The organism is Actinosynnema sp. NPDC023587 (genome assembly GCF_040640215.1).
Classification (GTDB): domain Bacteria; phylum Actinomycetota; class Actinomycetes; order Mycobacteriales; family Pseudonocardiaceae; genus Actinosynnema.
Window position 1 is genome coordinate 1 of record NZ_JBFABG010000014.1, and the last position, 57,671, is coordinate 57,671.

Consider the following 57,671-nt stretch of genomic DNA (forward strand, 5'->3'; position numbering starts at 1 on the left):
CAGTCCTCCCACACGTCGTGCTCGATGCCGCCGAGCGTGATCATCGGCTCGATTGGGCAGTGCTCTCGCACTGCCCAAGCCGCCAGGTCGGCATCAAGAACTATTTCCTAGTACCAGTACCAACGGCGTTCCGGCTTGACGTTGAACACGCGTCGAAGCATTGCAACCATAGCTTGTTCACCTCCTTCCGGTCTCGTGGTGGGTGGTCGGCCAGGTGGCGCGGTGCAGGGTGAAGGGGCTCGGCACGATGCCCTCGGACGAGATGGCTCGCGTGCCGCCTCCGGTGACGGTGAGGCGGGCGTTGTCGGTGAGCGCTGTCAGCGCCTCGGTGACCAGGGTGCGAGCCACCGAAGCGCCGGGACACGCGAAGGGGCCCGCTCCGAACGGGATGTAGGGGCCGTGCCCGTCCGGGTGCGCCCAGCGCTCGGGGCGGAACACCTCGGGGTCGGTCCAGCGGCGTGCGTCGTGGTGCAGCAGGTGGGGGCTGACCGAGACGAGCTCGCCGGGGTCGATCGCGGTGTCGGCGAAGGTGGCGGGAAGGGCGGCGGTGCGGCGCAGCATCCACGGGATCGGCCGGTAGCGCAGCGCTTCCCGCACGACTTGGTCGGCGGGCCACGGCCAGGGGGTGCCGGCGGGGTGGTGCAGGCAGGGCAGGAGCACCGACCAGGCCAGCGAGGCAGCCACCGGTGCCGCGACGGCCCGGAACATGGTCAGGTGCACCTTGGCCACGGCCTGGTCGGGCAGGTCGGCCGGGCACGCACCGAGGATGGCGTCCAGCACGTCGCGCGGCTGGTCGACGTGGTGCTGCCGCCGCCGGGCCACCTCCCGGGTCAGAGCCGCGATCAGCTTGGCGCGCGGCACTTCGGCGCGTGCCCGCTGCCAGACGTGCGGTGCGCGGAACACCACGCCCGCGTGTGCGGCACGGTCGGCCCACCGCCGGGTGTCGGCCTGGGTTCCCGGGTGCAGCAACAGGTTCGCCAGGCAGCGGTACACCAACCGGTTGCCCGTCGCGGGCCAGCGACCGACCCCCGGCAACCCGGTCACCGCCGGGATCAGCGCCGCGCGGTAGTCCGACAGACCGGCGCGCAGGACGTCGCGCACCGCGCGCCCCACTTCGACCTGCGCCTCCCTGGTCGGCAGCAGGTCGCCGAAGAACCCCGACCTGCCCGCGTTGAACTCCCGACCGCGAAGCAGCGTCTCGGCCAGCTTCGCGTCGCCCAGGCACCAGCCGCCCCCAGGGAGCGGGATCACCTCCGTCGCGCTGTTCCGGCGAAGGTCTTCGACGTATGCCAGCGGATCACGCCGGACTCGACGCCTCTCCCGGATCATCATCGCGCACTGCCTCCACGAACCGCGTGCCTGCTCGACCTCGGATCGACTGCACCACTCCTGGTCATTCCCCGCAGGAAGGAACACGAACGCGCGGCCGTCCACCCAACCCGAACGTGACGCCCCTGCCACTCGACCAGGCGACGGCAGACCAGACACCGATTCGTTCAGTGAGCTCCACGGTGGGCCACAACTACCAGGTCGACGCGATCAGCAACCGGGCGTCCGCCTGGTCACTCTCCACCCTTCGCATTCACCCCGGACTGGCGGGATCTCCAGCCACGACATCGCCACCGGGTTCTCGCCGAAGTCCCACTCCGCGATCCGCTCGCCCGACCACGACCACGACCACGGGCTTGTCAGGGTTTGCCGAACGTGAGTTTCATGTCAGCCAACGCAAAACTTGCCAGCGGCGTGTTACCGGCGAGGTAGCCGAGCGGTCCGTGTGCCGGGAACATCCACGTGGCGCGGACGAACCGTGGTTTGCCTGAAATTTGGCTCCTGGTAAGCACCTCGCAGCCGTCCAGCCGCTGCGCCGTCCGCAGTGGCACCGACCAACGACCTGGGATCTTCGGCCCGTTCGTGGCCGTGACCTTGGCGAGTGCCGCGCCCTGACCGAAGGCGGCTCGTTGCTTGGGGATGGCCCAGAGTTCCCGGCCTCCCCGTAGCGAGGTCTCGCTGTCGACCCAGATCTGGGGCACTGAGACGAACACGCGGTGGCCGTGTCGCACGAGCACACCGACCAACAGTTCTTGGTAGGCAAGCATTCCGTCTGGGCCGTAGTCGACGAACGCGACGCATGCGAAAGCGCGGCCGGCCACTGTGATCGGTGACATGGCCAGAGGAATGTGGTCGTGTGGGATGAGGTGCGCGGGCACGGTGAACAACGACATGACGAGGCTGCCCGTCAGGTGCCAAGGTTCAGCGGGATAGCTCATCGCGACTCCGTCCAAGAGTTGGTTGGTCCAGTGGTGCACCCTGCGAACAGACCGGCCGCCGATTGTCGCAGAAGCCTGGTCCGACCTCTGCTGATCGACTCTGTCCGTGAACCAGGCGGTAATCTCGCGTCCTGATGAGGAACACCGCGAGTGCGGCGAGCACAACGAACCAGGTGAACTCCAGCGCCAGGTGTCACCACGCAGTGCGGGGTTCCCGGCTGAGCTCCCATGCGACGAATTCCGCCGGTCTTGTCAGACTCCCGGATCGCCATCGCGTCGCCGGAGCCGGGCATGCCTCCGGTGGTCGCCAGGCTTCTACGCTCGCACCGGAGACCGAAGTTCACTCGGACGGGTTCACCACGCGGCTCCCGTCACCTCCTGATCGACTTCGTCGATGCCGGTCACCAACTCCCCGTTGCCCCCTCCACCGAACGGGCACACCCAGGCACCCGCAATGTCGTACAGGCCCCCATTCGCACAAGTACGTGGACGCCACGCGCGACCGCCGCACTCCCTCCCGGATTGCCGCCGGCGAAATCGCCGTGACCCGAATCAAACCCCTGTGCGCAATCAATTGACCGGAGTCTGCGAACATGCGTCGACGTCCGTGCCTCCGAACGGCAGAACGAGGGGCGAGCCCACCGGTCGGGGCAAGCGGTTGGGCCGATCCGGTCATCTTGGGAGCGAATCGGCACGGAGCATCGTCCCAGGCGCAGTAGCTTGGCCCGATCGCTACGTCACCGGAGAGGGGAACCGATGACCGATCCGTTGGCAAACGTGCAGCGCTTGGTGGACGACTGGGAGCGCGATGCCGAGGAGAAGGCGGCGCGGTACGAGTCGATGCGGCAGGAGGTCGAGCGGATCTCCATCACCGCGTCGGCTGCCGGTGGCGCGGTCAGCGTGACCGTCGGACCGAACGGCATCCCCAACGCGGTGACCATGACCGACGGGGTGAGCCGGTTGCGGCCCGAGCAGATCGCCGCAGCGGTGATGGAGGCGATGGGCAAGGCGCAGGCCGGCTATCCGGCCGAACTGGCGCGGATTGTCGGGGAAACGGTGGGCCCGACCCCCTCCGGGCAGCACATCGTGGCCGTGGCCGAGCACAACTTCCCTCGGCCTGAGGCGGACGTGCCGCCTCCCGCACAGCCCCGTCGGCAGGGTGATGACGGTGACTTCACCGACGAGAGCTTCCTGAGGTGACGCGATGACCGGCTACGAGGCCGTTACCGGCGAGATCGAGGCGTTGGCCGGTCGGGTGGAGGGTCTGGCCGACCGGCTGCGGACGGCGGCGGACGCGGCGCGGACGGTGGCGATGAACGACTCCGCCTACGGCGTGGTGTGCCAACCGTTCGCGATGTTGTTGCAGCCGTTCGAGGACATGGGCGTGCAGGCATTGGCCAAGGCCGCCGAGACGGTGGCGGACAACGCCGCCAGGCTGCGCGAGACCTCCCGCGACTATGACGCCCAGGAGAGCGGCGAGTCCGCGCGCTTCGACGGGATGACCACGTGAACAACCCCCTGCTCGCCACGGCGCAGAGCGACACCACGGCGGTCACCGGCATCGGCATCGCCGAATCGGCAGCGGACTTGGCGAGCGGCATCTCCGACGGAAGCTGGGTCGCCGCCGGACTCGGCGGCATCGGCGTCGGCCTGGAAGTGCTGTCGATGGTGCTCGACCCCATCGGCACCGTCGCCTCCTACGGCGTCGGCTGGCTGATCGAACACGTACAGCCGCTCAAAGAAGCCCTGGACTGGTTCGCCGGCGACCCGCCGGTCATCCGCTCCTTCAGCGAAACCTGGTCCAACGTCGCCGCCGAAGTAGGCAGGATCGCCGCCGACCTCGGCACCCAGGACGCCCCAGGCTGGCAGGGCGCGGCCTCCGCCGCCTATCGCAGCCACGCCGCGCAGACCGCCGACGCCATCGCCGGCGCGGGCACCCTGGCCGAGGGCGTCGGCACCGGCGTGATGGTCATGGGCGAAGTCGTCGCCGCCGTCCGCGAGATCATCCGCGACCTCGTCGCCGAAGTCGTCGGCAAACTCATCACCTGGGCACTCGAAGCCGTCGCCACCCTCGGTCTCGCCACCCCGCTCATCATCGCCCAGGCCACCTCCACCATCGCCCGCGTCTGCAACCGCATCGCCGACCTCGTCCGCAAACTCGTCAAGACCATCGCCAACGTCACCCCCCGCATCCGCAAGGTGTTGGACAAACTCGGCGAAATCATGGAAAAGCTGGGCAAACTCGGCCGCCGCGCCGACACCCCCGGCAACACCACCCCGTCCAGCACGCCCAGCACGCCCGACGCCCCCACCGTAAAAGGACCGGACGGCACCACCAACCCGTCGAGCACGGCCGACGGCACCACCTCGCCCTCCGGCACCACGGCACCCTCCGGGACGACGTCGCCGTCGAGCACGACGTCACCGGACACCGCGTCTTCGAACGCGGTACCCGGCGGCACCAACGGCAACGGGTCGTCACCAGCCGGCTCCGGCAACCCGCCCTCAAGCAGTTCCGACCGGCCGAGCCTGCGTGAGGACACCCCCAACCCGCGCGACCGGGCGCAGACCCCCGAGGGGCGCTGCGAGGGTCGTGAGCCGATCGACCTCGCCTCCGGCGAGATGTACCTGGCGCAGATCGACGTCGAACTGTCCGGCGTGCTGTCGCTGTTGGTCGGACGCGTGCACGTGTCGTCCTATCGCGCCGGACGGCTGTTCGGGCCGTCGTGGGCCTCCACGATGGACCAAAGGCTGGAGGTGGACGACCACGGCGTGTACTTCGCCGACCCGGACGGCGTCGTGCTTGTCTACCCGCTCCCGCCGAGCAGCGGCACCCCCGTGCTTCCGGTGGAGGGCGCGCGCTGGTCGTTGGCGCGTAACGACTCCGGCTACGTGATCACCCAACCCAAGACCGGACTGTCGCTGCACTTCCCGGACGCGGCTCACGCGCCGATCAGCGCGATCACCGACCGCAACGGCAACCGGATCGACTTCGAGCACACCGGGGCGGTGCCATCCCGGATCCGGCACAGCGGTGGCTACGACATCGTTGTGGACAGCGAGAACGGCCACGTCACCGGGCTGAGGCTGGACAACCCGGCGGGCGACGACATTACGCTGGTCTCCTACCGCTACGACGACAACCGGCTCACCGAGGTGCTGAACTCCTCCGGCGCGGCCCTGCGGTTCGAGTACGACCACGCGGGCCGGATCACCAGGTGGGTTGACCGCAACGGGGAGTGGTACGGCTACGAGTACGACCATGACGGCCGTTGCGTGCGCACCACCGGCTCGGGGGGCGCGCTGACCGGTGAAGTGGAGTACGACCTGGCAGCCGGCATCACCCGAGAGGTCGATTCACTCGGACACGTCACCCACCACCACTTCAACGACGTCCGCCAACTGGTGCGGCGGGTGGATCCACTCGGCAGCCAGACACTGTTCCAGTGGGACCGCTACGACCGACTCGTGTCCACCACCGACGCACTCGGCCTCACGACGTCCTACCTGCGTGATGACGACGGCGAGATCCTGGCGCTGACCCGGCCGGACGGCACGCAGTTGCTCGCCGAGTACAACGAGTTCGGTAAACCCACACGTCAGGTGGACCCCGACGGCACCGTGTGGCTGAAGGACTACGACTCACGGGGCAATTTGGTCGCGGTGACGGACCCGAGCGGCGCGGTGACCCGCTACGAGTACAGCGGGAACGGTGGCCTGACCGCCGTGGTGGACGCGGCGGGCGGCACGCACCGGACCGAGGTGGATGCCACAGGGCTCCCGATCGCCGTCACCGACGCCCGCGGTGCCACCACCCGCTACGTCCGCGACGCCGTGGGACGCGTACGGCAGATCCTCGACTCGACCGGCGGGGTCACCGTGCTGTCGTGGACGGTCGAGGGCAAGCTCCTTGGCCGCACCCACCCGGACAGGTCGAGCGAGTCGTGGCGCTACGACGCCGAGGGCAACGAGATCGAGCACGTCGACCGGGTGGGGCAGCGGACACGCACGCGCCCCACTCACTTCGACCTGCCTGCCGACCGGATCCTGCCAGACGGCAGCACCCTCCACTTCGACTACGACACCGAGCTCAGACTCGTGTCGGTGACCGACCAGACGGGTTCGGTGTGGCGGTACGAGTACGACGCCGCAGGCAGTTTGGTGCGCGAGACCGGCTACGGCGGCCAGGCCGTCGAGTACGCACGTGACGCCGCCGGACGGGTCGTGCGGCGGTCGCACGGACCGGACGACCACGTCGAGCTCGAACTCGACCCGCTCGGCCGGGTCCTCACCCGGTCGACACCGACCGGCACGTCCAGATTCCGGTACGACGAGGCCGGTCGCGTGGTGTGGGCGGCAAACGGGCACGCTGAAACCGTGTTCCGCCGCGACGTCCTGGGCCGGGTGGTCGAGGAGAGCACGAACGGACGCACTCTGGTGTCCCGGTACGACGCAGTCGGTCGGCGCGTGAGCCGGGTGACCCCCACCGGTGCCCGATCCGACTGGACGTACGATCCATCGCACCTGCCGACGGCCCTGCACGGCGGCGTCCACACCCTGGAGTTCACTCACGACGCGGCAGGGCGTGAAGTGGGCCGCCGGTTCGGAAACGCCGTACTGGCCCAGCGCTGGGACGCCGCCGGCAGGCTGGCCGACCAAGACGTGTCCACTGTGGATGAAGCCGGCGTGAAGCGGCGGATTGGGCACCGCCGGTACCACTACCGCGCCGATGGCTACCTCACGGCGGTCGAGGAGCCTGCGGGCCCGCGGACCTACGACCTCGACGCACTCGGCCGGGTCGTCTCCGTGCACGGCCCGCGCTGGTCGGAGCAGTACGCCTACGACCCGGCAGGCAACCTGGCCCAGGCCGCGACCCCTGGTGCAGAGCCTGCCTCGTTCACCTACGAGGGCACGCTGTTGCGCCAGGCGGGACGGACCCGCTTCGACTACGACCGGCGCGGCCGGGTCGTGCGGCGGGTGCGGAGCAGGCTCTCGCACAAGCCGGACGTCTGGCACTACACCTGGGACACCGAGGACCGGCTGACCGCGGTCGTCACACCGGACCAAGCGCACTGGCGTTACACCTACGACGCGATGGGCAGGCGCATCGCCAAGCAGCGGACCGGTCCGGCGGGGGAGGTCTTGGAGCGGACGGAGTTCGTCTGGGACGGCACGGTGCTGGCCGAGCAGATCGAAGCCCTCCAAGCGATGACCTGGGACCACGACACGACCGGGATGCGACCGGTGGTGCAGCGACTGCGGGTCCCCACCCACGACGCCGCATGGGTCGACCGCGAGTTCCACTCGATCGTCACCGACCTGGTGGGCGCTCCGGCCGAACTCGTCACGCCGAACGGTCACGTGATGCGCCAGGAGCGGGCCACGCTGTGGGGTCGAACGGTGCACCCGTCCACGCCACTGCGGTTCCCGGGTCAATACCACGACCGCGAGTCCGGCCTGCACTACAACTACTCGCGCTATTACGACCCGGAGACCGCGCGGTACGTCACCGACGATCCGCTGGGCATCCGCCCGTCCCCGAACCCTCGCGCCTACGTGCCGAACCCGACGCGGTTCGTCGACCCACTGGGCCTCTCGCCCGCGCCGGGTGGCTCGCACGCGCTCGGCACCGGCTCGCACACCAACCCGCCGCCGCCCAGGGTCGCCGGCCCGATCTCGATGGACGAAGCGGTCGAACTGGGGGCCCGGCACGCCGGCGACAACGCCCGGGTCGTTCCCTCCGGCAGCGGTGGCTACCAGTTCATCGGCACCTCCACCGACAGTGCGGGTAACCGGATCGCCAGCGTGGCGCGCTTCGACATCAACCCGGCCAGCCCGCACGTGCAACAACTCGGGCCGCACCTCAACCTCGAAACCCAGGTCAACGGCAACCCGGTACGCTCAGGCCCGTACAACGACCCCCACATCCCGATCGACCCGTCCACGATCCGGCCGGGTGACATACCGTGAGAAGGCCATGATCGTCGCACTGTCCACGACCACGAACGAGGCGGCGCTGTCCGGGACGCCGCAGGAGTACGCCGAACTCGCGGCGGCACTGAAACGCGGTCAAGGCCGGTTCGCACTGGTCACCACGGAGAGCGTCGCCCCCTACGGTGTGGCGCTGGAGACGTTGTCCGTGGAGGCGGTGGACACGCCAACCGTCCGGATCACGGTCGACCGAACGACGCTCGACCTGTCAATCCGCGGCCCGCTGCGGCACCTGGCCACGCTCGGCTCGATCGTCCGGGCCGGCGCGGAGTCGGGCGACCCGAAGGGGCACGTGCACCTGGAAGGCTTCGAGGGGCACGACTTCCTCGCCGAAGACTCCTTCTCCCTCACCGTCCACGACGCGGTCGAACCGACACCGTGACCGCAGCTCGAATCGCTCACGCCGGTTCGTGACCTGGGGACCGATGGGGTGCCAGAACTCTTCAGGGTTCGCTCACCTGCGGTAGTCGTGCGCCATGGCTGGTCGGATCCCGCTCGGCCGGTCCTCCGTAGCCGAGGACGTCGAACCGCTGGTGCTGCGACCCGAGGTCGGCCGCACTGCGCCGGACCAGTCCTCGCCCCCGGCTGCATTGGGCTGATCGCACGATGCTCGCCGCACTGACGCGCCGACTCCCCGGGCCGGCGATCCTCTGAGCGCGTGGCAGAAGACCGCTGATGTCATGAACCAGGCTGTTGTTGAAGCGGTCGAGCATCGAGATCCTCTGCGCCACAAAGGATACCGAAATTTTCGAACCTTATTCACCTGTGATTCGCGTGTCCGGCCGTGCTCAACCAGTTCAAGTCGGGAAGGCATCGGCGCTTGAACTCGACGCGCAACCATGTTCGCGCACAGGACGAATGACCACTACTACGCACCACGCGTCGTGCCGGTAGACCGAGTGAAAGACGAACGGCTCGCCTTCCTCGATGCCTACGTGCTGTTGACCGTTCCGTTGGTCATCGCGGACGCCATCGCGAACTGGACTGCGGCGGGGTTCGACATACCAGACCTCGCTACCGTGCTGGTCGAGTCAGACGACCAGTTCGACGCCTTGACGAAGTCCTTAGCAGCAGAGACTTCCACCTCCACGCGCCCCGCCTCCCCGAGAAAACCACCACACGCCTCGGCGACGACGCCCGCTGCGAACCATGGACCATCCGGATCTGGCCCACCACAACCGATATCCCCCTTGACGCCCAACATTCGGCATCACCGCTGACATGGGCTTTGCGCGCGGCGATCCGCGTCGCTCGACGAGATCCGGGCCGATGCCGAACCCGGCCGCGAGGCGGATGTAGGTGTTGCCGCAGCGCAGGTGGGCCAGCACCAACAGCGCTTGACGGCCGGGGGCGAACCTGCGCCACCTGCTGCCGATCCGCCGTCGGTGTGCGGTCAGCGTCTGGGCGGTGCAGCTTGACCAGGACTTTCCAGCCCTTGAGCAGCGAGACGGCGCGTTCACCGAGAGCGCGAGTACGGGCATGAGCCCGGTTGACCGCCTTCTGACCGTATGACAGCCGCAACCGCGTGGCATGACGCTTGAACGGCGTGCGCACCGTGCCGCCCGCGCCTTGGTACGCCTTGTCGGCGAACGTGGTCACCTCATGTTCAGTCAGCACGTCGACCAGACCATGGGTGCGGGCCGCGGTCAGGTCGTGGGCGGAGCCGGGCAGGGTCGGCAAGGCCCACACCCGCTGGCCGGGTCGGCGAGGACTTGGACGTTGACGCCGTGGCGATGGTGTCTGCCGGAGTAGTGGGGCTTCTGGTCGGCGACGCGGTCGATCGGGGCCAGTGTGCCGTCCAAGATCGCGCAGGCGAATCGGGCGGCGCGTTCACCGGCGGCGTACAGGTCGTCGACCAGTGCGGCGAGCAGGTCCACCGCTTCCCGGACGTAGCGCCAGGCGGTTCTGCGGGAAACTCCGAATCCGGCGGCCAGACGAGCGCAGGTGTCGCCGTTGCGCAGGTGGGCGAGCACCAGCAACGCCTGACGGCCGGGATCCAGGCACCGCCACCGCAATCGTCGCCGCACACGCTCGCGCGGATCAGGTCGCCTAGATGATTGATTCCAAGGGGTGGGCACCTGGAGACGTGGGGCGAGGGTGTCGATGTACGGGTTGTGACGACCGACATTGACACCCTCGCGACCGCACTCCACGTCAGGACCGACGACCTGCTGAAGGCCGCGCCGCACCTCGCGCCGTGGCGGCCCAGGGTAGGCATCGCGCCGAAGTTGACCGATGCGGAGCTGGTGACCCTGGCGGTGATGCAGGCCCTGCTCGGCTTCACCAGCGAGGCCCGCTGGTTACGCCACGCCCGCGCCCACCTGGGGCACCTGTTCCGCTACCTGCCCCGCCAACCCGGCTACAACAAGCGGTTGCGCCACGCCGCCGGCCTGGTCAAGGCCGTGATCCGGCTGCTGGCGGTCGACACGACGCTGTGGACCGACGACGTGTGGCTGGTCGACTCCACCCCGGTCGAGTGCGGGCGTTCGCGGGAGACCGCCCGCCGCTCCGGCCTGGCCGGATGGGCGCAGTACGGCTACTGCGCCTCGCACTCCCGCTTCTTCTGGGGCCTGCGCCTGCATCTGGTCTGCACCCCGGGCGGGCTGCCGGTCGGGTTCGCGTTGACCGGGGCCAAGGCCGACGAGCGCACCACCCTGCTCGACATCCTCGACGCCGACCCCGCCCTCGCGGGCGACCGGCCCGGCCAGACGCTGGTCGCCGACCGCCACTACTACGGCCGCGAGTTCGAACAGCGCCTGGGCGACGCCGGGATCGAACTGCTGCGCCCGGCCCGCAAGGGCGAAGCCGAACGGCCCGGCGCACGGCTGTTCAAGCCCCTGCGCCAGACCGTCGAGTCGATCAACCAGACCTTCAAGACCCAACTCGACCTCGAACGACACGGCGGACGCACCAAACCCGGCGTGATCGTCCGCGTCCTGCAACGCATCCTCGCCCTGACCGCCGCCATCTGGCACAACGACCACACCGGACAACCAGTCAAACGATCACTGACCGCCTACGACCACTAACCCTTGGAATCAATCATCTAGGCGGACGAGGGTGCGGTTGGACAGCGCAATCACGGCAGGGTAGGACAGCACGACGAGGCTCCCGGTTGGGGCATCGGATCTTGGTCGACTGCTGTCCTACCGGGAGCCTCGCCCACCACACTCTCCACTGCTCAGCCCGCGCCATGACCTGCGGCGTCGCGATGAAAATAGCTCACTGGTCCAAATCGCCGCCTGGTGACAACTCAGTCGCCAACAAGCACAAGCCACCGCTGCCACTCAAGCGGCAGCCCTGATGAACAACGACAGCGGCTGCCTGACCAAAAGAAACTCGCTACTCGACCATCCCCGAATCAGTCTCGCCGCAACCCGAGGAGACTTCCAAACGATCACTGTGACAAGTTCCCCCGGTACGATGGCCACGGCCCTCGCCGCCTGACACCACCACCAAGTGCGCACGCTGAGCGGCACGAAGCTTCGGCCCTAGCTGGCACTAGGAAGTACCCGCCCTGTTCGACGCCAACCTTGCCTATGCGGGCGTTCAGGTCGTCCCTCAACGGAGTTCGGATACCATGAATGAACGTGATCATGGAGCGCTGGACGACCTGCAGGACTGATCATGGAAGGCTCGGTGTCCATCATCGACAGCCGAGCCTTCCATGATCACAGTGGGACGGTACCCTTACTTGATCAAACCAGCGACCTAGGGCCGATCTTCTCGATTTCGCCGCCTTGCCGTTTCAAGCTGGTCGAACCCGCCGAGCAGCTTGAACCCTACGATCGCGACGATCACGAGAGCAGCCAAGATCGTGTAGTGCAGCCATATTAACTCGGCGGCGAAAATTCCCATGAGCACGCCGATCATCGAAGCGATGAAAAGAGCCGCAACGATCAACGCTGTCCATGTTTTACGGGACAAGGGTTTATTTTGCTTCATGGTGACGTTCTCCCGTCGCCGGTTGCATTCTCTCTACGAGGTCCTAGGAAAAGACGCGCCTGCCTAGTACGACACCCATACCCGCGCTGAGCCCGAGAGCGCCGCCGACCGCGGTTCCCACTCCAGCGCCGGGTGCGCAGCCGGCGGGGGCCGTGATGACACAGCCGATTCCGGCTCCCAAAGCGGCACCGGCACCTCCGAAGGAGCCGACCAGTCCGGCATCCTGATAGAAGTCGTCAATAGTATAGGCACCGGAGGGGTCGCTGTTGTTGACTGGGTCGCCTTGGGCGTAGTTGTAGAGATTGGGTTCCTGGCCAGTGGGGTCGGGTGAGAAGAAACGGGCGTAGCTCGGTTCGTAGATGCGGTAGCCGAGCAGGTAGTGGCCGCGCTGGAGTTGGTAGGCGCCCAGGTAGCGGAACGGGTTGGACGCCGCCGCCGTGCCGGTGGCGGTCACCGCGCCGTGAGGGGTGTAGGTGTACTCGGCGGTGAGGTTGCCGCTGGTGTCGATCAGCGCGAGGACGCTGCCCTGGTGGTCGGTGACCGCGCCGTAGCGGGCACCCGTCCTGTCCTTCAGGCCGACGAGCAGGCCCTCGGTGTCGCGGGTGTAGCTGGAGCGTGTCCCGTTGTCCACGGTCTCTGATACCCCGAGGGCGGTGCGGGTGAACACGTGCGCGACGGCGGCACCGCCGGTCGGCGTCTCCGTGATCGTGCGGGGTTGGGTCTGGTCGCTGGTGTCGTAGGCGAAGTCGAGCACCTTGGTGGTGCCCAGGTTGCCGGTGAGCAGCTGGTTGGTGGGGCTGTGCGCGATGCTGGAGTCGGGGTTGGTCGTGGATTTGTAGTTGCCCGCGCCGTCGAAGTCCACCGTCGTGTCGTTGGCCTTCGTGTACTGGTCGGCGGCGTTGACGGTGTACGTGCGGCCCTCGCCAGACAGCAGGTTGGTGGCGTTGTCCAGTGAGTAGGAACGGGTGCCCGCTTTGGTCAGGCGGCCCAACCCGTCGTAGGTGTAGTCGGTGACCACACCCTTGACCGTTTTGGACTGGAGCTTGTCGGTGTCGCTGCCGTCGGTGCGGGTGTAGCGGTAGGTGGCTTTGAACAGCTCCGCGCCGGGCTTGGCGACGGTGATGGAGGTGTTGCGGCCGGAGTTGTCGTAACCGGTGGTCTGCACTGCGCCGCCGGGGAAGTCGGTGGTGGTGCGCCGGTCGGCGGCGTCGTAGCCGAACGTCGTCGTGCCGCCGTAGGCGTCCACCAGCGACGTCAGCCGGTCGGCGGCGTTATAGGTGTAGGTCGCGGTGCCGGTCGGTGTGGTCAACGTTTTGAGGTTGCCGACCTTGTCGTAGGTATAGGCCACCACCTCGGTGCCGCGGGTGACCTTGGTCAGCTGGTTGCGCGCGTCGTAGGCCAGTGTCCGGGTGACGCCGGGGATCTGGGTCTGCGTGAGGTTGCCGTTGGCGTCAAAGGTATTGGCCTGCCGCACGGTGGTGCCGTGCTTGACCGACACGACGCGGTCAAGCTTGTCGTAGCCGTAGTCGATCTTCACGCCATTGCCGTCGGTCACGCTCGTCACCCGCGACAGCGAGTCGTAGGTGTAGGCCGTCGCGCCCATCGGTGCGGGCGGGGTGGCCTGGGCCAGGTTGCCCGCGGCGTCGTAGGTGTAGGTGGTGATCGCGCCCTTGCCGTCCTTGCGCGTGGTGACCAAGCCGCGGCTGTCGTAGGTGTAAGTCTCGATGTCGGCGTTCAGGCCGGTGGAGCGGACCTTGGTCAGGTTGCCGCGGGCGTCGTACTCGCGGGTGGTCTGGTTGCCCGAGGCGTCCGTGACCTGTGTGGGCAGGTGCGGGTGCGCCGAACTGGTGTAGCCGACCACTCCCTGCGCTCCCGTGGCCAGCTTGGTTCCAACCAGGTTATTCAACGAGTCGTACTGGTAGGTCGTGGAATGCGACAGGGCGTTCGTCGTCGCGTTGACGTCGCTGTTCGCCGTCCATGTCTGTGACTGGACATTGCCCAGCGCGTCGGTGGCCTTGAGTCGACGACCGAGGCCGTCGAAGTCGTGGGTGGATCGGTTGCCGTTGGCGTCGGTGACCTCCATCCAGTTCGAGTCCCAGTTGTAGCTGCTGGTCGTCCCCACTCCGGCGACCGCCAGCTTGGTGAGCTTCAGCAGGCGGTTCCCGGAGAACTGCAGCCGATACACTTCACCTCGCGGATCTGTGATCGTCGTCGGGACGTACGGGGATGCCGCAGTGTATTCGATTCTCGTCTTGCCGCCGGCGCGGTCGGTGAACTCGGTCATCAAGCCGCGGCTGTCGTAGACGTAGTCCCCGAACCTCGTGCCGGTCGGGTCGGTGATGGCACTCCGGCGGCCCTGCGCGTCGTAGCCTATCGTCGTGACGCGTCCCTGCGAGTCGGAGATCGACACCAACTTGCCGTCCGCGTCGTAGTTCATGGTGTTGGTGTTGCCGTTGCGGTCGGATTGCGACAGTAGCCAGCCATTCGCGTTGAACGACCACTGCTCCGCCGAGGCGTTGAACTTCACGACCCAACCGCCCTGAGGCGTCGTGGTGGCCTCGGCGTTCAAGGCATGCGAAGGGGCGTAAGTGCCGTCGGCTTTCAGGTAAAACTTCACGCAGTAACCGTTGGGGCCTCGCAGCATCAGGCTGGTGCTGCTGTACTGCTGCAACGAGATCGAATCCTGCGCCAGCCGCCAGCGACCGTCCTTGTCCTCACCGTCGAAGAACTGGTCGACCGAGAGATTGAGCCCGGTGCCTCTGATCGTCAGCTCACGGTAGGCGAGCACCACGTTGCCGGTGTGCAGGTTGACCATCAGCTCCAGCCGGTCGCTGATGGGATGCCGTTCCATCGTGTAGTACGGCAGAACCCCGGGTTCGAAGTTGTCGCATCCCTGAGGGATCTGCGCCTGTGACCCCACATCGGCTGCGGCCCCGCGCGGCCGATCCGGCGGCAGACCACCGACCGCAGTTCGGTTCGCCTGCTCCGGCGGTGTCCATGTCTCCGGTGCCTGCACCACTTCATCCACCGTGGGGTGGGCCTGCGCCACACCCGTTACCACACCCGTGTCAGCGCCACGGCCATCACAGTGCTGCCGAACGCGCGCAGCACAAACCCACGCAGAACACTGCGTCTCACAACGATTCCCCCTCACAGAACCGGACACCCCCGGCGTCCGGCACACACCCGGCGCGCACTCCGGCACCGGCACCTCCGAAACTAACGACCACAATCCGAGAGCGCACTCCCGTGGCACAGCATCACGCCAACGCAGCAACACCGAGCCATGCACCGTCACAATCATGGAAGGCGGATGGACTGAATGGGCACATCCCGCACCCCTGCAGCGAACTTGTCCGGGTCACGCCACTCGTGTATAGACCTGGTCAGCCTGCGGTGTTCGAGTGCCGAACGATTCTCGGGCCGGGTCGAGGCGACGATGTCGTAACCGGTAGCCAGCAGGAGCTGGCATCATAGCAGGATTTCGTTTTCGGGTCCGTTGCGCGTCGAACCTCGCAGCTCGGGAGCCATCCTAAAAGAAATGAACGCTGAACGTCGGATAGGACTGCGGGTTGGCATGAACCTCCCGCCAGCGGGACAGACCTGAGAGGACCTTCGTTGATGGGCACCCGGTACGCGACGTGCTCATAGGCCAGCTGAACCGGAAAGCCACCAGTCCTGAACCCAAGTGGCCAGTGTGAGGCAGACCCTCCAGAGCTAGTCCCTAGTGCCCGTTTCCGAGCTGGGGTGGATCGAGCGCCTTTGGTGCAGAGACGAGAGAACTCCTGGTAGATCGGACGTTGCCGAAGCGCCGCTCTGCCAGGAGTTCCGTTGTTATCGTGCCCGATGCCCGCGGGCGGATCCACCGCGGGTGCGCTCTGCTGCCGCCTGGCCGCCTCCCACCGGCCCACCCGGCGGGTGAGGCGGTATCCCACCGACCTCACCGGCACCCGGTGGGCCGAGCTGGACCCGTTGTTGCCCGATCCGGCGTGCCTGGCAGGTCGGGGCGGGCGGTGGGAGAAGCACTGCCGCCGGGTGATCGTGGACGTGATCCTCTACGTGGTCGACAACGGCATCGAGTGGCGTGCCCTGCCCGCGGACTTTCCACCGTGGCCCACGGTCTACAAACGCTTCGCCGCGTGGGAGAAGGTCGGTGCGTCGCAACGACTGCTCGACGCGTTGCGCGGCCGGGTCCGGCTGGCGGAGGGCCGGGTGGCCGGTGCCGTCGGCCGCGGTCATGGACTCACAGTCGGTACAGGCCGCGGAGACCGTCGGCCGCGCGACCCGTGGCCACGACGCGGGCAAGAAGGTCCCGGCCGCAAACGTCACATCGTCGTGGACACAATGGGCCTGCCGTTGGCCGTGTTGGCGACCCCGGCCTCGACGCAGGACCGGGTCGCCGCGCGCAGCCTGCTGCGCCGGATGCGCGACACCGCCGGCAAGCGAGCCTCGTTGGTGTGGGCCGACGGCGGCTACACCGGCCCCCTGATCGACTGGGCGCGCGAGACACTTCACCTGGCGGTGGAGATCGTCCAACGCCCCGACCTGCCGTACTTCACCGTGCTGCTACGAAGGTGGGCGGTGGAGCAGACGTTGGCCTGGATCACCGGACACCGCCGCTGCGTCCGCGACTACGAACGACTACGCCACCACCACGAAGCCATGGCCCGCTGGTCCATGATCCGCATCACCAGCCGCCGACTCACCCGACAGACGTAGCTCGGAAACAGCTACCAGCCCCGCCGTGACCTGCGACGTCACGATGAAAATGGCTCATTGAGTCGGATAGTGTTCGGTTCCGTACCGGCCGGCGTAGCGGACGTGTGGAGAGGGAAGCCGCTGCGGTTCCACGTGAGCTGGCACCGGCGATGACGCAGGAAGCGTTGAGCCTCGTGGGCCAGTCGGTCCGCGTCTGTGGGCACGAGAGGCGTCGACGTTGCGTTTGAAGTCGGCGTTGAGAAGCACGTCGGGTTTCGGTTCATGTTCGCAGCCGAACATCAGATGCATCGACCCGATCGGCGTTGGGCTCCAACCAGGCACAGATCACCTTGCCGCAGGGTCTGGGCACCGGTCGGTGACGACGTACACCTTTCGGTCTCCATGACGGGGCGACCAGGTAAGCAGGCCTCGGTCGGCCGACCCGTCGCGATGCCAGACCGTCGCGCGCGTCACGCTGGTAAGGCGTGTCACTTGGTGCCCACCGACTGCACCGAGAACCCGAACACCCCTCACCGCCTACCGATAGCCCCGAAAAGCCCGGATTCCAGTTATAGAATCATGCCCACTGCGTAGTGAACGCGTCCTGTAGTCGTCCGCCAGAAGGAGGGCCGCACAAATGCGGACAGCTAAGGTCAACCGCTACTGGAGCGAATGCGAACCCTCCACGGATCTACGTTAGTCCATTCGTAGGATTGTTAAACTGGACGCAGTCTTGGATCCTGACCTGTTCCGCACGGGGTGGACCGAGGCGGCAAGAGCACCTGGAGAAGTAGAGATTTGTACGACACTAACACCGACACGCCGTTCTCCGGAATCCAGCGACCGCGTCCGCTGCCTGTGGTGGTGCTTGCCGACGCCAGCGGCAGCATGGGCCAGGACAACAAGATCGAGACCCTGAACACAGCCATCGAGACGATGGTGCGCACGCTCTCCGTCGAGGAGAGCAGCACCGCCGAGGTCACGCTCGCGGTTCTCGCCTTCTCCGACACCGCGGCCAGGGTGCACCTCGCTCCTACGCCCATTTCAGACGTGAGGTGGAGCAAGCTCCGCGCCGCGGGCCGGACCCCGATGGGTGAAGCCTTCGCCGTGCTCGCGGGCCTGCTGGGAAACGAGGTGTTCCTGCCCCGCGACGCATACCTCCCGACGTTGGTGCTCGTGTCGGACGGGAAGCCGACCGACCCGTGGGAACAGCCGCTGCGGCAACTGCTCGATACCAAGGCGGGGCAAGCGCTGCGGCTCGCGGTGTCGATCGGCTCAGACGCGGACGCCGAGTCGCAGCGAGTTCTCGCCGCGTTCGTGGCCAACCCCGCATACCCCGTGGTGCATGCCGAGGAGGTGGAGAAGCTGTCCGTCTTCTTCCGCAGCGTGACCAGGACGATTTCCACGAGGGTACGGAGCACCCGGCCGGACGACTTGAGCGCGCTCGACGTCGAAGACTTGCGAGGGCTTGTCGACTGAGATGACTTCCTATACCGCCAACAACAGCACGTTCACCCTCGCCCCAGGTGTCCGGGTGCGCGACGAACTGCAGAACGAGTTCGTGCTCCAGGAGCAGATCGGCAGCGGTGGCCAGGGAGAGGTCTGGTCGTTGCAGGGCGGACGCGCCGCAGCCAAGTTCCTCACGTCCGCCGATCCGCCGGCGCGTGACGGGTTGCGTGCCCGCCTACGCCGGATCGCCCGGACCGACCTGCACGGCATCCCCCTGGCCACGCCTCAAGCGCTCATCGATGGACCTCCGGGCTACATCATGGAGCTGTTGGAGGACATGGTTTCCTTGGGAAGCCTGTTCAAGTTTCCCAGGACCGGTGACAATCTCGCGTGGTACCGCGACACCGGTGGCCTGCGGCGCCGACTCGTCGTCCTGGCCAATGTGGCCGACGCCCTGCACCGACTGCACTCCCGGGCCATGGCCTACTGCGACCTGTCCCCGGCGAATGTCCTCGTTCCCCGTTCAGCCACCTACGACCACATCTGGCTGATCGATCCGGACAACCTCAGCGCGGAGTCCGACCGCTCGACGCACGCGCTACATACCCATGGCTTCGGAGCGCCCGAAGTGGTCCGCGGCGAGCAGGCCAACGACACGCTCAGCGACCTCTTCTCGCTGGCTGTGGTGGTGTTCCGCGTTCTGGTGAACAACCACCCGTTCGACGGTGACGCCGTCCGGTACGACTCGGCACTGGCGAACAAGGCATATGCCGGCGGCATGCCGTGGATCGATCACCCCACCGACGACCGAAACAGGTTGTCCAAGGGCATGCGGCGCGGACTGGTCCTCACCGGCGCGTTGCAGCGGCTGGCGGGCCGGGCGTTCGAGGCAGGACTCAACGACCCGACAAAACGCCCCACGGCCGCCGAGTGGCGTGACCAGCTGCTGCGGGCTGCGGACTTTACCTACACGTGCCCCGGTTGCGGCACTACGGCCTACGCCGTCCACGCCACCTGTTCGTGGTGCCCTGAGGGCCGTCCCCGCCCTCCGTTGATGTTCGCCCACATGATGGCCCACCTGCCGCACCGCGCGGCCGGGCCCGACCCGGTAGCGGGCTTGGTCGCGCGTTCCCACATCGTCGTGCTCACCCGCGGCAAGCCTTTTGCAGTCGACGCCCGACGCGCGCTGCCTGTCCTGGACCGAGGGAGCGCGGTGTCACGGGTGAGCCCAGGGGAACCGGTGGCCGAGCTGGTCTGGCACGGCGATGGCGACATCGAGGTGCGCAGGACCGGACATCACCCGGTCTTGTTGGTCGACCAGGAGCACTCCAGGTCCATCACCCTCAAGCGGTCCGAACGCAGGCAGCTGCCACACAGCCCGTCCGGCACGTGGGACCTCCACTTCGGCCATCCCGACGAGCTGCACACCGTGTTCCGCGTCAGCCGCAACCCGAGGGAGGTCCGATGAAGCCGACTCCCATCACACCTCCGACCCTTGCCGACAACCTCAGCGGTGAGTCGGAATTCCTCTGGATCACCGGACCGGCCGAACGGCTGCCTTCTGATCGGCTCCCGGGCTGTGAAGTCCTGCTGTCCGACGACGGGGTCGGCACCACCGCGGCGATCTTCGGGTCCGATCGGCGTTCGATCGCGGAGTGGCCGACACGGGCCTGCGACTCCAGGTCGGACACGATCCTGCGGCAGCTGACGGGTGGCTACAGCGCCATGGTTGCGGTGGTGCACAAACACCTGCCCGCCCAGCGACACGGTGAGCAGCGCCTGCAGATCCGAGCGCACCGCTTCCGCGCGACCCACCTATGGGAGCACTTGACCGCAGGCGTCACCGACGCCGCGATCACGAGCCTGTATGACCTGGGTAGTGGCAAGACTCCCACCGAGGCGGTCGACTGGCTGGCTAAGCAGTTGCTGCTCCCCGCCGCTCCTGGCGAGCCGGCGCCCAATCGCGTCGTCGCCACCGCACCACCGGCGGAGGACCTGAGTTCGCCGGTTGCCTGCCTGCTGCGCGGACGTGACTTCGAGGCTTTCCTCGACCAACGACAGGGTGAGTGGTGGATCACGAGGGTGCGTCGCGTCAGCTCCGGTCGTGGCGCGGAACTGGCGCTGCTGCACGTGGATCTGCGCTTGGTGGACAAGTCCACGGCCACCGAGCTCAAGCATGACCTGCGCGCCCGGGTCACCAGGCTCGGCAACGCTGCTCCCGGCCAGTCCTTCCTGCGGCGGTGGGAGGAGTACCAGCGGATCGAGGACGAGCAGGCTCTGCGAGAGGTCCGCACCCTGGGGTACCTGGAGTACTCGTCGCGACGGAGGTTGGACTCCAGCCTTGGCATCGTCCGCTTCGAGATCGCGCCCGACACCGATCTCGCGCTGCTGCACCACCTCTCCGGCATCCGGGACTCCGATCCCGTGCAGCTGGAGGCGAGCGAGGCGAAGCCCGCAGTGCTCGGCGGGCCGTCGGGCACGATGACGGAAGGGCTGCTCCAGCACGAGCTTCAGCGCCGGCAACCGATCGGCGAGGTGCACCGCGTTGACATTCCAGGGCGGTTCATCGAGCTGAAGATGCTGTCGCGGGGCGATTCCACCGCTGAGGGCGAGCACGAGGGGAATCCGGACGACCTGCCACACGCCGGATTCCTCTTCAAGTCCTTCCGCGGCGACTACCGCAGGCTCCAGCGCCGGCAACGCGCGATCGAGCGCGTCCGCCGCGGCCTGAACCCGATGGGCAACCTGCTCGCGGTGCTGGAGGGGGAACCCAAGCGGGGCCCCCGACAGCGGCCGCAGCCGGCAATCAGCGAAGGCGTGCGCAAGGTCTTCGACGGCAAGCTCAACGACGCCCAGAAGATCGCCCTGGACATCGCCGTGAACACCCCGGACTTCGCCGTGATCCAAGGTCCTCCCGGTACCGGGAAGACGGAGCTGATCGCAGCGCTCCAGGTGCGATTGGCCGAACTGGGCCGATCGACCGCGGTAATGAGCCGCAGCATGATGCTGACCAGCTACCAGCACGCGGCGGTCGACAACCTGGTCGAGCGGACCAAGGTGTGGGACCTGCCCGCGATGAAGCTCGACTCACAGAACCGCGGGTCGACCACGCACCTCGAGACGTGGCGCCATGACGCCGTGGAGCACCTCCGACTCCGCCTCGAACAGAGTTCGGACGGCGGTCTCGCCCTGGCGACGAGGGCTGTGGCCCGCGCCGCCACCGCGTACCGCATTGCGCCGCTCAACACACCCGACACCGCAAAGATGCTCGACGGGCTGCGCGCACAGGTGACAGGCCTGCTCTCAGACGACGTCGCACGCCGACTGGACGACCTGAGCGACGCCTTTTCGTCGGTGCGCCGATCTGCGGCGCTGGGCTCGTCGGCACGCGTGGAGAGCATGCGTCGTGCCGTCACGGCGCTGCGCTACCTGCCGGTGTCGTTCGGGGACGACGGTCCGGGGGTAGCGACGAAACTGTCGTTGCTGCTGGACACCTCCGAGTTCGCCGGACTCGATCCGGACATCGTCGACGTCGTGCGGCGAGCCTCCGAATGGACCGCCGACACGACACCGGACTTCCTCGACGAGCTTGCCCACGCCCGGGGACTACTACTCGATCTGCTCGGCGGCGGAGCGACGACGCTCGCCCGGCCGACGGCCCGCGAGGATGTGCTCGAATTGTTCCAGGACATCCGCCGGGACCTGGCCGAGCACGCCCGCACGCCCGCGTCAGGTGTGCAGACCGCGTTGCTGGACTACCTGGAAGACCTGAACAGCGACCCGGAGTCAGTGCTCGCGACGCTCAGCCTCTACACGACCTCGCTTGGCACGACCTGCCAGCAGGCGGACTCACGCAAGATCCGCGAGGCCAAGCAGCTCGGACAGCTGGAGCACGATGCCCGCGTCGAGTTCGACACGGTCATCGTCGACGAGGCGGCCAGGGCCAACCCTCTCGACCTGATTATCCCGCTGTCCATGGCAGCACGACGGATCGTGCTGGTCGGCGACCACAAGCAGTTGCCGCACATGCTCGAACCCGATGTGGAGCGCGAGCTCAAGCTGCGCGAGCAGGAGTGGGCAGCACTGCTGGAGGAAAGCCTGTTCGAACGGCTCTTCCGATTGTTCAGCAACGAGGAGTCGCCTCGGGCGTGCACCCTCAACGCGCAGTACCGGATGCACCCCGTGCTCGGTAAGTACGTCAGCGACAACTTCTACGAATCGGCTCTGGATTCGCCCCGGCCCGCCGGAGACTTCGTCCACTCGTTACCGGGGTACGGAAACGTCTGCGCTGCCTGGCTGGACGTTCCCCACGAGCGAGGCGGCGAGCAGGGGCGCACGAGCAAGAGTCGGCCGGCCGAGGCCAAGGTAGTGGCCGCAGAACTCGCCAGGCTGCTCGATGCCGACCGCGACCTTACTTTCGGCGTGATCAGCTTCTACTCCCAGCAGGTACAGCTCATCAACTCGGAGCTGGTCCTCCTCGGGCTGGTGGAGCGGACCGACAGCGGATGGGAGCCGGTTGGGCTCGCCGCCCGGAACGGCGCGGGCGAGCGGGTAGACCGGGTTCAGGTCGGCACCGTGGACGCCTTCCAGGGCAAGCAGTTCGACGTGGTGCTGCTGTCGCTCACCCGGTCCAGCCCGACCCCGAGGCCAAATGATCTGCACGGCACGATCGGGCGGCGCTACGGGCACGTCCTGTCACCCAACCGCCTGTGCGTCGCCACTAGCAGGCAGAAGAGGTTGTTGGTCGTGGTAGGAGACGAGGCGATGGTCCGAGAGGGTCTGGCGCCTCCGGAAGCCGAGCGCCTGACCAACTTCTGGCGGCTATGCCGTGACGATGCGGCGGGGCTGGTCCGGCCAGCGGAGGTGCCCCGTGCGACTCGATAGCCGCACCGTCCTGGTGCACCACGACCCAGGTGACGAGGTCGAGTTCCTGCTGTGGCCAGTGCTCGTGCACAGGGTGATCGCGCCGACCCAGGTAATCCGCAAGATCGACATCTTCGAACGGGTCATCCTGGCCCTGTGCGAAGTGGGCGTCCGCCGCAGCGACTCCCTCGCCGACCACACCGGTTTGCACGTCGAGCTGTGCGAGCACATCGTGGACCAGATGGTCGACAGCCGCCGGTTGACCGCCGCGCGCGAGCTCACCGACGAAGGTCGCCGTGTGCACCGCACCGGACAGCTCGCCGAAACACCTGAGCTGCTCGTGACCCACGTCTTCCAGGACGCGTTCTCGGGTGAGCTCTGGCCACGTTCGGCAAGGGAGCTCCACTTCCGGCCGGTCGAGGTCGAACGCGACGGGCTCGTGAACGTCCGGCTCGGTCGGCACGGCGCCCCACGCGTGATCACCGCGACCGCAGTCCACTGCGCGACGCCGGTGACCTGGTTTCCCCGCCCGGAGGCCGTTATCGACGCGATCGCGCAGCATCGGGTGGTTGCAACGAAGCAGCACGGAGAGAAGGCTCAGGGAGAGCTGCCGGATTTGTTCGGAGTCCACGCCGAAGAGGAGCTCTCCGAGGTGGAGCGGTTTGAGTACCTGCCGGAGGTGCACCGGGTCGTCGACATCGGTGAGCCGCAGCTGGAGTACCTGCTGTGCTCGCTCGACGTCAGCGGCTCGCTCGCGGGCGGTGACGATCCACCCGACCCGTTCGGCCTCGGTCGCAGTCCGATGCTCCGCCAGCTGCTGCGGGTGCGCAGCAGCGCTGACGAGCGGTTCGCGTCCTGGCTCGCCGAGGTCCGGTCCGAGGAGGCCATGCGGCTGCAGGAACGGCTGCGGACCGCGTCGACGGACTGGGCCGACCACGTCGAGGCCGACCTGGTGCACCGGCTCGGCGAAGGCTTGTTCACGCACCCGCTGACCTCCGATCTGCTCAAGAACGTGCACGAGCAGGCCGGGAGGAATGATTCGGCGTCGGCAGTGGAGGCGGTGCGGCGGGAGGCGTTCCGGCTGTACGAGCACCTGTTGCGACGCTTCGCCGCAGTCCTGCCTCCGCTGGAGGGGTGGTCAGGTCGGCCCGCTGGTGTGCTCGGACGCGATCGTCGCGGGCGGTTCGAGAAGGTTGTGACCAACCAGGCTTGGGAGGTTCTGGTCGAGCTGGCCACCGACCTGGGGTTCAACCATCTCCCGGTGCAATACAAAGGCTCCGTCACGGCTCTACTGTCCGGGCCGGCCAAGGTTGAGGAAGGCACCAAGGTGTGGGAGCTGCTGTGCTGGGCGATCGTCAGCGCCGCGGACCCGTTGAGCCCCCACCTGAGCGGTCATCCGCTACGTGACCTCGCCAAGCAGTGCCCGAACCTGCCCACGGACCTCGTCGCGCTCGGCAAGCTGCGCAACAGCGGTTCCCACGCGGCTCGTGATCTGGCGACGATCGGCAGCACCGAGTGGAGCGTGAACCTGGCGGTGGAAGCCGCGCGCGCCGCACTCCTTCTCCCACCCGAGACCTACTGAAACGGAGCTTTTCCACAGTGGGCAAGAACCACCGCAAGATGGCCGCGACACGTCGGCAGCCGGGCACCGCACGCCAGCCGACGGCCGCCACGCCCGGTGCGCTGCCTCGCCAAGCGGTCGAACTCGCGGCGGCTGAAGCCGCAGCAGCCGGAGAACTCGGCCTGCCGACCGATGTCGAGGAGCCAGCGCATACCAAAGAAGTCGGCCTCCCCGACCTGCGAACGGCGTACAACGCCGCGCTCAAGGCACAGGCGCTGGCCGACCGGAGGAGGCGGCAGTCGGAGGAAACCGGCGATCGGCTGACGAAAGAGCGTGAGTCGCTGACGGCCGAGCAGGCCGCGATTCGTGAGGCCAAGGCGGAGCTGACCGCGGAAAGGAACGAGCTCGCCGCGAATCGCAAGGCGCTCGACGAACGCGAGGCGACGCTCACCGCCTTGCGCGACGAAGCTGAATCCGGGTTCGCGTCACTGCGCGAGAAGCGGTTAGGCAGGCTGGAAGAAGAACTCGACAACCTCCGGGCCTCGTGGGAGGAGCGTCGTGCCGGCAGGTTGGCGGAGCTGGAGCGAAAACTCACCGAGCGCGAAGAGGTCGCCGCCGCCAGGATCGCTAAGACCGAGTTCGCGATCGAGGAGCGGGAGCGCCGAGCGGCGGAGGCGGAAGCACAGTTGGCCACGCGGGAAGCCGAAGTTCGCCGGGCCGAGTCGAAGGCCGTTGCGCACGAGCAGATCATGCGGCAGCGGGAAACCGATCAGCGGATGGCGCTGGAAGAGGAGTACCGCACCGATTTCGACCGGCTGACGCACGAAGCGGACGGCTGGCGGTTGAAGTTCGAGGCACTGGACGAGCTCTCCAAACAGCGGGCCGCCGAGATCGCCCGTCTGCGTGCCGCCGACGCGGTGCTCGGCGAGCGGCCGGAGCAGGCGGCCGAGGAGTTGCAACGACTGCGGTTGGAGAACGAGCGGCTCCAGCGGGAGGTTGACAATGCCACGCCGTTCGACCAGGAGCGCTACACGGAGCTGGCGCGGCGCGTGGAGGCACTGGAATCCGAACGCGTGGAGCTTGTCCGCCGCAACGCCGAGCTGAAGCGCAGCGCGGAGCTGAACCGGATCAGCGTCGCCGACCGCGAGACCAACCGGCTCGTGACCGAGTCGCTCAACCAGCGGTACGCGGTGCTGAAGACGGCACACGACGAGCTGCGGCTGGAGATCGACCAGTTCCAGCAGCGCAAGGAGGGCCAGTCCCCGTTCCAGGAGTGCATCCTGATGGACGCCGACCCCCAGCTGCAGGCCTCGCCCCGACTCCCGGCACGTGCTCCTGCGCTACCTGATCTCGTTCACCGCGTCCGGCACCGGATCGGGATGCGCGGCCGTTACTTCTCCGAGCACGACGTGCGCTGCTTCCTCGGTGGTCTCGCAATGAGCCGCCTGCACCTACTCCAGGGGATCAGCGGCATCGGCAAGACGAGTTTCCCCCGCGACTTCGCGGCAGCCATCGGCGCCGAGTGCGTCGTGGCGCCTGTGGCAGCCGAGTGGCGCAGCCCACAGGACCTGATGGGTTACTACAACCCGTTCGAGCGCAGGTTCTACGAAAGCGCGTTCACCAAGGCGCTGTACCGCGCCCAGCAGCCTTTGCACGTGAACAAGCCGTTTCTGATCGTGCTCGACGAGATGAACCTGTCCCACCCTGAGCAGTACTTCAGCGACGTCCTGCACGTCCTGGAACTCCGGCGCTCCCAAGAGCGAGAGAAGCTTGCCCTCGAACTGATGACCGGCCGGGTTGAACCGGCACCCCGGCTGCTGGAGGACGGCCACAAGATCATCATCCCGGACAACGTGTGGTTCATCGGTACGGCAAACCAGGACGAGACCACGGTGGCGTTCGCCGACAAGACGTACGACCGCGCCCACGTCACCGAGCTGCCCGCCCGGCCGGAGCGCTTCGAGGCGGAGCAGGTGTCGCCGATCGACCCCTTCTCGACCAGGGGGCTCGAAGACCAGTTCGCCGCGGCACAGCGGGCGCACCACGAGGAAGCGACGTTCGTGAGCGGATTCCTCGACGAGCTGGTGGAGTTCACCCGGGACGAATTCGGGTTGACCGCCGGTTCCCGGGTGGTCCGCCAGTTGGAGCGTTTCGTCCCTGTGGTGGTGGCGTCGGGCGGGTCCGCAGCCGAGGCCGCCGACCACCTGATCGCGACCAAGCTCCTCCGCAAGCTCAGGGGCCGGGTCGAGATCCGAGGCGACAGGTTGAAGACCCTGCGCGACCATCTGAACGCCGAGTGGGGACGATTCGGTGCGGACGCCTGGCAGCCGGAAGAGTCGTCCGCGCTGCTGAACGCGGAGATCCGCGACCGTGGCGGGTGGTGAGGCGGTGCACGACAAGCTCACCGGGCTCGATGTCCAGCCATCTCCCGGAATACTGGTCCTCGGTCGCTACGGCACGCGGGACACAGGTGCGTGGCAACCCATCGTCGGTTCTCGGCACGGTTGGCCCGGCGCTGAACCGCTCGTGGAGTGGGCAGTTCCCGATCAAGCGTTCGTCGACCACGTCGTGCGGCTCCACCGGGAACTGATCGATCGGCAGCCGGCGAATCGGTCGCTGCGGCGATGGCTCGACCTGTCGCCGTTGCTGGTCGGCGACGACGTGCGGGAGACACTCAAACCGCACCGCATCGAGAAGGCGCTCGACGAGTGGCGCGGCGATCTCGCGGCGGTCTGCCGCTCGCCCCACACCCGGCTGCGCACCGAACACCAGCTCATGCCAGTGAGCATGGTCCGCCGGATCTCGTCCAGGACGATCACACACTTGGCGCAGCACAGCGAGACGTGGGCGGCCCGCGGGCGCACTGGCGTGCATCCCAATCGACTCCTCGGGCAGATCACCGTCGCCGACACTGAGCTGGTGGAGAACCGGATCGTCGCGATGTTGCTCGACGAACTTCTGGTGCACGCCACGGAACGCCTGCTGCGGCTGAACCGGATCCGCTCGATGTTCGAGGACGTGCGGCGCTTCCTGGACGACGCGTCCGCGCGGCCCTGGAAGACGAGGCTGGCCGCGTTCGAGCGCGTCGGCCAGGTGCTCCGGGACGTCCGCCTCGACCACGAGCTCGATCAAGCACGCCAGCAAGCGGAGGCGCTGCGCGCGGACATCTCATCACTGGGGCGCAGCCCGCTGCGGACCGGGGTCGCGAAACCCTTGAACCCGGGAGTCCGGGTACCCGGGACCAACCTCTTCGTCAACGATCCGCACTACCGTCGATGTGGGTCGCTGTGGGAAGTCTGGGCGAGCGAACAGGGACACACCGCGACCGAAGATGACCGTGTCCGACAGCTGCGAGACTGGTGTGCCGGCTTCGACACGTTCGTCGCCCTCCTCGTCATTCAAGGCCTCGTGCGGCTCGGTCTCCTGCCGGTGGAGGGTGCCAACGGCCCTCGCCACGGCGAGGCTGTCGTCGCGTTCCGCCTCGGTGACGAGCTCGTCGAGCTGGACTGGGACATCGACGGGTCCATCACCCTGGTCCGCGACCGTGCTCCGGTGTTGAGGGTGGTCCCGATCCCGCACTGCCTCATGGCGGCGCGAGACATCGGCGAATTGCGGACGACGCTCGCGGGTGCGTTGAGTGCGAACCCGGTGGGCGGTGTCCCCGTGGCGGTGGTCTACCCAGGCAACAGTGACGAGCGCGTTGTGCTCCCACCGGATCTACAGGAGGCGACGCACGGCTATCGAACGCCGTCCAATGGTGGGATCTGTGCCGTGGTTCCGGTCAACCCCTTGGAGATCGACAGTGTGGACCGCGTCTCGCGCGCTCTGCGCTGGGCAGTGGACGGAAGCCTGTACCGGGTCTATCCGCCCATTGTGACCGCGTCCCGTGAGGAATCGTCGGCGATGGCACAACGGCTCGACTGGGTACGCCCGTCGAAGAGCGCTCTAGAGGTCCACCGGGCTCCCGTCGACGTAACGGAAGGGACGATCGCACGGGCGACCATCGCAGCTCTCGACCAGGTGCACGGCAACCGGCGCAACGCGGCGACCAATACGCGTGCGGCAGAGCTCACCAACGATCTCTTGGCCGCAGGGTTGCAGGTGCTCAGCCTCACCACGTGCCCGCTGTGCCGGCAACCGTCGGTCCGACCGGGTCGCACCCTCTCGGCTCGGGACAATTCGACCTACCACTGTGTCTGCGGGAACTGCGGCGGCACCTGGGAGACACGCCTGTGCGTCTCCTGCGGCGACAGGTACCCGGTGCTGTCCACACCGCAGGCCCAGGATCAAACAGGTGGTCCCGAGCACGTCATAGAGAAGGAACTGTCACACGACGTGCTGGCGTCCGCCTGCTGGGCCCGCCCTCGGGTCTACATCTGCTCCACATGCCGAACCTGCGACAGCGCAGGGAAGGTTGACTGCTCTCGATGTGGTGCTGTTCCAAACGGCCGATCCAGGCCATCCAGCGGTACCGGCTCAACAGGCACTCACTGGAATGTCCAGGATCCGCCGATCGATCACGCCGAAAGACAGTAGTGGTGGTCGGTGACGACGGCTTGGACCAGGTACAGCGGTACTTGTCGTCGGCCTCGGCGCATCCTCTCGCCGCCTTCGGTCAGGTCTGTCGGTTACAACGACTAGGCGTACTCCCCCTAACAGCCCCGCTCGCCATGCCTATGAGCAGCAGCCTGCGGCGGTACGGGCCTGGCTCGCGCTCTGGGATCAGCTCGTCCAGGCAACCCTGGCCGGTCAGCGCTGGCCTTACCGCTGCGGCGGACTGTTCCGGCGACAGCCACCACCCAGTCCCGGTCTCGCGCGACCGTGCACTCACAAGCTCAGACGTCATCACTCACAGCGCTCACTCCCGCCCGACCCCGGGCCCGACCGGTCGACGGGCCCTGATCTTGAGAAAGCCCCGCGCTCACGGAGGTGCCCGTCGAGTTCGGGCGAGTTCGGGATCGGTCCAGTGGTCGACGGACCATACACGCCCAAGGTCCTACTCAGCGGAAAATACCGACTACCGCAGCGACAGCCAGACAGACCCATTCCCGGTTAGGTCGAACCGGTGAACCACTAGCCAGGCGTCTACGGTGCTGCGGGGAACGTGGCGATCAGGTGCGCTCCGCCGGTGGGGTGATCGGCGACGTGGAGGGTTGCCGCGTGGGCGGTGGCGATGCGTCGGGCGATGGGCAGGCCGAGTCCGGTGCCGCCTGTGTCGCGGGTGCGGGCGTCGTCCAGGCGGGTGAAGCGGTTGAAGACGCGTTCGCCGTCTCTTGGTGAGATGCCGGGGCCGTCGTCGAGTACCTCCAGGACCACGTGGTCGTCGGCGACGGCCACGTGGACGGTGATGGTTGTGGTGGCGTGGCGTTCGGCGTTGTCTAGCAGGTTGCCCAGCAGGCGCTCCAGCAAAGCACGGCGGCCGTGCACCCGCGCCGGGCGTTCGGGCAAAACGACGGTGACGACGTGGCGGCTGCGACGGCGGGCGGTGTGGTCGCGGACCAGGGTGATCAGGTCGAGGATCTCGCCAGCGGCGCCCGCGGTGGCAATGGTGGTGGTGTGATCAAGGCGGGCGAGCAGGAGCAGGTCGCCGGCGAGGTGTTGCAGGCGTTCGGTATCGATCAGGGCTGCGTCGACGACCGCGGGCCAGTCGGCTTGACGGGGGTGGGCGGTGGCGATCTCCAGCTCGGCGCGCAGCGCGGCGATGGGGCTGCGCAACTCGTGGGAGGCGTCGGCGACGAACCGTCGGTTGTTCTCCGCCGCGATCTGCAGTCTGCCGAGCGTCGCGTTTACGGCTTCCGCCAGTCTCGTGAGTTCCGTGCGTCCTCGTGGCGTCGGCACCCGGCGCGCAAGGTCGCTATCGGTAATTTCGGCCAGTTCTCGCCGGATTGCCTCTACAGGGCGCAACAGACGTCCGGTCGCCGTCCACACGGCTCCGCCAACCAGTGCGCACAGTCCGATGAACCCACCGGCCAGCATCAGTACCCGCGGGCTGAGGGTGCGTTGCGCTTCCGCGATCGCCTCGGCGTCTTCCGGCTGCAATGGAAAGTAGGAGGTTAGTGTCTCGCCTGAATCCCGCACGATCCTATAGTCGGTGTCGTCCGGGTCGGTGAAGGGCCAGATCGACAGAACCGGAACATGGGCTGTCGAGTCGTAACTCGCGACACTGATCAAGACCTTGTCGGCGTCCGGGAGTCCCCGCACAACCACGTCGCCCGATCTCGTGGGGCGTGTCGCCAGGGCGTAGGCACCGAGTTCGTACCGGTGACCGTAGGAAGCACGTGGCGCATCGCCTGTCCGACTGCCGGGCAGGTGCACGTCGTGGAGCACCGAGTCCGCGATGATTCCCCCGACGCACAGCGCGTTCCGGCGGACCGGTGCCGAGTCGTAGCTTTCCGCCTGCGCGCGCAGGAACATCACGGCGACGGCGGTGGCGGCGAAGAGCGGTACGGCGACCACTGTGGTGACGGCCAGCGTCGCCATCACCCGAAGTGACTGTCCTCGTGTCTTCATCACCGGTGCCCGTTCGGGTCTCGACCGGTACCCCGTTTCACGGATGGTGGTGATGGAGCACGATCTGCGCCGGTATCGGTGGTGCGCAGGGTGCCGTGTGGCTGGAGCGGGAGAACGGCGACGAGTCGTGCACCGCCACCGGCGGGACCGTCGGTGGCGTAGAGGGTGCCGTGATGGGCGGTGGCGATACGTCGGGCGGTGGGCAGCCCGAGTCCGGTGCCGCCGGTGTCGCGGGTGCGGGAGTGGTCGAGTCGGGTGAAGCGGTCGAAGACGCGTTCGCGGTCTTCGGGTGGGATGCCGGGGCCGTCATCTTGGACTTCGAGGACCACGCGATGGTCGGTGGTGGTCAGGCGGATGTCGATGGTCGTGGTGGCGTGGCGTTCGGCGTTGTCGAGCAGGTTGCCCAGTAGGCGGTTGAGCAGAGCGCGGCTGCCACGTACGGGTGTCGGGTGGTCGGGCAGCTCGGTGATCAAGGTGTGCCGGGTGCGGCGGCGCGCGGTGTGGTCGTGAACGAGGGCGGTGAGGTCGACGGTCGCCTCGTGGCCCGCTGTGGGGGTGTGGTCGAGGCGGGCGAGCAGGAGCAGGTCGGTAGCCAGTTGTTGCAGGCGGTCGGTGTCGGCCAGGGCCGCGTCGACCACGGCGGGCCAGTCGGTCAGGCCGGGGTGGGCGGTGGCGATCTCCAGTTCGGCCCGCAGCGCGGCGATCGGGCTGCGCAGTTCGTGGGAGGCGTCGGCGACGAAGCGCCGGTTGTCCTCCACGGCGACCTCCAGTCGGTCCAGTGTCGCGTTGACCGTAGTGGCCAACGCCGCGATCTCGTTGCGGGCAGCGGGCACGGGGACGCGGCGGGCCAGGTCGTGCTCGGTGATGTCGGCCATCTCGCGCCGGATGGCCTCCACCGGCCGCAACACCCGCCCGACCGCGATACGCACCACGCATCCGAACAGGCCGATCAGCAACAACGCTCCGCTCGCCAGGGAGAACACCCGGAGGTTGAGGGTCCGTTGCGGCTGCGCGAGCAGGGCGCGGCGCTTCGCCGCATCCTGCTCTATCTCGGAGAACGCAGGTAGGTATTTCCCCTTCGGGATACCAGCTCCGGGTATCCCGGAGAGGGGAAGCGGGTCAGAAGCCATACCTGTGTCCGTGACCGCCCTGTAGGTCATTCTTTCAGGCTCGTTGAAGGGCCAGAGCGACAGTTGCGGAATCAATGCCGTAGAGTGGTAGGAGGCACGGATGGCAGTGGCTTTGTCCTTGTAGGTGATCCTGTTGGAAGTCAGGTTGCCGACTTCTCTCCAGTCCATCTCCACGACACCGTTGTTGAGAGCGCAGACACCTGTGGGCATTTTCTTCGGATCCTCCTCGGTCGCCCACACTTCGACGCAGATGCCGATATCGATCACCGGCGCGTTGTCAAACCGCATTGCCTGGGCCTGGAGGAAGACTGTGGCGAGCACGGCCACGGCGAGGACGGGGATGGCGGTCACAGTGGTGGCGATCGTGGTCACGCGCCGACGCAACCCACGCGACGACGGTGCCTGTCGGTTCACGTGGATCCTCCTTGGTGGTTGTCTATGCGGTAGCCGACGCCGCGGACTGTGGTGATGGTGTGTCGGTGGAACGGTGCGTCGATCTTGCGGCGCAGGGTGCTGATGTAGACCTCGACCAGATTCGGGTCCGGTTCACGGGCCTCGTCCCACACGCCGGCGACGATCTCGGATTTGGTCACCACCAAGTCCTGGCGGCGGAGTAGGTACTCCAGCACCGCGAACTCCTTGGCGGTCAGCGCGATGACCTCCTGGCCGCGGCGGCAGGTCCGTGCGGCCGGGTCCAGCTCCAGGTCCCCCGCCCGCAGCACGGCAGGGCGGGCGGTGCCGCCGCGGCGTACGAGCGCCCGTAGTCGGGCGACCAGCACCTGGTAGGAGAACGGCTTGGTCAGGTAGTCGTCGGCACCAGTGTCCAGGCCCTCGGTCTCGTCCAGTTCGCCGTCCTTGGCCGTGAGCATGAGGATCGGTGTCCACACCCCGGCGGCCCGTAGTCGTGCGCACACCCGATACCCGTTGAGCCTCGGGAGCATCACGTCCAGCACGATCACGTCATAGGCGTGCTCCGTCGCCCGCCACAGGCCGTCGGAGCCGTTGTATTCCACGTCGACCGCGAAATTCTCGGCGACAAACCCGCGGACGAGCAGTCCGGCCATGCGCCGATCATCCTCCACCACCAGTACCCGCATGCCTCCACCATGGCGCAGTCGCCGCCTCCTGTCCCTGAAATCCGCTTCAGGCCTCTACAGGAGTCCTTCAGTTCCCATCTGCCACGGTGTCGCAGGCTCCGGTATCGGAAAAGGAATCACCGGACCACGTCGGACCTCCGGGCAGGGAATAACGGGGGTTCCCGGAACCCCGACGAGCCGTGCTGGCCGACTGAGGCGGTAAAACTCCTCAGCCGGCCAGCATGGCGGAGCCTAGAAAATCACAAATCGGAAGGAGTGTCGCATGCGTCGTACGGGATTCTTAGGCGTAGTGTTGTTGTCTGTGGTGTTGTGCGTCGCCGGGGTTGCAGCGGCCACCGCCACGACCGACGTCGACCGGAAATTTGCCGCTCAGGGGACCGCAGTCGGGTTGACCGCCGACCAGATTGGAACACTGCAGGCCGAGGCCGACGGATACTTGAGGGAACTCGGCGGCAAACAGGTCGCGTTGAACCGGATCGAACTCGACGGGGCCACCATCAGGATCGCGCTGCCCGGCGAGGCGCAGCCGCGCCAGATCGGTCCCGGAGCCCTCGACGCGAATTGCGACGGCGGCTATGCGGACTACCGACATTTCTGCGCGTATCGGGGGAAGTCGTTCACCGGCTCGCACATCGACATGTACGCGTGCAGGGTGCACGACATCCCCGAATCATGGGTGGGTCCGGGCTCGTGGGACAACAACCAGACGAAGGGCACCGTGGCGAAGATGATGAACGATGCTGGCAAAGTCATCCACCGGACGCTGCCGGCGCGCAGCTGGGACCCCGACGGAAGTTGGACACCGGTCGATCGGATGAGGAACTGCTGAAGCACGGGAAGTAGCGGAAAGCGGGGCGCACCCGCCGCGTAGCCCGACCCCCGCTGTGTCACCCCGGCCTGCACCCAGGCCGGGGTGACACAGCTATTTGAATCGAAAGTGTTCGGTTGCCTACATGATGGCGTAGCGGACGTGCGGGGCTCGGAAGTAGCTGAGGACGAGGTGTGGCTGGCGTTGGCGGCGGCGTAGGAACCGTCGGGTTTCGTGGGCGAGGCGGTCGACGTTGCGGGCGCGTGAGGCGTTGACGTTGCGTTTCAAGTCGGCGTTGAGCAACTCGTCGGGGTTCAGTTCGGGGCTGTAGCCGGGCATCAGGTGCAGTTCGATCCGCTCGGTGTTGGCCTCCAACCAGGCGCGGATGGCCTTGCTGCGGTGGACCGGGTGCCGATCTGCGATGACGTGGACCTTCCGGTCGGCTTGGCGGGCGGTGCGGTCGAGGAAGGTGGTGAACACGGTTGCGGTGAAGCGTTCGGTGAACACGGTGAACCACAGCGCGCCGCGTGAGGCGACCGCGGACATGACGTTGACCCGCAGGCGTTTCCCGCTCACCCGCATGATCGGCGTGCGGTCCTGGGGCGCCCGGGACCGGCCGGGCGGTGAGGCATCGGAGCGCAGCCCGCACTGGTCGACCCAGGCGATCGCCGCGCCCTCCGCCTTCGCGCGTGCCTCGATCGCCGGATACTCCCGGTCCAGCCAGTCCCGCACCGCGGGGGCTGCTGTTCGTAGGCTCGGCAGGCCGGGCGCTGCGGGGTGAAGCCGTGGCGGCGCAACCACAACCCGACACCCTGCTCGGTCATGGCCACGCCGACGACCAGGCGGATCAGTTCGACCACCGCCGGGCGGGTCCACAGCGGGCCGCCGATCAGCAACTCCTCGGGGGCGTAGTCGGCCATCGCCGCAAATAGCGTGCCTCGGTCCTCCGCACTGATCAGCTCGGCGGGACCGGGACGCCCCTGGCGGGTCGCCAGGCCGTCGCGCCCTCCTGTCGGTAGGCGCGCCACCAGGTGCCCACCGACCGCACCGAGACCCTGAACACCTCCGCCGCCTGCTTGTAGCCCTCCACCTGCCCGGACTCCAGCGCCGTGACCACCCGCAAGCGCAGAACCTCCTGCTCCGCAGGCGACAACCGGTGCGCACCCTCGATCTCAACCAACCGGTCAGCCTACAGGCAACCGATCACTTTCGATTCAATAGGTCATCGACGGAAGGCAATCAAAGCTGACGACGTCGGCATTAGCCAGACCTGGTCCAGGTACACGAGCGAGGTCCGTATCTATCCGCAGTTCATCGAGGCGGGCACGGCGTATCGCCCGCCTTCGAGATGCTCTGCCTGAGGTGAGCAGATCATGCTCCGCGACTCGACCCTGCGTCCGGGAACGTACGGACCCCGTCCCCAGCTCCGAGCAAGGAGAAGAGAGCGCTCGCTGGCGTTTCGGCGGCGGCCGGCCGTGGTGGAAGAACCTTCAGGCGTGGTGGCGTGACACCTGCGGTCCGGTCGAGGACGATCGGGCCAAGCGGGAGCTGTACATCCCGTTGTTGGGCTGTCTGCCGGGTGGTTCACCTCAGCGGCGCCGCCTGTTGCTGCAGTAGTACCACGTGCGTGCCATAAGGGGGCTGGGTCTCCTTGCTCCTGCTGCCCCGAGTTCGGAGGGTGGTGCTGGAAGTCGGCGGCAGCACCACTACGCCACCGGCGGACGTGCGAACCCCGGCCATCTACCCAAAATCATGCGAGGGAACCGCGAACTGACACTCAGCGGTTATGGGCGCTGCGTGACCTGGACCCCGGCATCACGAGCGCCTCAGAGTTTCGGCCAGCGCGCCGATGCCGGGGTCTTCTCCGTCGAGCAAGACATCCTCCGACAAGCGCGTGTCTACGGCAGGGTCGAGATACATCTATGTACACCACTCGAATCCACGTGACAGGGAAACAAGCAGCTCAGACGTGCGAACCAGCGTGACCATCTATGTGTGAAGCAGGTCACACGCGATGACTCTACGATGGCGGGCGGCGCTGGTTGGCGAGTTCGACCGGTGCTCCCTGGCCCTTCTGTTGGTAGCGGTTGAGCACAGGGTTTTGGCGGTTCTCGCTGGAGACGGGTTCCGCCACCAGCTTCCGGCCTCGGACGGCACGTCGCCGTCCGAGGCTTTTGTCCGTGTGGACATCGCGAGCCGCGATGGACACCCATGGCGACCACACCCCTGGCCACCCACTTGTGCGTTGTGGTCAAATCCAGCTCGTAACCCGATTGGGTGCCGCTAGCCGACGGTCTCCAGCCGTCCATGCGACATCACCAGGCCAAAGACTCACCGCTACCACAACCAACGCGCGTACCTCCTACTCGTGGAGGATGCGTTGTTCCCACAGAAGGGCACCACGTGCGCCCCCAACAAGATCATTCGCAAACGGGCGGTCGGTTCAACTGGGCCGATGCTCCTGCTCTGTGCCTGGCGTTCGCCGCCGCCTGGTACCTGTCGCGGTACGAGGACTACTCGGTACCCTCCGCAGTCACCACTTCAGCCGCGAGCCTGGCGATCTTCACCTTGGCGATCTCAGCGCCCAAGGGAATACGGCGGATCACCGAGCTGCTCGCCGTGCTGGGCGGCGCTTCCCCCGCCGCGCCGTCGCCTCAGGTGGCACGCTCGCCACGGATGAGCCGACAGGATCGGGCCAGTGACGAGTAGCAAGTACCTGACCGTTCAGCGGTCTGTGCTAAGGGCGGATTCTGCTGCGGAGTTCCGATCGATGCTCGATCGCATACGTCGTGAGGCCGGGCTCAGTTGTGGGCAGATCGCGGTGAAGACCGGTATACCGCGTAGCCAGGCCTACGCGCTGGTGGACGTCAAGCGCGCGGCCCTGCCGAGCAAACCCGACCAGGTCGTAGCCTTCTTGCAAGCCTGCAACCTTTCGCCGATGCACACCGACATCGTCATGGACCGCTTACGCGAATTGAGACAGCCACAGGTTCTCACGAAGCCAACGGCGTCAGGGCTGGCAGACGACTACCTTGCGGGCGAAGCACCGGCCCCTCCAACGACCTCGACTCTCGACGATCCGGTTGGTCCCAGGGACCAGGACATCGTGATGAGCATGGGCAGGCTGACGCCCATGCGCAAGCCGAACAACACCGCGCTCGTCCATCTCGTGCACTACGTACTGGCAAGCGATGAGCGCACTCGACGGGCGAACAAGCTCTTGGTGAGTCTCGGCTTCACGCTCTTCTCCATCCTCGCGGCGCTCGGCGGCGTACTGGTATTGGTCCCAGACGCCATCCGGGCCTGGGTAGTCGGCGGGGTGGGTGGGTCGATCGCCCTGAGTGTCCTGATCATGATCAGAGCAATCCTTCGGAGCAGCCGCTGAACCTGGCACCACCCCGGCAGGGGGCCTTCACCCCGGATGTTGGACACGGGGTTATGCGGCGTTGGTCAGCGTAGCGGGCGTCGAGGTGAAGCTGTTCTCGTAGTCGATCGGGGACGGTTGGCCGAGGTGGGAGTGGCGTCGTCGGGTGTTGTAGCGGTGCAACCAGCCGAACGCAGCCAGTCGTGCTTCCCTTGCACCGTCCCAAGTTCGGACGCCTTGGAGGGTTTCGCGTTTGAAGGAGGCGTTGAGGCTCTCGGCGGCGGCGTTGTCGGCCGAGCTGCCGATCGCGCCCATGGACTGGATCACCCCGGCGGTCCGGCGGGCGTCGGCGAACGCCCGGAAGCCGTATTGGGCTCCGTGGTCGCTGTGGAACACCGCCCCGGTCAGGCTGCCCCGTGTGCGCCGGGCGGCGTGCAGGGCGTCGACGACCAGCTCGGCACGCATGTGCTCGGCGATCGCCCAGCCGACCAGGCGCTGCGAGCACAGGTCCATCACCGTGGCCAGGTAGAGGAATGTGCCGTCGGTGACGGGCAGGTAGGTGATGTCGCCGACGTAGCGGGTATTGGGTGCCTGGGCGGTGAAGTCGCGTTCGAGCAGGTCCGGGACCTCGGCCGCGGTGGGGTCGGCGAGAGTGGTGCGGTGTCGGCGGCGTAGCCGCAGCCCGGCCAGGCCGGCCTGGCGCATGATGCGGGCGACCCGCTTGTGATTGACCGGATGCCCGGTACCGCGCAGTTCGGCGGTGATCCGCAGGGCGCCGTAGGTGCCGGCCGACTCGCGGTGAATCACCCTGATGCGGGCGGCCCGGGCGGGCGTCGTCGGCCGCCCGGGCCGCCCGGTGCGGGGCGGTGGCGCGCCAGTGGTGGTAACTGGACCTGGCGATGCTGATGACCTGGCACAACCGCTTGACGCCATGGTGGCGTTGGTGGTCGTCGATGAACTGGAAGCGGTTCAGGAGCTGTAACGAAATTACTGATAGTTCGACTTCATCATGATCATCTCTGTGGTACATGGCTGTCGTGGGGATATCGGACCGGGTCCTGGCGGTGCTGGGTGTGAAGTTCGCGGCGTTGTTACCGCATCTGGACGAGCGCCGGCGGCGTTTGTATCTGGCGACCGAGGCAGAGGCGTTGGGGCACGGCGGGGTCGGCGTGGTGGCCAGGCTGGCGGAGGTGTCGCAGTCGACCATCACGCGTGGCCGTGTCGAACTCGTCGGCGGCGCCGAACCGCTGGGGCGGGTGCGCAGGCCCGGTGGTGGGCGCAAGTCTGCGGCCGAGAACGATCCCGGCCTGGTGCCGGCGCTGGAGGCGTTGATCGAGCCGCGGGAGCTCGGCGACCCGGTGTCTCCGTTGCGCTGGACCACCGCCTCGCTGCGCGACCTGGCCCGGGAGTTGACCGCTGCGGGGCACCCGGTCAGCGCCCCGGTGGTCGGCAGGCTGTTGCACAGGATGGGATTCAGCCTGCAGGGCATGGCCAAGATCCGCGCCGGCAGCCAGGTGCCGGACCGCGATGCCCAGTTCCGGCACATCAACGCGGCCGTCGAGTCGTTCCTGGCGGCCGGTTTACCGGTGGTGAGCGTGGATGCCAAGAAGAAGGAGCCGATCGGCGACTTCGCCCGCGCCGGCCGCACCTGGCGCCCCCACGGACGACCGATCACCGCCCCGGACCACGACTTCACCTACCCCGACACCCCGATCGCCATTCCCTACGGCGTCTACGACGTCGGGCGCGACAGCGGCTGGGTGAACGTCGGCACCGACCGCAACACCGCCGCCTTCGCGGTGGAGTCCTTGCGCCGCTGGTGGAACGACCAGGGCCGCCTCGACTACCCCGTCGCCACCAGGCTGCTGGTCACCGCCGACGCCGGCGGCGCGAACTCCGCCGACTCCACCCTGTTCAAGACGGACATCGCCACGTTCTGCGACGAGTCGGGGCTCACCATCACCGTCAAGCACTTCCCGCCGGGAACCTCGAAGTGGAACAAAGTCGAGCACCGACTGTTCTCCCGCATCACCCACAGCTTGCGCGGGCAACCCTTGACCAGCTACGAGGTACTGCTTCGAAGCATCTCGGCCACCCGCACCCGCACCGGGCTGATCGTCAAGGCCACGCTGGACCACAACGACTACCCCACCGGCCGCACGCTGACCAAGTCCGAACGCCAGGCCGTCGCGCACCGCGTCGAACGCGAGGAGTTCCGCGGCGAATGGAACTACGCCATTGCTCCGCGCGATCCCGATGCGGAAGCACCGATCGAGCCGACACGTCGACTGCCCGCGATCCCGGCCGAAGCCACCTTCCTGCTCACCCATCCTGCCCTGACCGGCATGACCCGCGAACACTTCGACCGGCTCGTGGACGAACTCGAACCCTGCCGCAAGCTTCTGGCCGAAGCGGAGCGTCAGAAGAGGCAGGGCATCGACCGTCGTGGATACAACCCCGGCTTCGGGTTCCTCGACCACCGTCACCGCGTACTTGCGGCAATCCTGAGTTGCCGCAACACAATCACCCTGACCTTAGCGGCCCGATTACTCCGCCGGGACCGCAACACCCTGAGCTACCACGCCCATCGGACCAGACCGCTGTTGGCCTTCGCCAGACGCAACACCGCCGCGGTCCTCGGCCCGCCTCGCCGAACCCACCCACCCCTCACGCTCGAAGCCCTGAAAGCCGCGATCGAACACCACGAAAAGATGATCAAAGCAGGCAGTAGTTAATTTACGGCTCCCACCAGCGCGTCTCCCCGGCGAAATATTTCGCCGCCTTGCGCAGGATGTCCCGCTCCTCCTCCGACTCGCGAATCCGCCGACGCAACGCGGCGTTCTCGTCCTCCGACGAGGCCGACATGCTCGCGGGAGTGGTGGCGGATGTTCCGGTGTGCTGCGCGTCGTCGAGCCGGATCCAGTTGCGCAGCGTCTCGTGGTTGATCCCGAGGTCGTCGGCCACAAACTTGGGGCCTGCGCCCCCAGGAGTGGACACCACGGGAGATGCGGCACAGCTTCGTGTCGGTCATGTCCGCCAGCGGCGTACGGATCGAGGACATCGCACGCCTGATCGGGCACAGCGGCACAGCGGTCACCGAAGTCGTCTACCGACACCAGATCGTGCCCGTCATGCAGGAAGGCGCTATCGCGATGGACCGCATCTTCCCCGCCGCGAGCTGAACCCGTAGTCACTCAGTTAGAGGGCATCTGATCTTGCGTTGGACGGTTTGTCCGGTTTGGTGATCGCTCTAGAGTTGATCAACTGTGAGCTCTCGGCGTGCGTACCCCAGTGACCTGTCCGATGCCCGGTGGGCGTTGATCGAACCGACGTTGACGGCGTGGCGTGCCGCCCGGCGCGGGCCAGGAACCGCGGCACGGGTGCACGACTTGCGGGAGATCGTGAACGCGATCCTCTACGTGTGCCGGACCGGAATCACATGGGCCTACCTTCCGCACGACTTCCCGCCGCACAAGACTGTCTACGACTACTACGCCAAGTGGGAGGCCGACGGCACCGCCGAGGCGTTACACGATCTGCTGCGGGACCGGGTTCGTGTCGCAAGTGGACGGGAGGCTGCTCCGACGGCGGCGATTCTCGACTCGCAAAGCGTGAAAACCTCCTGCAACGTCAACGAATCCAGCCAGGGCATCGACGCGGGAAAGAAGATCAAGGGCCGCAAGCGGCACATCGCCACCGACGTACTGGGCCTGCTGCTCGCGGTGATGGTGACGGCGGCCTCGGTCCAGGACTCGCCCGCCGGTCGGCAACTCCTGGACCACCTGGCCGTGGCGCACCCGACCGTGTCCATGGCCTGGGTGGACGGCGGCTACAAAAACGAGGTACTACGTCACGGCGTCACACTCGGTATCCGCGTGAAGGTCGTCAAACGTATTGCGGCTAAAGGGTTTCACGTATTGCCCAGGCGTTGGGTCGTCGAACGCACTCTGGGGTGGCTGATGCAGCACCGTCGACTCGCGCGCGACTACGAGACCCTGCCGCAACGCTCACGCACCATGGTCCACTGGGCCATGGCTAACATAATGAGCCGCGTTCTGACCGACGAATCCACCCAAACCTGGCGAAACGATCTACACAAAACGGGCATACTCTCCCAAAAGTAGATCAGATGCCCTCTCAGGCCGAGATCGGCCAGCCCTGCGAGAGGCTCCCTGTTCTTGGAGGTTCGGGGTGGGCTGAGGTGGTCTGCGGCGAGGGAGAGCCACTGCTGTCCGTCGACGGTGAGCTCGATGTGGGTGGCGGGCTTGTCCTGTCCGGTGCACAGGCAGATCAGGGTGGTCAGCGGTGTAAGGATGCTCCTGTCGAGCTGTTGGGAGGTGGCCGGTGCCAGATCGGTGATCTTGAGCCGGGTCTCCCGCGTGATCGCACCGCCGCGGGGCGTGGGCGGAGTCAAGCGCGCGGTCTGGGTGAGGGCCAGGCTGGCACCGCTGGCCAGGGGGACCGGTTCGGAGCCTTCCAGGCGCAGGCTGATGTGCCAGGTGTCGTCCTGGGTGCGGCCGTGGGTGAAGCCGGGGAGGTTCGCCCACTCGTCGAGGTCGACGGTGCGGATCCTGATGCCGGTGAACTCCTGGTCGGGGCCGGTGGTGTGTCCGCCGAAGAGCACGTGGCGTGGTTCGAGGACGTACTCGGCCACCTTCGGGTTGATCCCGCTCTCCTTCGACTGGACGGTGATGCATTCGCGCGCGGTGACACGGTGGCCTCCGGTGACGCGTCCGTGCAGCGTGAGTGGGTCGTCCCGGTGCAGTGAGGGGACCTCCTCGTAGAAGGTGTTTCCGTCATCCGGGTCCATGGCGACGTATCTCGGTCCGGGACGCAGGTCGTCGAACAATTGGACGCGGATGCCCTCCTCGGTGCGGTAGAGGCGCTGGGAACGTGCTTGTCGGATGCGTCGGGCTTCCAGAACCGGCCGGACATGCTAAACGGCTGGTTCACCTCGGGCAGCGTCATGAGGGCCTGTGTACCAGCGCAGCCGATGATCGGCGGGACGCGACGGCCGCCGGGGCATGTCGGACACCCCGTTACCTGCCCTGACAACAGAGCGCCGGCGACCGGCCGGCCCTTGGCGGGCGGGCCGGTCGCCGGCGGGCCGCAGGCGTCTACGGGGCCAGGATGTAGCTCATGCCCACGACGTCTTGCACGGTGCGCGTGGTGAACTCGCCCCAGGCACCGCCCGCGTTGGTCTCAGTGATCCTGATCAGCGGGGTTGTGCCTGCCTGGGAGATGACCTCGTCGACCCAGGCGACGTGTCCGTAGGTGGGGTCGGCGCCGTGGATGCCGGGCTCGAAGACGACCATGGCGCGGGGCTGGGCGTCGAGGACGACGGTCCACCCGCGGGCGCGGGCGTTGTCGTCCATGTCCGCGGCGTTGCCCATGATCAGCGGCCAGAGGCCGGTGGCCTGGTGGAATTTCTCGTAGGCCCCCCAGGTGCACTGCCCGTAGGGGGCGGTGTTGTGGTCGGTGGTCTGCCCGACGGCACGATCGGCGGCAACGCTCACCGCAGGGATTTGCTGGGCGTGGGCGATGGCCGCCCCCGCCCCCGATCCCATGCCCAGGAGCATGGCCAGCAGCGCGCCCGCCGCAGCTGCGCGGACGCGACGCGTGCCGGTCGGTGCCGCTGTGGTGTCGGTTGTCGTGGTCACTGGGTATTCCCTTCCTCGGTAGGCGCTCCACCGTGGTGCGCCACCTCTGGTCTACCGCCCGACCACCAAAGAAACCGCAGGTCAAAAGCGCTTTTTTACCCACAGCAAACCGCCGCTCAGGGGGAATCCATGCCGCGACCGAAGAAACGCGCCGAACGCATGACCGGCTCTCCCGAGGTCAGGGAGTTGGCGGTGGCGCTGCGCACGCTGATCGAGGAAGCCGGGCACCGCACCTACCAGCCGGTCGCGAAGAAGGCGAACTTCTCCGGGCAGACCATCGCCGAGGCATGTCGGGGCGACAAACGACCGAGCTGGCCTGTCACCGAGAAGATCGTCGAGGCCTGCGGGGGCGACCTCGACCGCTACCGACGACTGTGGGCCGCCGCCGCACCGCCGGCCTCGGTCGGAGACGACACACCGTCCACCGACCGGGACGGCCGGCACCGATCACGGGTCCCGCTCACGGCTGCGGCCGCCCTGACCGCCTCAGGCCTGCTCGGCTGGGCCGTGTTCTCCTACACCACCTCCGCAGAGCAGCCCTCGCTACCCACCTGCGACGACATCGGCGTGGTCATGGAGGGCATCGACAGCTACCGGTGGGACCGCAGTGCGTGGATCGAGGCGTACGAGCGACATGGGGGCCGTGAGCAGCTCGGATGCCCGGTGCAGGTCCATGACCAGGGACTGGTGCACCGCTGGGGACAGGGCATGAGCCAGGATCTGCAGGGCCCGAGCGGCCAGACCCGCCTGATGGCTCTGGCCCCCCATGATGTCTTCGTCATGACCGGCACGCTGTGGATCGACTACACCGAGCCCCACACCCGCATGGCGGCCGACTGGCAGGGCTACCCCACCTCGGATCCCATCACCTGCGCCGACGCGAAGGTCATCCCCTTGGACAAGGGAGAGCACGCACCCGGCGCCATGGTCACCTCTCCCAGCGGCCGCTACATCTGGCTTCCCCGCCAGATATGGACCGCCTACAACCAACTCGGCGGTCCCGAAGGTCCTCTCGGACGGCCTCTCAACGGCCTCAACGTCGATATCGAAGGCAGCATCGAGTTCGAGGACGGCACCACCATCACACGACTCAACGGCACCACCCAGGTTCGCCCTGCCACGCCATCATCACCCACTCCGACTACGACCCCCGCGTGCCATTTCCCCTAACGTGGCTCTCTGCACGAGGCGAGCGGGCATGTCGAATACGACCGCGTGACGGTTGGAGTACCTCCGCGCCGTGGCCAGTGGCATGGGCCTCCCGACCTCCAGTCTAAAGCCCAGGTCAGACGGTATGGCCGACTTCTGGAACCCGACAGGATCGGCTCGCTCTGAGCCGACCTCACGGCACCGCTGATCGACCGCAGTCTCCCCAGCTGCGGACCCCCGGCGGGCAGCCGTAGACGCGCCCCGAACCGGATACCCAGGACCGTCTCCCGCACCTCCAGCGCCTGGCGGGTCGGGCGTGCACAGTCCGGCCGCCGACAATCGGTGGCGGCCCGGCTCCGTAAGCTGGAATCTTCGGCCTGGTTGCACGAAGCGGTCGACGCCGGACTGCGCGAGAGCGTCGGGCATGACGGCTCACGGTCGGCTGGTCGGAGGGAACTGGGCATGGCGAGGATCGCGACCGGGCCGTGGGCGGGTCGGCGCGGGTTCGACGGCCTGGCGCACGCGGGCAGCGGCATCGCGGTGGCCGAGGGCTCGGCCGGGCGTGCCGCCGGCGCCGGACCACGGCACCGGGTACCCGCCGGCCGCCGCCGTTCTGCGCGGGCTGACCGGGCGCGCGGAGACCGGCGGTCGGCATGTGCGGCTCTCGTCGGCGGGCACCGCCTCCCGACTGCCGCACGACCTGTGGCCGTCTGATGTGGACGGTCCGGACACGGTGCCGCCCGCGTGGGACCGGCCGGACTTCCGCAAGGAACCGAGCTCATCCCTGCGCTCCGCGGCGGGGCGCGTATGCACGATCGCCCTGGGCTATAGAGGCGATTGATTCCCGGCAGTAGCGGGATAAGCTGATCGGCGTTGGCTCTTCGGAGCGGAGGCTTCTGATGCCGGGTCTGCGGAAGTTGCGCAATGTTCTGGTCACCACGGCGTTCACCGGGGCGGTGATGACCGCAACGAGCCTGCCCGCCTACGCGTACTGGATCCACCACTACGACGGTGCGTACAACTCCGCAGAGACGTGCGAGCAGGCGCGTCAGCACTTCATCCAGCAGAACACCGACGCGGGTCAGATGTACAGCGCGGGCCCTTGCGCGTACCGCGACCGCAATCCCGAGACCAACTCCGGTCTTGCGGGCTGGTACTACCGGTGGGGAATCTTCGCAGCCTGAACGCGGACGAACTCCTCAGCTCGGAAGGCCGGCCTGTGGGGTGTCAGAACTCTGCACTGGGATGCTGAGCTGCGACGATCGTGCACGCCGGACCTCCAGGGCATGATCGTGAAATGTGGCATTACGACTGCTGTACCTGATCTTCGTCCGACTCGGTAACCGGCTGGTCCTGCTCAGCCGGTCGTCCGCAGCCAAGGACCTCGAACTGCTGGTACTGCGGCACGAGGTCGCCGTGCTGCGCCGGATCAACCCCCGCCCGCGGTGGGAGTGGGCCGACCGCGCTGTGCTCGCCACGCTCGTTCGCCGACTCCCCCATCGGCTGCGCGAGCACCGGTCGGTGATACCGGGAACCATCCTGCGATGGCACCGGTGCCCGGCCGCGAGGAAGTGGACACGTCCGCATCAGCCGACAAGACAGACTGCGAAGGGGAGAGTCCTGGGAAGACACGGAAGGTTCATGGAGGCAGCCGCTCACACCGGAACCCGTCGGCAGCAGACACCCGAAAGCGGGTGTACCGGCGAATCGCATCAGAGAGGGATCCGCACGGCTCCCCGCTGGCCAGACTCAGGCCACTTCCCGTGACCTGGCGCGAAAGGGCAGACATATGAAGCTGATCAAGTCGATGGCCGTCGGCGGCGCGAGCCTGCTGGCAGTGGCCCTGTCCGCTGCTCCTGCGGGGGCGGCAGCGGCCTGGGACTGCGCGGCCGGATACTCCTGCTACTACAACGGGACCGACGGCCGTGACAAGTTGTTCACTGCGGCACGCTGCGGCACGCACGACCTCAGGGGAGGGCCCTTCCAGGACAAGATCTCCTCGATCGCGAACTACGGCAGCGGCAAAGTTTGGGTCTACGTGTGGGACGTCGAGGCCGGGGACCACTTCGACCTGCACGGCTGGGTCGAGGTCGGTTCGCAGGGCAACTTCTACACCAACGACATCGACAAGATTCACATCGACTGCTGAACCACGGTTAAGTGATCAGTTCAGAATGAGTTGGCGTGTCGGCTTTGTCGACGCCACAGGAGTTCCAAGATCACAGTGTGCGCGAGGAGGTCCTGACGACGAGCTGTGGGCTCGGCTGGAACCGTCGATCCCGGTGCTGTACGTTGTACCTGCCGATAACTGCATCCATGCAGGTCAGAGGTGCGAGCAGGACAAGAGGGCTCGGATAGCCCGTAGAGTGCCCGTGATCCACAGCCTCATCGACCGACGCGGCATGATGACCGGCTGTGCCACTGCGACTGGCCTACCTGGGCGTGACCAACGCCTTCGCGCTGCTACGCCTGTTACCCACGAGCGATCGCGATAAGGACACGGAGATCCTGGCGCTGCGGCACCAGATCACCGTCCTGGAACGCCAACTCGGTGACACCCGTCCGCGGTCCTCCCCCGCCGACCGGGCATTCCTCGCGGCACTACTGCACCGACTGCCGGTGCGTACGCTTCGTCGACTCCGACTACTGGTCCGGCCGGAAACGGTCCTGCGGTGGCATAGGGACCTCCTCACGCGCCGCCACGCCACCAGGTCCCGCCCCAAGCAGCCCGGCCGACCACGGACCATCCGCTCCATCCGGCTCCTCGTGCTGCGCCTGGCGCGAGAGAATCCCACCTGGGGCTACCGACGCATCCACGGCGAACTCCTCGTACTCGGCATCACAGTCGCAGCCTCCACCGTCCGGCAGATCCTCAAAGACGCAGGAATCGACCCAGCACCCGAACGCACCTCGACAACCTGGGCGACCTTCCTCCGCTCGCAGGTCGACGCGCTACTGGCCCGCGACTTCTTCGAGACCCACACGTTGAACGGCACCCGCCTGTACGTGCTCGCGGTGATCGAGCACGCCAGCCGCCAAATCAGGGTCCTGGGCGCCACCGCGCACCCGACCGCCTCCTGGGTCACCCAAGCCGCCAGGAACCTCGCCATGGACCTCGAAGACGCAGGCCGACACGCGCGCTTCCTGATCCGCGACCGGGACGGCAAGTTCCCCGCCCTGTTCGACGCCGTCCTCGCCGACTCCGGCATCCAGGTCGTCCTCAGCGGAGTCCGCATCCCGCGGATGAACGCGATCATGGAGCGCTGGATCCGCAGCCGCCGCCGTGAACTCCTCGACCGAACGCTGATCTGGAATCAACAGCACCTGCTCCACCCGCTGCACGAGTACGAGCACTTCTACAACACCCACCGACCCCACCAAGGCATCGCCAACGCCCGACCACTACAACCACCGCCACAGCCAGCCACCGATCAGGCGACCCTCCCCCGCCTCGACATCCGCCGACGACAACGACCGGGCGGCATCCTCAACGAGTACCACCACGCAGCCTGACCTGCACGGACGACATTTTCGGCAAGCACAAGGTCCAGTTGACCCCCGTGATGAATCGAGAGGAGGTCCAAGCCGGGCTCGCGTCGATCCGCTGATCCCGCGGGCGCAGGTTCCGAGTTCCCCGTCCCCACCCCTCCGGCAGAAGGCCATTGCGGCCACACGACCGGTTAACAGGGACCGTGACTATGAGGGTCGTCCGGTCTACGACCCGGACCAGGTCGTCGACGAGCTCGCGGGACATGTTCTGGTCCTCACCGGATGCCGCAAGGGCACGGTGCGGGCGGCACTGGACCGGGGCGGTCCGGCCGCGGCGACCCGGGTGCTCGCACTCCTACGGGCCGAGGTGTATCAGGGGAGTCCACATCTCCGGTCGGTCCGGCTCGGCCTGGCGGAGGTCGATCGCGATGTCACGCAGGACGTGCGGAGCGGCATCCGCCGTCGGTTCGACCGGCATCCGTTCGTAGAACATGGCGGCCACCGCGGCGGCGTGGGAGTCCTGGAGTGGCCACAGGCTCGCGACGACGTGGCGGAAGCCGATCATCTGGAACGCCGACGCGAGGCTGATCGACTGGTCGGCGTGCCTGATGCCCTTGCCGGCCGACGAACACGCCGACAGGTACGCGAGTTCGGCTTGGCGCAGGTGCAGTGAGCTGATGTCCGGGACGGACAGTCGACCGTCGTGGAGGTACAGGCCTCCTTGGGAGGGTGTTCTGAAGTCCAGCGATGCGTGACATGCGAAATGTGCCCAGGTCGCCTCGCGTAACGCTGACAGCACCCGGCCGGTGTTCGCATCGGGACCCTCCAGGTAGAGGGCATGGGGGTACTGCGCACGCAGTGTTCCTGCCTCCCGGACCACGTCGGGCAGGTCGGGCAGTCCCGGCGTTCGCTCCATGGCAACCGTGAGCTGGGTTCGAACCGAGGCCGCCGTGCGTGCTTGCGCGTCGGCCAGGGCGCTCAGCGTGGGGGTGTAGGAGGACACCGCGAGGTCCAGCACGCCGGGCTTGCCGGGTATCCCGGCGGCGTGCAGTGGGAAGAGCGAGAGCGTGCCGGTGGGCATCCACCAGATCCGGGAGTTCGGCGGGAGGGAGGCCAGAACGGGCTCGGCGATGGCGTCCCAGAGCCAGGCCAGGGTTTTGGAGATGACGCGTCGCCTCCTCAGCGCACCTGCGAGTCCGGCGCCGAAGTGCACGGCCGCGAGGAATTCGCGACCGCGGGATATGACGTCGGCGACGGCCAGTTTCGACAGGGGGATGTGCAGCAGGTCGCCACCCGGTGGGATGATGATCGCGTCGCCGCACAGGCGGTCCGCGTTCACCAGCACCACTGATCCGGCGTCGGTCACATGTCCGTGCTGCCGAGAGCCTGCTCGTAGCAGGAACCGCTCGAACCCCGGCAGCCCGCGGATGTGGTCGAGCAGCTCCCGGTACTCCGACTGGAAGCGGAGTCGTTGTCCGGGGCGGTAGGCGCTGTGGCCTATCGCCTGCGCACCGCTGTCGCCGATCAGGGTGCCGTGCGGTTGGTTGAGGAGGCGGCGCACCCGGTGGAGCTCCTCGGCCACGCCTGGGTGCTGGTCCTCCAGGGCGTTGAGGTCGGACTGGACGCCCGACAGCGTCGGCAGGACGTCCTCGCGCCCCAGCTCGGCGATGTCGACAGCGCCTCGGGGATCGTTCGCCAGGCAGTGCGCGGCGATGGCTTCGTTGACGAGTCCCATGTGCTCGCCGACCAGTTGTTCCCGGTCCTGCCACTCGTTCTCGGGGACGAAGACGAGCGCCAGCAACTCGACCGCTTCGCGCAGGAAGGTCCTGGCCATCGGGTACTCACCCAGCCGGCAGGCGAGTACCCCCAGACTTCGACAGGCCCACAGCCGGTGGTGCGGCAGACCTCCATTGGACGACTCGACGCGGCGGCCGAGCCCACGCAGGATTTCGGGGGCCACGGGGGTCCCGTTGGCGGTGAAGCGTTCCTCGTAAGCTATCGCCAGGTGAGGGATGATCTTCAACTGGGCGGGGTCGCCGACATCCAAACCGGTCAGGTGCCGTTCGTGGGTGGCGATCGCCAACTCTATGTCGGGGAGTTCGCCCAGGATCCGGTACCGTTCACGGTAATTGACGCCCAGGTTGCACAACAACTCCCGGGTCACTTCCTGGTCCCCACCGACCGTCAGGCCCCGTTCGGTGCACTCGATCGCCCTGTTCAAGTCGGTGATGTTGGCGGGGGCGTGGTCTTGGCCCGGTCGCCGCCCCGGGAGCAGGCGCCGCTCGCTGTACGCGGTACCGAGGTTCGAGAGCATCCGGGACAGGTCCGGGCTGTCGTCGGGGGTGACCGCCACCGCTTCCTCAAGAGCTGCGAGCGCCCGGTCGTGATCGACCGGCATTCGGGTGCGACGGGCGTGGTGCAGGCGGAGAACGGCGAGGTTGCCGCGGCGTGCGGCGAGCATGGGATCGTCTTCGGCGGTGACGGCGAGAGTGTTCTCGGCGCACGCGATCGCCTGGTCCAGGTCGAGGCCCACACCCGTGCGTTCGTACCGGAGACCGTAGGCGGTGGCGAGGTTGGCCAGGCTCTGGGCGTGGTCCGGGGTGGCGGGGGGACATGAGCGGACCACCTCGACGAGCAGGATGATGGCGGCGGGGAGGAGCGCCGGATCGACACTGCCGGACTTCGGCCGGATGAGCCATTGCGTGGCGTGGTGGACCCGCACCTCCGGGCGGGCATCGCGGCCGATCAGCAAACCCGCCGGGCCTGGGATCAGGTTCTCGCTCTGGTCCACGGACGTCGAGAAGATGACAGCCCGCGCGATCTCCGCTTCGCGGTCGACCCTCGTGCCGAAGGCGGCGCGCAGGATGTGCACGATCGCGTTGAGGTGGCACGCCTGCGCGTACCTGCGCCGGCTCTGCGTTGTCGTCAGGGACGGGGAGGGGCGCCGCAGAGCGCTCAGCAGCGCGGCCGCGTCGTCGGACACGGATTCGTCCGGGAGCTCCGGCCTCGACTCGGCGGTAACGCTCATCAGGCGCTTCCAGAGGCGGTCGGTCGTTTCCTCCCAGCGCGCGTCGATCTCCTCCACCGTCACCCGTTCGGGGGGCTCCTGCGAGAACAGCCACCGGGATGTCTCGTCGATGAGGATCTGCTCCCAGTCGAGTTCGACCGGACGTCGTCGCCGATCGGCCATGTCCAACAGTCGTCGCCACTCATGGCGACCGGGGTGGGTGGGAGGGAGTGCCTCCACGGCGGTGCGCAGCAGGTCGACCGCCAGTGCGTGGTAATGCCGGTCTGCGTCCTCGGGAGCGTTCGCCAACAGGAAGTAGGCGATGTTCCCTCGGGTCTCTGGGTCGGGTTCTGAACCGAACAGCCGGCGACCGAACAGCCCGGCGCCGACCGAGTCGAAGCCTGGTGGCGGCCCCTCGGGGCTTTTGATCACCGTGCGGAGGGCCAACACGGCCTGGTAAAGCTCTGCGGCCGCGGCATCGAGGAGGCCGTCAGACCGCATCCGGGTTCTCAGCAGGTGACTCCACCGCTTGAGGTGTAGGTCTCCGGCCAGCAGTTCGGTGACGAGTGTCCGGGCGTTCTCCTCGGCGGTGTGCCGACCAGGCGTGACCGGTCGAGCCAGCGACCTCAGCTCTTGCAGATCGGTGATCGCGGAATCGGCCATGAACTCGTCGTGGTCATCCGAGTCGGCCCGCGCCCCCACTCGTGCGAACAGCTCCTCGAAGGTCATGGCGTCGTCTCCCTCCTGGCCGCGCTGTTCAGCAGCGTGCGCTCACCGAGCCGGAAACCGGTGCCGTGGTAGCACCGGCCACCCGCTTCGCTCCGGAGCAGGCATACCGCCCGTGCGCGGTCCAGGCCGTGCTGGAGGAAGGCGATGTCGAGCAGCGTTTCCTGGCCGTCCAAGATCTGCTGCTCGTGATCCGAGCCACGCCACCGGAAGTCGCCACCGTCCCAGCTCGGCGCCGCCACCGGCGGGGTTGCGGCCAGCAGTTCGTCCACCCGCCGGTCGAGCACGGGACGGCTGCGGGCCGCCGCACACCAGTTCGGGGAGCACGAGGTGGGCCGCAGCGTCGTCAGCACGTCCAGCCAGAGGCTGCACGCGGGTTGCCCCAGCGGATCCCGTCCGGCGGAAGGCCGCCCCCCGCACCACGGCTTCACCTTGGACTCGCGGTAGATCGTCGTGCTCAGTGCGTTGCGCAGTTCCCGCACTCGGGCGTCCGTCCAGTTCAGCGGGTGGGTCGGCAAGGGGGACATCGATTCGTATGATCACACCCGATCATCCGTGTGTTAGCGACGAGTACACGTTTCCACTCGAACAGACGACAGGGTGCGGCGTGTAGTGCATTCGGGCGTGACGAGGCCGCCCGATGCGCCGGTAGCATCCCCTGACCTGCGTTGGTTGCGCCGCGGGCCGATTGGGCGGCGTTCCCCGGCTCAGCCCGCGGACGAGAACGGAGCTTGGCGTGGACCCGGCGGAGAAAATGGCGTTGACCGCGTTCTGCGCGGAATTGCCGGCGTTGCGCGAAGAGTGCCGCGCCAACCTGAGAGCGCCCGGCGGCTGCTGACCCGCATCGAGCAAGAGGCACGGGCACGCAGGCCCGTCCTGGCGCTGTTGGGCGAACTGCTGAACGGTAGCGGTGACGAGGTGACGCGCGAGCTGAGCGGCGGTCTGCCGGGCATGAGTGCGGGTCGGGCTGCCGAGGAGTCGTTCGGGTGCCCGGACGACGCGTGCGACCGGAATGACCTGCCGGTGCCCGCCGGCCCGGTGCCGCGGTGCCTGGTCACGGGTGCCGCGATGAGGCGCCGGTAAACCGGTGGGCGGCTTCTTCCAGGAGCTGGCGAAGAAGCTGGCCGAGCGGTGGGTCGGCCTGCTGCTCGTGCCGGGCGCGCTGTTCGTCGTGGCCGCCGTCCTCGGGCTCCACCTCGGGCACGGGCACGCACTGGACTGGACGATGGCGGCACGGCACGTGACCGACCGGGTCTCCGCGATCGGGAAGCTGTCGGGCGGTGCCCAAGCGTCGGTCGTCATGGGACTGCTCATCGCGGCGAGTGCGGTCGGTCTGGTGGTCCAGGCGATGGCGGGCCTGAGCAGACGGGTCTTCCTCGGCACCTGGCCGTGGCCGCTGGGGTTCCTCGTCCGGTGGCGAACCGGGCGGCGGCGCTCCCGCTGGCACCGGCTCCTGGAGAAGCGGCGCGAGCTGGAGCGGGCACACCCGGCGGACACGCGCACCGCGGACCAGCAGCGCGCGATCGACCGCGCCGCTGCCAAGGTCAACGCGCTTGCCATGGCCGAGCCGGGGAGCGCGACCTGGATGGGGGATCGGGTGCACGCCGTGGAGGCCGTGGCGCGCAACCGCTACGGACTGGACCTGGCCTTCGCCTGGCCGCGCCTGTGGCTGGTCCTGCCGGAGACCACGCGCACCGAGATCACCGCCGCCCACGCCTCCTTCGCCGCCGGTGTCGCGGTCGCCGGGTGGGCTTGGCCGCTGTTCGCCCTCGGTGCGCTGTGGTGGCCGGCGTTCGCGGTTGGCCTGGTCGTCGGCGCCACCGGCTGGGTGCGGGCCCGCAGCGCCGTCGCGGACCTCACCGCGCTGTCGGAGGCGGCTGTGGACCTGCACGGTCGTGATCTCGGCGTCGCGCTGGGGATCATCGCGGAGAGCGCGGTGGGGCCACTGACCCCCGATGAGGGCGCCAAGGTCACGGCACTGGTGCGCAAAGGGCGGTGAAGGAGTTGCTGACCTCGGATCGCGTCCGGGTGATCCCGGACCGGCCGGGGCCATCCTCCGATGACCAGGGCGACATCGCGAGCGCGGTGGTGTCGGTGCTGAGCGAGCCCTGGAAATGGCAGGTCCTGGAACTGGCCGCCACGTGCGGGAAGTGCTCACCGGTTATCGCTCCGGCAGTCGTGACCAAATGTCACGGACCCTGGGAATGATCATGGTGATGTCCCCATGTGAGGTTCCCCGATAACCCGAGGCGGTTGTTACCTGGATCGGGTCGGTGATGCCGGGATGGTAGTCGGTTCGGCCTGGGAGGCGTGCCAGGCGGCTTCGTGCTCGTCCGGGCTGAGCCAGCCGAGGTCCTTCTGGATGCGTTCGGCGTTGTAGAAACCGTCGATATAACGGAACAGGTCGTTCTCGGCCTCGTCGCGGGTGCGCCAGGAGCGGCGGTAGACCAGCTCGATCTTGAACGTGGAGAAGAAGTTCTCCATCAGGGCGTTGTCGTAGGAGTCGCCGACCGACCCCATCGAGGGCAGGATCCCGTTGTCCTGCAACCGTTCCGCGAATCGGAAGGCCGTGTACGGCCGTGTAGGTCGACCCGCGGTCGCTGTGGTGGATCAACTGGCCATCGCGGACGTCGCGGGACCAGATCGCGTATTCCAGGGCGCCGAGCACGAGGTCGGTGTCGCAGCGGTCGCTGGTCTTCCAGCCCACGATCCGGTTGGAGAACGCGTCGCGCACGGCCGCGAGCCAGAAGGCGCCCTCGCCGGTGCGGATCCGGGTCGCGTCGGCGACCCACAACCGGTCCGGCGCGGGCGCGGTGAAGTCCCGGTTCACCCGATCGGGCGCCGGTGCGGCCCGTGGATCCTGCCTGGTCGATGGCGTTCGCCGCTGTTTGCGCAGGAAGGCGCCCTGCAGGCCGGCCTGGCGCATCAGCCGCTCGACCCGCTTGCGCGACACGCAGATGCCCCGACGCCGCAGGACCTGTGAACCCGCGGGCTTCCGTAGGTGCCGCCCGAGGCGGTGTGGATGCCGACGATCTGCGCGGTGATCGCCCGGTCCTCGCGTTCGCGGTCCGACGGGGTCGGCCTGGCGGGCCACCCAGCCGTGGTAGGTGGAGGAGGCGACGCCCAGGACCCGGAGGACGAACTCGACCCCGAAGCGGCCGCGAAGCTGCTGCACGAGCTTCACGACCGTCGCCGGGTCGGATCGAGTTCCGCCGCGAAAAACGCCGACGCGGTCTTCAAAATCTCGTTGGCCCGCTTCAGTTCCGCGTTCTCCTTGCGCAGCAGGCGCAGCTCCTCCGACTCGGTGGTCGTGGGCCGGTCGTCCCGCTCACCGCGGTCGGCCTCGTCCTGCCGGATCCAGTTTCGCAACGCCTCCGCGTGCACGCCCAGTTGCTCGACCAGGCGCCGGATCACCGGCTTGGGGTCCGACTCCCGGTACAATCGGACCGCGCGGGACCTCAACTCGTCGGGGTACTTCTTCGGTGGTGCCACGGACGGCTCCCTTCAGGCCCTATCGGACCATGCCTGGAAAGCCACCGGGCTACCGGGGGAAGTTCAGGAGCAGCTCGAAGACTGGCACGAGCCGGCAATTGGAGTTCGGAGGTGCCCTAGACTCGTCCACCGACGAGCTGATCGCGAGTGGCAGGGCGATGAGCCGGGTGCGATCTGCGGTTGCTTCTGCGGTAACAGATGTAACCGTACGTAGCGATGAGGTGTGCATGGGAGTACTACGGGACCCGGTTAAATGGCGTGAAGTGATAGATGCGTACCTCGAGCTCCGCGACCGCCCCCATTTGACACCCCAACGGCGGGGCCAGCAGTTTAACGGCCTGATCGCCGACCTGTTCACCTGCTTCGGGCTCACCGCCAAGCCGGACCAGCAGGGCGACGCCGGTGAGATCGACGTGACCTTCGGCGTCGGCAACCAGCGGTTCATCCTGGAGGCCAAGTGGGTGGACAAGCGGACCCCGATCGACCCCATCGCCAAGCTCCAGCGCCGCCTGGACCAGCGCATGCGGAACGTGACAGGCGTGTTTCTCTCCATGCCCGGCTACACCCCCGGCGCACTCACCGGGATCGACAAGGGCCGCCAGCTGGACGTGCTGCTGCTCGACCAGGAGCACTGGGAGGCGATGCTGTTCGGCCTCGTGCCACCGGCGGAGATGATCGACCGCCTCACCGACGTCGCGTCGTACCAGGGTCAGGCCTACATCCCGCTCGGCACCCTGCTGCGCAACGACGTCCCGGTGCCACAGCTGAGCTTCTCGCCTTCCGCCGTCTCGGTCTGCGCCCCCTTGGCCTACCACGTGCGCACCGAGGTCGTGCTCGGCGACGTCCGGTCGCGGACGGCGGGCCTCACCCTGACCGGGGCGGACTCGATGCTGCTCACCACCGACGACGGCGTGCTGAACGTCGATTTCACCAGCCGAGCGGTGTCCTGGGCGGTTCCTGTGCACGGCTGCCACGGGCGTGCCGTCGAGCAGGGCGACGCGATCCTCGTGCAACGCGGAGTTGGCACCGGCCTCTACCGCAACGGGCAGCTCCGGCCCGTCCAGCCGGCCAACCTCGCCGCGACCGCACCGGTCGCGTTGTCCGCCAACGAAGTCGCCCACGTCGACGACACCACCCTGCGCGTCGCGGACCTCGACACGGGGCGCAGCGTGGACCTTGCGCACGTCGATGGCATGATCGTCGGCGTGGCCGCGGGGAACAAGGCGAAGTCCCTGTATCTCGCGGTGCAGGACAGCGGCGACCGGATTACGGTAGTGCGCGTCACCGCCGCCAAGGCTTGGCTGCACAAGGTGAAACAGGTTACTGCGCCACGCCCGGCGGAAGCAGACCCCGTGCCGGTGGCACAACTCGTGATGCCGCTGCCGACGCCAGCCGCACCCCAGGATTCGCGCGTGATCGAGGAACAGCAGGGGTATCGCGACGGCCAGGCATTCGCGGGCGATCTTCCGTTGTTTGCACTGGACGCAGCGGCCACGGTGCACTTCGACATCGCGCGGTGGCTGGAACCCTTCCGAGAGACCTGGCGGCAGCTTGTCACCCGTGAGGCACACGCGGGCACCGAACTCCTGCCGTGGCTGCCGCAGGTGGCGCGCAAACTCGGCTCACTCGCCGCCCCCGACCGCACCGCGGAAGCGCACTTCGCTCCGTCGCCCGCCTACGTCGCCGGATTCGGCAACGGTATACGCGAGGCCTGGCATAGCGCGGTTCGACGACAGGCCGTGCCCTACGACGCGCAGTTCCGCCAGCAGTGGTTGCGCGAGCCGGTCGGCAAGCGCGCGGTACTGCGCGGCGCGTTGACCCTCACCGAGCTGCGCACGTCGACGCTCAAAGGGCAGGCGGCGACCACCTCGAAGTGGTTCGGTCGTGTCGTCCTATGGCTAGTAACGTCCGTGCTGGGCCTGTTCGAGATCGTGGCGATCACCATCGCGGCGACCGGCGGCTGGCCTGGCATCGGCCAGACGATTGCCGGACTGCTCGTCTTCACCGTGCCGTTCCTGGCTTTCCTCACCTGGACGGTGCTGGACCTGCGTCGTTTTCGGAGGTTGCGACGCACCGCTTCCGCCTCGCTCGTATGTCCCTGAACCTCATACAGCTCTAGCGCCCCAACCCCCACTGCTCCTGCGCCTCCCACGACCGGGCAGACGACTTCCGGTCCCCATCCGCGACCGGGCTGGCCAGTCCACCACCTCGTTCGACGCGGTCTTCCCCAGCGCCGGCATCCAGGTCGTAAAGAGCCCATCACGGTGTCCGCGAGCCGATGCCCACGCCGAGCGGTTCATCGAGACCGTCAGACACGAAGTCACCAACCGACTGATCATCATCAACTAACACCACCTGCAGGTTGTGCTGGGCCGCTACGCGGCCCACTACAACCACCGCCGACCCCACCGAGCACTGCAACTCGCACCACCACGACCAGACCAATTGAGCGCAGAGCAGGGCTA

The 57,671-nt window shown here is 67.5% G+C and carries 39 protein-coding genes and 6 pseudogenes; 24 read left to right on the top strand and 21 right to left on the bottom strand.

Annotated features, from left to right (window positions below; genetic code table 11):
* Window positions 1–177 precede the first annotated feature (177 nt).
* Both AB0G01_RS28765 and AB0G01_RS28770 read right to left on the bottom strand, forming a co-directional pair.
* Entirely contained in the window at window positions 178–1,251 is a 1,074-nt protein-coding gene (locus tag AB0G01_RS28765; protein WP_360951634.1) for a cytochrome P450, read from the bottom strand.
* 437 nt (window positions 1,252–1,688) lie between these two features.
* The gene (locus AB0G01_RS28770; RefSeq protein ID WP_360951637.1) at window positions 1,689–2,267 is read right to left on the bottom strand and encodes an acetoacetate decarboxylase family protein; all 579 of its coding nucleotides are present in this window, start codon (window positions 2,265–2,267) and stop codon (window positions 1,689–1,691) included.
* A gap of 756 nt (window positions 2,268–3,023) precedes the next feature.
* Between AB0G01_RS28770 and AB0G01_RS28775 the strand changes: the two genes are divergently transcribed.
* Genes AB0G01_RS28775 through AB0G01_RS28790 form a run of 4 tightly spaced genes read left to right on the top strand, consistent with a single transcriptional unit; the run spans window position 3,024 to window position 8,640 of the window.
* A complete protein-coding gene (locus tag AB0G01_RS28775; RefSeq protein ID WP_360951640.1) occupies window positions 3,024–3,467 on the top strand; it encodes a YbaB/EbfC family nucleoid-associated protein in 444 nt (147 codons plus the stop codon).
* Between the two features lie 4 nt (window positions 3,468–3,471).
* Window positions 3,472–3,777 carry a type VII secretion target gene (locus AB0G01_RS28780; RefSeq protein ID WP_360951643.1) on the top strand — a complete coding sequence of 102 codons (306 nt, stop codon included), beginning with the start codon at window positions 3,472–3,474 and terminating at the stop codon, window positions 3,775–3,777.
* Window positions 3,774–8,237 carry an RHS repeat-associated core domain-containing protein gene (locus tag AB0G01_RS28785; RefSeq protein WP_360951646.1) on the top strand — a complete coding sequence of 1,488 codons (4,464 nt, stop codon included), beginning with the start codon at window positions 3,774–3,776 and terminating at the stop codon, window positions 8,235–8,237. The genes AB0G01_RS28780 and AB0G01_RS28785 overlap by 4 nt, the downstream gene beginning before the upstream one ends.
* Window positions 8,224–8,640: a hypothetical protein gene (locus tag AB0G01_RS28790; RefSeq protein WP_360951649.1), complete on the top strand. Its 417-nt coding sequence runs from the start codon at window positions 8,224–8,226 to the stop codon at window positions 8,638–8,640. Before AB0G01_RS28785 ends, AB0G01_RS28790 begins: the two co-directional genes overlap by 14 nt.
* Window positions 8,641–9,523: 883 nt before the next feature.
* On the opposite strand, the pseudogene AB0G01_RS28795 reads toward AB0G01_RS28790, so the two are convergent.
* A pseudogene (locus AB0G01_RS28795) lies at window positions 9,524–9,643 on the bottom strand (transposase family protein); the annotation flags it as partial.
* Window positions 9,644–9,668: 25 nt separating this feature from the next.
* A pseudogene (locus tag AB0G01_RS28800) lies at window positions 9,669–10,279 on the bottom strand (transposase family protein); the annotation flags it as partial.
* Window positions 10,280–10,372: 93 nt separating this feature from the next.
* Between AB0G01_RS28800 and AB0G01_RS28805 the strand changes: the two are divergent.
* Window positions 10,373–11,287 (top strand): IS982 family transposase, encoded by a 915-nt coding sequence (locus AB0G01_RS28805; RefSeq protein WP_360951652.1) that lies wholly within the window; start codon window positions 10,373–10,375, stop codon window positions 11,285–11,287.
* Between the two features lie 682 nt (window positions 11,288–11,969).
* Here the strand turns inward: AB0G01_RS28805 and AB0G01_RS28810 are convergent.
* A complete protein-coding gene (locus AB0G01_RS28810; protein WP_360951654.1) occupies window positions 11,970–12,203 on the bottom strand; it encodes a hypothetical protein in 234 nt (77 codons plus the stop codon).
* Window positions 12,204–12,246: 43 nt separating this feature from the next.
* Complete coding sequence (locus AB0G01_RS28815; RefSeq protein ID WP_360951657.1) at window positions 12,247–15,252, bottom strand: RHS repeat-associated core domain-containing protein; 3,006 nt, start codon at window positions 15,250–15,252, stop codon at window positions 12,247–12,249.
* A gap of 869 nt (window positions 15,253–16,121) precedes the next feature.
* Here AB0G01_RS28815 and AB0G01_RS28820 point away from each other — a divergent pair.
* The 7 genes from AB0G01_RS28820 (at window position 16,122) to AB0G01_RS28850 (ending at window position 29,310) form a co-directional block, all read left to right on the top strand.
* Window positions 16,122–16,922, top strand: a complete 801-nt coding sequence (locus tag AB0G01_RS28820; RefSeq protein ID WP_360951659.1) for an IS5 family transposase — start codon at window positions 16,122–16,124, stop codon at window positions 16,920–16,922.
* A gap of 777 nt (window positions 16,923–17,699) precedes the next feature.
* Entirely contained in the window at window positions 17,700–18,380 is a 681-nt protein-coding gene (locus AB0G01_RS28825; protein WP_360951662.1) for a VWA domain-containing protein, read from the top strand.
* Between the two features lie 55 nt (window positions 18,381–18,435).
* A complete protein-coding gene (locus AB0G01_RS28830) occupies window positions 18,436–19,818 on the top strand; it encodes a hypothetical protein (protein WP_360951665.1) in 1,383 nt (460 codons plus the stop codon).
* The gene (locus AB0G01_RS28835; protein ID WP_360951668.1) at window positions 19,815–23,234 is read left to right on the top strand and encodes an AAA domain-containing protein; all 3,420 of its coding nucleotides are present in this window, start codon (window positions 19,815–19,817) and stop codon (window positions 23,232–23,234) included. Before AB0G01_RS28830 ends, AB0G01_RS28835 begins: the two co-directional genes overlap by 4 nt.
* Window positions 23,221–24,795 carry a hypothetical protein gene (locus AB0G01_RS28840; protein ID WP_360951671.1) on the top strand — a complete coding sequence of 525 codons (1,575 nt, stop codon included), beginning with the start codon at window positions 23,221–23,223 and terminating at the stop codon, window positions 24,793–24,795. Before AB0G01_RS28835 ends, AB0G01_RS28840 begins: the two co-directional genes overlap by 14 nt.
* A gap of 17 nt (window positions 24,796–24,812) precedes the next feature.
* Window positions 24,813–27,158 carry an AAA family ATPase gene (locus AB0G01_RS28845; RefSeq protein ID WP_360951674.1) on the top strand — a complete coding sequence of 782 codons (2,346 nt, stop codon included), beginning with the start codon at window positions 24,813–24,815 and terminating at the stop codon, window positions 27,156–27,158.
* A gap of 4 nt (window positions 27,159–27,162) precedes the next feature.
* On the top strand, window positions 27,163–29,310 hold the full coding sequence (locus tag AB0G01_RS28850) for a DUF2357 domain-containing protein (protein WP_360951677.1): 2,148 nt from the start codon (window positions 27,163–27,165) through the stop codon (window positions 29,308–29,310).
* A 549-nt stretch (window positions 29,311–29,859) separates the two neighbouring features.
* On the opposite strand, the gene AB0G01_RS28855 is transcribed toward AB0G01_RS28850, so the two are convergent.
* From AB0G01_RS28855 to AB0G01_RS28865, 3 genes are read right to left on the bottom strand one after another with little or no spacing between them, the layout of a single operon-like run.
* Window positions 29,860–31,254 carry a HAMP domain-containing sensor histidine kinase gene (locus AB0G01_RS28855; protein WP_360951680.1) on the bottom strand — a complete coding sequence of 465 codons (1,395 nt, stop codon included), beginning with the start codon at window positions 31,252–31,254 and terminating at the stop codon, window positions 29,860–29,862.
* 29 nt (window positions 31,255–31,283) lie between these two features.
* The gene (locus AB0G01_RS28860; RefSeq protein WP_360951683.1) at window positions 31,284–32,786 is read right to left on the bottom strand and encodes a HAMP domain-containing sensor histidine kinase; all 1,503 of its coding nucleotides are present in this window, start codon (window positions 32,784–32,786) and stop codon (window positions 31,284–31,286) included.
* A 38-nt stretch (window positions 32,787–32,824) separates the two neighbouring features.
* Window positions 32,825–33,511: a response regulator transcription factor gene (locus AB0G01_RS28865; protein ID WP_360951686.1), complete on the bottom strand. Its 687-nt coding sequence runs from the start codon at window positions 33,509–33,511 to the stop codon at window positions 32,825–32,827.
* Between the two features lie 262 nt (window positions 33,512–33,773).
* Between AB0G01_RS28865 and AB0G01_RS28870 the strand changes: the two genes are divergently transcribed.
* Entirely contained in the window at window positions 33,774–34,340 is a 567-nt protein-coding gene (locus AB0G01_RS28870) for a hypothetical protein (protein WP_360951689.1), read from the top strand.
* Window positions 34,341–34,460: 120 nt separating this feature from the next.
* Here the strand turns inward: AB0G01_RS28870 and AB0G01_RS28875 are convergent, their stop codons facing one another.
* The 3 genes and pseudogenes from AB0G01_RS28875 to AB0G01_RS28885 form a co-directional block, all read right to left on the bottom strand.
* Window positions 34,461–35,051, bottom strand: coding sequence for an IS630 family transposase (locus tag AB0G01_RS28875; RefSeq protein WP_360951692.1), 591 nt, complete (start codon window positions 35,049–35,051; stop codon window positions 34,461–34,463).
* 17 nt (window positions 35,052–35,068) lie between these two features.
* A pseudogene (locus tag AB0G01_RS28880) lies at window positions 35,069–35,239 on the bottom strand (winged helix-turn-helix domain-containing protein); the annotation flags it as partial.
* Window positions 35,240–35,274: 35 nt separating this feature from the next.
* Complete coding sequence (locus AB0G01_RS28885; RefSeq protein ID WP_360951695.1) at window positions 35,275–35,499, bottom strand: helix-turn-helix domain-containing protein; 225 nt, start codon at window positions 35,497–35,499, stop codon at window positions 35,275–35,277.
* Between the two features lie 1,518 nt (window positions 35,500–37,017).
* On the opposite strand from AB0G01_RS28885, the gene AB0G01_RS28890 reads away from it, so the two are divergent.
* A complete protein-coding gene (locus AB0G01_RS28890) occupies window positions 37,018–37,704 on the top strand; it encodes a hypothetical protein (protein ID WP_360951698.1) in 687 nt (228 codons plus the stop codon).
* Between the two features lie 51 nt (window positions 37,705–37,755).
* Here AB0G01_RS28890 and AB0G01_RS28895 read toward each other — a convergent pair.
* Window positions 37,756–38,659: pseudogene (locus AB0G01_RS28895) on the bottom strand (IS3 family transposase); the annotation flags it as partial.
* Between the two features lie 97 nt (window positions 38,660–38,756).
* Between AB0G01_RS28895 and AB0G01_RS28900 the strand changes: the two are divergent.
* A complete protein-coding gene (locus AB0G01_RS28900) occupies window positions 38,757–40,418 on the top strand; it encodes an ISAzo13 family transposase (RefSeq protein ID WP_360951701.1) in 1,662 nt (553 codons plus the stop codon).
* Window position 40,419: 1 nt separating this feature from the next.
* Here AB0G01_RS28900 and AB0G01_RS28905 read toward each other — a convergent pair whose 3' ends face one another.
* Entirely contained in the window at window positions 40,420–40,647 is a 228-nt protein-coding gene (locus AB0G01_RS28905) for a transposase (RefSeq protein ID WP_360951704.1), read from the bottom strand.
* 41 nt (window positions 40,648–40,688) lie between these two features.
* On the opposite strand from AB0G01_RS28905, the gene AB0G01_RS28910 reads away from it, so the two are divergent.
* Window positions 40,689–40,865 carry a hypothetical protein gene (locus AB0G01_RS28910; RefSeq protein ID WP_360951707.1) on the top strand — a complete coding sequence of 59 codons (177 nt, stop codon included), beginning with the start codon at window positions 40,689–40,691 and terminating at the stop codon, window positions 40,863–40,865.
* An 84-nt stretch (window positions 40,866–40,949) separates the two neighbouring features.
* Window positions 40,950–41,807 (top strand): IS5 family transposase, encoded by an 858-nt coding sequence (locus AB0G01_RS28915; RefSeq protein WP_360951710.1) that lies wholly within the window; start codon window positions 40,950–40,952, stop codon window positions 41,805–41,807.
* Between the two features lie 113 nt (window positions 41,808–41,920).
* Here the strand turns inward: AB0G01_RS28915 and AB0G01_RS28920 are convergent.
* Window positions 41,921–42,604, bottom strand: a pseudogene (locus tag AB0G01_RS28920) (hypothetical protein); the annotation flags it as partial.
* A gap of 196 nt (window positions 42,605–42,800) precedes the next feature.
* A complete protein-coding gene (locus AB0G01_RS28925; RefSeq protein WP_360951713.1) occupies window positions 42,801–43,343 on the bottom strand; it encodes a CHAP domain-containing protein in 543 nt (180 codons plus the stop codon).
* A gap of 129 nt (window positions 43,344–43,472) precedes the next feature.
* Here AB0G01_RS28925 and AB0G01_RS28930 point away from each other — a divergent pair, with 129 nt between their 5' ends.
* The 4 genes from AB0G01_RS28930 to AB0G01_RS28945 all read left to right on the top strand — a co-directional run bounded on the left by AB0G01_RS28930 (window position 43,473) and on the right by AB0G01_RS28945 (window position 48,005).
* Window positions 43,473–44,513: a helix-turn-helix transcriptional regulator gene (locus tag AB0G01_RS28930; protein ID WP_360951716.1), complete on the top strand. Its 1,041-nt coding sequence runs from the start codon at window positions 43,473–43,475 to the stop codon at window positions 44,511–44,513.
* Between the two features lie 878 nt (window positions 44,514–45,391).
* The gene (locus tag AB0G01_RS28935; RefSeq protein WP_360951719.1) at window positions 45,392–45,676 is read left to right on the top strand and encodes a hypothetical protein; all 285 of its coding nucleotides are present in this window, start codon (window positions 45,392–45,394) and stop codon (window positions 45,674–45,676) included.
* Window positions 45,677–46,281: 605 nt separating this feature from the next.
* Window positions 46,282–46,641 carry a peptidase inhibitor family I36 protein gene (locus AB0G01_RS28940; RefSeq protein WP_360951722.1) on the top strand — a complete coding sequence of 120 codons (360 nt, stop codon included), beginning with the start codon at window positions 46,282–46,284 and terminating at the stop codon, window positions 46,639–46,641.
* A gap of 266 nt (window positions 46,642–46,907) precedes the next feature.
* Entirely contained in the window at window positions 46,908–48,005 is a 1,098-nt protein-coding gene (locus AB0G01_RS28945; RefSeq protein ID WP_360951725.1) for an integrase core domain-containing protein, read from the top strand.
* A gap of 331 nt (window positions 48,006–48,336) precedes the next feature.
* Here the strand turns inward: AB0G01_RS28945 and AB0G01_RS28950 are convergent, their stop codons facing one another.
* Together AB0G01_RS28950 and AB0G01_RS28955 are read right to left on the bottom strand one after the other, a co-directional pair.
* Window positions 48,337–51,717, bottom strand: a complete 3,381-nt coding sequence (locus AB0G01_RS28950; RefSeq protein WP_360951728.1) for a CHAT domain-containing protein — start codon at window positions 51,715–51,717, stop codon at window positions 48,337–48,339.
* Window positions 51,714–52,241: a hypothetical protein gene (locus AB0G01_RS28955; protein WP_360951731.1), complete on the bottom strand. Its 528-nt coding sequence runs from the start codon at window positions 52,239–52,241 to the stop codon at window positions 51,714–51,716. Before AB0G01_RS28955 ends, AB0G01_RS28950 begins: the two co-directional genes overlap by 4 nt.
* Before the next feature lie 560 nt (window positions 52,242–52,801).
* On the opposite strand from AB0G01_RS28955, the gene AB0G01_RS28960 reads away from it, so the two are divergent.
* Both AB0G01_RS28960 and AB0G01_RS28965 read left to right on the top strand, forming a co-directional pair.
* A complete protein-coding gene (locus AB0G01_RS28960) occupies window positions 52,802–53,713 on the top strand; it encodes a hypothetical protein (RefSeq protein WP_360951734.1) in 912 nt (303 codons plus the stop codon).
* Window positions 53,710–53,922 (top strand): hypothetical protein, encoded by a 213-nt coding sequence (locus tag AB0G01_RS28965; RefSeq protein ID WP_360951737.1) that lies wholly within the window; start codon window positions 53,710–53,712, stop codon window positions 53,920–53,922. The genes AB0G01_RS28960 and AB0G01_RS28965 overlap by 4 nt, the downstream gene beginning before the upstream one ends.
* Window positions 53,923–53,970: 48 nt before the next feature.
* Here the strand turns inward: AB0G01_RS28965 and AB0G01_RS28970 are convergent, their stop codons facing one another.
* The 3 genes and pseudogenes from AB0G01_RS28970 to AB0G01_RS28980 form a co-directional block, all read right to left on the bottom strand.
* On the bottom strand, window positions 53,971–54,261 hold the full coding sequence (locus tag AB0G01_RS28970) for an IS3 family transposase (RefSeq protein ID WP_360951740.1): 291 nt from the start codon (window positions 54,259–54,261) through the stop codon (window positions 53,971–53,973).
* Between the two features lie 40 nt (window positions 54,262–54,301).
* Window positions 54,302–54,898, bottom strand: a pseudogene (locus tag AB0G01_RS28975) (DDE-type integrase/transposase/recombinase); the annotation flags it as partial.
* Window positions 54,895–55,206: a transposase gene (locus AB0G01_RS28980; protein ID WP_360951743.1), complete on the bottom strand. Its 312-nt coding sequence runs from the start codon at window positions 55,204–55,206 to the stop codon at window positions 54,895–54,897. The pseudogene AB0G01_RS28975 and the gene AB0G01_RS28980, both read right to left, overlap by 4 nt.
* A 263-nt stretch (window positions 55,207–55,469) precedes the next feature.
* Between AB0G01_RS28980 and AB0G01_RS28985 the strand changes: the two genes are divergently transcribed.
* A complete protein-coding gene (locus AB0G01_RS28985; RefSeq protein WP_360951746.1) occupies window positions 55,470–57,308 on the top strand; it encodes a restriction endonuclease in 1,839 nt (612 codons plus the stop codon).
* The last annotated feature ends 363 nt before the right edge of the window (window positions 57,309–57,671 follow it).

What these genes read in the sequence shown, in the direction of transcription:
- AB0G01_RS28955 (WP_360951731.1), bottom strand. Translation starts at nt 52,241, where the DNA reads ATGTCCCCCTTGCCGACCCACCCGCTGAACTGGACGGACGCCCGAGTG.
- AB0G01_RS28870 (WP_360951689.1), top strand. Translation starts at nt 33,774, where the DNA reads ATGCGTCGTACGGGATTCTTAGGCGTAGTGTTGTTGTCTGTGGTGTTG.
- AB0G01_RS28950 (WP_360951728.1), bottom strand. Translation starts at nt 51,717, where the DNA reads ATGACCTTCGAGGAGCTGTTCGCACGAGTGGGGGCGCGGGCCGACTCG.
- AB0G01_RS28910 (WP_360951707.1), top strand. Translation starts at nt 40,689, where the DNA reads ATGCGGCACAGCTTCGTGTCGGTCATGTCCGCCAGCGGCGTACGGATC.
- AB0G01_RS28775 (WP_360951640.1), top strand. Translation starts at nt 3,024, where the DNA reads ATGACCGATCCGTTGGCAAACGTGCAGCGCTTGGTGGACGACTGGGAG.
- AB0G01_RS28935 (WP_360951719.1), top strand. Translation starts at nt 45,392, where the DNA reads ATGCCGGGTCTGCGGAAGTTGCGCAATGTTCTGGTCACCACGGCGTTC.
- AB0G01_RS28810 (WP_360951654.1), bottom strand. Translation starts at nt 12,203, where the DNA reads ATGAAGCAAAATAAACCCTTGTCCCGTAAAACATGGACAGCGTTGATC.
- AB0G01_RS28780 (WP_360951643.1), top strand. Translation starts at nt 3,472, where the DNA reads ATGACCGGCTACGAGGCCGTTACCGGCGAGATCGAGGCGTTGGCCGGT.
- AB0G01_RS28940 (WP_360951722.1), top strand. Translation starts at nt 46,282, where the DNA reads ATGAAGCTGATCAAGTCGATGGCCGTCGGCGGCGCGAGCCTGCTGGCA.
- AB0G01_RS28770 (WP_360951637.1), bottom strand. Translation starts at nt 2,267, where the DNA reads ATGAGCTATCCCGCTGAACCTTGGCACCTGACGGGCAGCCTCGTCATG.
- AB0G01_RS28855 (WP_360951680.1), bottom strand. Translation starts at nt 31,254, where the DNA reads ATGGCGACGCTGGCCGTCACCACAGTGGTCGCCGTACCGCTCTTCGCC.
- AB0G01_RS28835 (WP_360951668.1), top strand. Translation starts at nt 19,815, where the DNA reads ATGAAGCCGACTCCCATCACACCTCCGACCCTTGCCGACAACCTCAGC.
- AB0G01_RS28865 (WP_360951686.1), bottom strand. Translation starts at nt 33,511, where the DNA reads ATGCGGGTACTGGTGGTGGAGGATGATCGGCGCATGGCCGGACTGCTC.
- AB0G01_RS28930 (WP_360951716.1), top strand. Translation starts at nt 43,473, where the DNA reads ATGCCGCGACCGAAGAAACGCGCCGAACGCATGACCGGCTCTCCCGAG.